The 57,671-nt window shown below is 52.2% G+C and carries 39 protein-coding genes (2 of these 39 only partly in view); 12 read left to right on the forward strand and 27 right to left on the reverse strand.

What is annotated here, in order from left to right; genetic code table 11:
- On the forward strand, positions 1 to 125 hold the 3' portion of the coding sequence (locus P40081_RS39470; RefSeq protein WP_081970082.1) for a winged helix-turn-helix domain-containing protein. Its footprint begins 43 nt before the window's first position; the window shows 125 of its 168 coding nt (coding positions 44-168); its start codon lies beyond the left edge, outside the window; its stop codon occupies positions 123 to 125.
- Positions 116 to 238 carry a transposase gene (locus tag P40081_RS39475; protein WP_081970083.1) on the forward strand — a complete coding sequence of 41 codons (123 nt, stop codon included), beginning with the start codon at positions 116 to 118 and terminating at the stop codon, positions 236 to 238. The genes P40081_RS39470 and P40081_RS39475 overlap by 10 nt, the downstream gene beginning before the upstream one ends.
- A gap of 287 nt (positions 239 to 525) precedes the next feature.
- On the opposite strand, the gene P40081_RS24805 is transcribed toward P40081_RS39475, so the two are convergent.
- From P40081_RS24805 to P40081_RS24825, 5 genes are all read right to left on the reverse strand, one after another.
- Positions 526 to 2,424, reverse strand: coding sequence for a DUF2264 domain-containing protein (locus P40081_RS24805; protein ID WP_231575185.1), 1,899 nt, complete (start codon positions 2,422 to 2,424; stop codon positions 526 to 528).
- Between the two features lie 6 nt (positions 2,425 to 2,430).
- Positions 2,431 to 3,567 (reverse strand): glycoside hydrolase family protein, encoded by a 1,137-nt coding sequence (locus P40081_RS24810; RefSeq protein ID WP_042138905.1) that lies wholly within the window; start codon positions 3,565 to 3,567, stop codon positions 2,431 to 2,433.
- 60 nt (positions 3,568 to 3,627) lie between these two features.
- Complete coding sequence (locus P40081_RS24815) at positions 3,628 to 3,837, reverse strand: hypothetical protein (protein ID WP_042138906.1); 210 nt, start codon at positions 3,835 to 3,837, stop codon at positions 3,628 to 3,630.
- A 274-nt stretch (positions 3,838 to 4,111) separates the two neighbouring features.
- Entirely contained in the window at positions 4,112 to 5,926 is a 1,815-nt protein-coding gene (locus P40081_RS24820) for a heparinase II/III family protein (protein WP_042138907.1), read from the reverse strand.
- Positions 5,927 to 6,004: 78 nt separating this feature from the next.
- Positions 6,005 to 7,147: a DUF2264 domain-containing protein gene (locus P40081_RS24825; protein WP_042138908.1), complete on the reverse strand. Its 1,143-nt coding sequence runs from the start codon at positions 7,145 to 7,147 to the stop codon at positions 6,005 to 6,007.
- Positions 7,148 to 7,268: 121 nt separating this feature from the next.
- On the opposite strand from P40081_RS24825, the gene P40081_RS24830 reads away from it, so the two are divergent.
- On the forward strand, positions 7,269 to 8,105 hold the full coding sequence (locus P40081_RS24830) for a helix-turn-helix domain-containing protein (RefSeq protein ID WP_052421984.1): 837 nt from the start codon (positions 7,269 to 7,271) through the stop codon (positions 8,103 to 8,105).
- Between the two features lie 579 nt (positions 8,106 to 8,684).
- Here the strand turns inward: P40081_RS24830 and P40081_RS38675 are convergent.
- The 4 genes from P40081_RS38675 to P40081_RS24850 form a co-directional block, all read right to left on the reverse strand.
- Positions 8,685 to 15,401, reverse strand: coding sequence for an S-layer homology domain-containing protein (locus P40081_RS38675; RefSeq protein WP_156118683.1), 6,717 nt, complete (start codon positions 15,399 to 15,401; stop codon positions 8,685 to 8,687).
- A gap of 152 nt (positions 15,402 to 15,553) precedes the next feature.
- Entirely contained in the window at positions 15,554 to 16,393 is an 840-nt protein-coding gene (locus P40081_RS24840; protein WP_081970085.1) for a carbohydrate ABC transporter permease, read from the reverse strand.
- A 15-nt stretch (positions 16,394 to 16,408) separates the two neighbouring features.
- Complete coding sequence (locus P40081_RS24845) at positions 16,409 to 17,299, reverse strand: carbohydrate ABC transporter permease (RefSeq protein ID WP_231575186.1); 891 nt, start codon at positions 17,297 to 17,299, stop codon at positions 16,409 to 16,411.
- Between the two features lie 169 nt (positions 17,300 to 17,468).
- Positions 17,469 to 18,812, reverse strand: coding sequence for an ABC transporter substrate-binding protein (locus tag P40081_RS24850; RefSeq protein ID WP_042138909.1), 1,344 nt, complete (start codon positions 18,810 to 18,812; stop codon positions 17,469 to 17,471).
- A gap of 274 nt (positions 18,813 to 19,086) precedes the next feature.
- Here P40081_RS24850 and P40081_RS24855 point away from each other — a divergent pair, with 274 nt between their 5' ends.
- A complete protein-coding gene (locus tag P40081_RS24855; RefSeq protein ID WP_042138910.1) occupies positions 19,087 to 20,865 on the forward strand; it encodes a sensor histidine kinase in 1,779 nt (592 codons plus the stop codon).
- Positions 20,866 to 21,433: 568 nt separating this feature from the next.
- Entirely contained in the window at positions 21,434 to 23,065 is a 1,632-nt protein-coding gene (locus P40081_RS24860; RefSeq protein WP_042138911.1) for a helix-turn-helix domain-containing protein, read from the forward strand.
- 106 nt (positions 23,066 to 23,171) lie between these two features.
- Here P40081_RS24860 and P40081_RS24865 read toward each other — a convergent pair whose 3' ends face one another.
- The 5 genes from P40081_RS24865 to P40081_RS24885 form a co-directional block, all read right to left on the reverse strand.
- Positions 23,172 to 24,017: a carbohydrate ABC transporter permease gene (locus P40081_RS24865; RefSeq protein ID WP_042138912.1), complete on the reverse strand. Its 846-nt coding sequence runs from the start codon at positions 24,015 to 24,017 to the stop codon at positions 23,172 to 23,174.
- 15 nt (positions 24,018 to 24,032) lie between these two features.
- A complete protein-coding gene (locus tag P40081_RS24870) occupies positions 24,033 to 24,911 on the reverse strand; it encodes a carbohydrate ABC transporter permease (RefSeq protein ID WP_042138913.1) in 879 nt (292 codons plus the stop codon).
- A 72-nt stretch (positions 24,912 to 24,983) separates the two neighbouring features.
- Positions 24,984 to 26,303, reverse strand: a complete 1,320-nt coding sequence (locus tag P40081_RS24875) for an ABC transporter substrate-binding protein (RefSeq protein ID WP_042138914.1) — start codon at positions 26,301 to 26,303, stop codon at positions 24,984 to 24,986.
- Between the two features lie 684 nt (positions 26,304 to 26,987).
- Positions 26,988 to 28,100 carry a response regulator gene (locus P40081_RS24880; protein ID WP_042138915.1) on the reverse strand — a complete coding sequence of 371 codons (1,113 nt, stop codon included), beginning with the start codon at positions 28,098 to 28,100 and terminating at the stop codon, positions 26,988 to 26,990.
- On the reverse strand, positions 28,078 to 29,910 hold the full coding sequence (locus tag P40081_RS24885) for a sensor histidine kinase (protein WP_231575187.1): 1,833 nt from the start codon (positions 29,908 to 29,910) through the stop codon (positions 28,078 to 28,080). Before P40081_RS24885 ends, P40081_RS24880 begins: the two co-directional genes overlap by 23 nt.
- A 191-nt stretch (positions 29,911 to 30,101) precedes the next feature.
- Here P40081_RS24885 and P40081_RS24890 point away from each other — a divergent pair, with 191 nt between their 5' ends.
- Both P40081_RS24890 and P40081_RS24895 read left to right on the forward strand, forming a co-directional pair.
- Complete coding sequence (locus P40081_RS24890; protein WP_042138917.1) at positions 30,102 to 31,088, forward strand: LacI family DNA-binding transcriptional regulator; 987 nt, start codon at positions 30,102 to 30,104, stop codon at positions 31,086 to 31,088.
- 104 nt (positions 31,089 to 31,192) lie between these two features.
- Positions 31,193 to 33,487 (forward strand): alpha-galactosidase, encoded by a 2,295-nt coding sequence (locus tag P40081_RS24895; protein WP_042138918.1) that lies wholly within the window; start codon positions 31,193 to 31,195, stop codon positions 33,485 to 33,487.
- Positions 33,488 to 33,746: 259 nt separating this feature from the next.
- On the opposite strand, the gene P40081_RS39835 is transcribed toward P40081_RS24895, so the two are convergent.
- Entirely contained in the window at positions 33,747 to 33,878 is a 132-nt protein-coding gene (locus tag P40081_RS39835) for a hypothetical protein (RefSeq protein ID WP_256703893.1), read from the reverse strand.
- 1,375 nt (positions 33,879 to 35,253) lie between these two features.
- On the opposite strand from P40081_RS39835, the gene P40081_RS24900 reads away from it, so the two are divergent.
- The 4 genes from P40081_RS24900 to P40081_RS24915 all read left to right on the forward strand — a co-directional run bounded on the left by P40081_RS24900 (position 35,254) and on the right by P40081_RS24915 (position 40,939).
- Positions 35,254 to 36,396, forward strand: a complete 1,143-nt coding sequence (locus tag P40081_RS24900) for a matrixin family metalloprotease (protein WP_042138919.1) — start codon at positions 35,254 to 35,256, stop codon at positions 36,394 to 36,396.
- A 57-nt stretch (positions 36,397 to 36,453) separates the two neighbouring features.
- Positions 36,454 to 36,843 (forward strand): YhfM domain-containing protein, encoded by a 390-nt coding sequence (locus P40081_RS24905; protein WP_042138920.1) that lies wholly within the window; start codon positions 36,454 to 36,456, stop codon positions 36,841 to 36,843.
- A 950-nt stretch (positions 36,844 to 37,793) separates the two neighbouring features.
- Positions 37,794 to 38,411: a TetR/AcrR family transcriptional regulator gene (locus P40081_RS24910; RefSeq protein ID WP_042138921.1), complete on the forward strand. Its 618-nt coding sequence runs from the start codon at positions 37,794 to 37,796 to the stop codon at positions 38,409 to 38,411.
- A 35-nt stretch (positions 38,412 to 38,446) separates the two neighbouring features.
- A complete protein-coding gene (locus P40081_RS24915) occupies positions 38,447 to 40,939 on the forward strand; it encodes an MMPL family transporter (protein ID WP_042138922.1) in 2,493 nt (830 codons plus the stop codon).
- An 806-nt stretch (positions 40,940 to 41,745) separates the two neighbouring features.
- Here P40081_RS24915 and cls read toward each other — a convergent pair.
- From cls to P40081_RS24950, 7 genes are all read right to left on the reverse strand, one after another.
- Complete coding sequence (gene cls / locus P40081_RS24920) at positions 41,746 to 43,200, reverse strand: cardiolipin synthase (RefSeq protein ID WP_042138923.1); 1,455 nt, start codon at positions 43,198 to 43,200, stop codon at positions 41,746 to 41,748.
- Positions 43,182 to 43,781, reverse strand: coding sequence for a TetR family transcriptional regulator (locus P40081_RS24925; protein WP_042138924.1), 600 nt, complete (start codon positions 43,779 to 43,781; stop codon positions 43,182 to 43,184). The genes cls and P40081_RS24925 overlap by 19 nt, the downstream gene beginning before the upstream one ends.
- 281 nt (positions 43,782 to 44,062) lie before the next feature.
- Positions 44,063 to 44,437 carry a hypothetical protein gene (locus tag P40081_RS24930; RefSeq protein WP_042138925.1) on the reverse strand — a complete coding sequence of 125 codons (375 nt, stop codon included), beginning with the start codon at positions 44,435 to 44,437 and terminating at the stop codon, positions 44,063 to 44,065.
- Between the two features lie 73 nt (positions 44,438 to 44,510).
- A complete protein-coding gene (locus P40081_RS24935; RefSeq protein WP_042138926.1) occupies positions 44,511 to 45,437 on the reverse strand; it encodes a phosphotransferase family protein in 927 nt (308 codons plus the stop codon).
- 39 nt (positions 45,438 to 45,476) lie between these two features.
- Positions 45,477 to 46,007 carry a hypothetical protein gene (locus P40081_RS39100; RefSeq protein ID WP_042138927.1) on the reverse strand — a complete coding sequence of 177 codons (531 nt, stop codon included), beginning with the start codon at positions 46,005 to 46,007 and terminating at the stop codon, positions 45,477 to 45,479.
- Positions 46,008 to 46,217: 210 nt separating this feature from the next.
- Positions 46,218 to 46,922 carry a hypothetical protein gene (locus P40081_RS24945; RefSeq protein ID WP_042138928.1) on the reverse strand — a complete coding sequence of 235 codons (705 nt, stop codon included), beginning with the start codon at positions 46,920 to 46,922 and terminating at the stop codon, positions 46,218 to 46,220.
- 194 nt (positions 46,923 to 47,116) lie between these two features.
- Positions 47,117 to 47,488, reverse strand: coding sequence for a winged helix-turn-helix transcriptional regulator (locus P40081_RS24950; protein WP_042138929.1), 372 nt, complete (start codon positions 47,486 to 47,488; stop codon positions 47,117 to 47,119).
- Positions 47,489 to 47,692: 204 nt separating this feature from the next.
- On the opposite strand from P40081_RS24950, the gene P40081_RS24955 reads away from it, so the two are divergent.
- Positions 47,693 to 48,274 (forward strand): NAD(P)H oxidoreductase, encoded by a 582-nt coding sequence (locus tag P40081_RS24955; RefSeq protein WP_042138930.1) that lies wholly within the window; start codon positions 47,693 to 47,695, stop codon positions 48,272 to 48,274.
- A 412-nt stretch (positions 48,275 to 48,686) separates the two neighbouring features.
- On the opposite strand, the gene P40081_RS24960 is transcribed toward P40081_RS24955, so the two are convergent.
- From P40081_RS24960 to P40081_RS24980, 5 genes are all read right to left on the reverse strand, one after another.
- Positions 48,687 to 50,192 (reverse strand): beta-N-acetylhexosaminidase, encoded by a 1,506-nt coding sequence (locus P40081_RS24960; protein ID WP_042138931.1) that lies wholly within the window; start codon positions 50,190 to 50,192, stop codon positions 48,687 to 48,689.
- A gap of 53 nt (positions 50,193 to 50,245) precedes the next feature.
- On the reverse strand, positions 50,246 to 53,086 hold the full coding sequence (locus P40081_RS24965; protein ID WP_042138932.1) for an alpha-mannosidase: 2,841 nt from the start codon (positions 53,084 to 53,086) through the stop codon (positions 50,246 to 50,248).
- 5 nt (positions 53,087 to 53,091) lie between these two features.
- Positions 53,092 to 54,090 (reverse strand): glycoside hydrolase family 130 protein, encoded by a 999-nt coding sequence (locus P40081_RS24970; protein ID WP_042138933.1) that lies wholly within the window; start codon positions 54,088 to 54,090, stop codon positions 53,092 to 53,094.
- Positions 54,091 to 54,172: 82 nt separating this feature from the next.
- Positions 54,173 to 55,492 (reverse strand): glycoside hydrolase family 125 protein, encoded by a 1,320-nt coding sequence (locus P40081_RS24975; protein ID WP_042138934.1) that lies wholly within the window; start codon positions 55,490 to 55,492, stop codon positions 54,173 to 54,175.
- A gap of 255 nt (positions 55,493 to 55,747) precedes the next feature.
- A protein-coding gene (locus tag P40081_RS24980; protein ID WP_042141423.1) for an alpha-mannosidase crosses the window boundary here: on the reverse strand, positions 55,748 to 57,671 show its 3' portion. It continues 1,274 nt past the right edge of the window; 1,924 of the gene's 3,198 nt are visible here — the last part of the coding sequence; the start codon falls outside the window, past its right edge; it ends in the stop codon at positions 55,748 to 55,750.

Genomic DNA, 57,671 nt, shown 5'->3' on the forward strand with positions numbered 1-57,671 from the left:
CGCTGGTACGAGCCAGCAAAGAGGAACAAAAACAATTCCGCGAGGTCACTTTACCTGAGCTGAAGGAGAAACTGAACCAAGGAAAAATTGACCATCTTTTATTTGAAGATGAATCATGTTGTTAGACAACGCTCACTCTCATCATGCAGATGCAATTCCGCCGTTTCTGCGAGAGAATCCGAGACTTCAGCTTGTTTTTCTACCCAAATATAGCCCTGAACTTAATCCTGTTGAATGATTGTGGAAATGGCTAAAAAACACGAAGTAATAAACAATGTCTTTTTTCATAAGTATTACGTCATCCGTACTCATGTCGCAGCTTTCATGAAACAGATCCATAAGAGCCCTCTTGAATTGATTGATCGGCTACTGGTCCGGACGTAAAGATTTGCGGTTCAACCTATATAGTTTCCGCGTGATGAATAAGGATTAGCCGATTTCCAAACACGTTAGATGAGGTCATATGGGATGCATATAATCAAAAACGGCCGCACCCTCACAATCACGTGAAGATGCAGCCTTTTTCTATTGTATCGGGATAAAAATTTCCGTTCCGCCCGTAGTTTGAACCGTGATGCCATTCTCAGCAAAAGTAACCTTCAGCAAGGACTCGGGAGATTGCTCCAGAATATTACTGACTCCGTTCGCCTGATGAGCTGAAGAATCAGCCAAAGGATCACCGTATACAGCCGAAGCCAGCCAGTGAATTCCGGGCTCAAGCGTAGCCGTCAATGTTGGCAGTACCGTCCGGGGACGCAGCAGGTTAGTGTTTGCATTGGGCCAAATGAGCTCCGCCTTCCCGTAACCCGTCAGTCCCTTGATTCCGCTGGTTCCCCAAGCTGTAGATACTGCTATGCCTGAGTTGTCGGTCTGCTGCGCAAGCTCCGTTTCCTGGCCCAGGGCGAACCCGCCTTCAGCGGCGTCAAGTGCCCGGCCCGTCTCAATCCGGTGAATCCGGATATGCCAGGGAAGCCCTGCTACCACCCAGGTACGGACTTCCACATTAGTCCATGGCTTCCAGACCGACCGGAGGACGTTGTCCGTGATCTCGGATTCCACATTCCGGCGCCGCACGCGGTACAGATTGTCCCCGCCTTCGCTGAGCGCAAGCATGGAGTCGAATGCCCCCTGCGACAGCCCCCACTCAGAACGGGGTACGCTGAACCCAAAGCCTGTGGAATAGACGAATTTCTCGTATTTGGCCGAGGTATGGGTATGCTCATTCGTGTACAGGTGGCCGCTGTTGAACGCCGCCACATGACCGGAGGCCGGCTCGCGGACCAGAACAAGATGTGCAGGCTTCTGAACCATAACTGCCGGGATTTCCGGCAGGGGAAGCTCCTCTTCGCTCCAGAACGGATGCTCTTCACCAAGTGCGAGCGGCAGGAAAGTCTTCAGCGCCCAGTAGGGTGAGCCGGGTGCATTATAATTCTCCGCCATGACCAGATTCGGATACGTATATCCAATGGTCAATACGCCTGCTGCATCAAAGATGGGCTGGCTGAACCACCAGCGCAGATTGCGCAGAACGATGCCTTTCACCACACCAGCAGGGAAGCTTTCAACATCCGCATAAGCCAAGGCACTCCAGAACGCCGATTGGGCGAAGCGGTATGCCAGGCTTCGCCCGTAAGGAAGCGCGGAGCCGTCCGGGGCGAACCAGCCCAGGAATTCAGCGGCGAACAGCCGGGCGCGTTCTTTGAACAACCGGGAACGCTCTGGGTCCTCCTTCTCCATCAGCTTCGCATAGAGCAGCGAATAGTAATGGATCGCAAACGGTCCATAATAATCGCAGTGCCCGTCAACACCGTCACTGTACCAGCCCTCTCCCAGATAGAATGCATCCATCCGCTGCAGGTTGTTCTCCAGCTGCACCGCATCATACGGACGGCCGATGGTGCGGAACCCAACATTAACAAGTACATTGAAGAACAGCCAGTTGCAATCATAGCAGGGATGGGAGTTAATCTGATTCAGCCAGTTGTACAGGTGATCCTGCTCCTGAAGAGCAAGCGGTGACCAGATCTGCTCCGGAACCGCTGCAAGCGCGAAGCCGAAGGCCGCCATCTCGACCAGACGCTGGTCGTAATCCCGTACATCTCCCCAATATTCTTCGTGAGCAGGGTCGGTGCCATGCCGAATGCCATTCAGCACGATGTCCCAATTTTCACTGCTTCCGCCTCCGGCGAGCAAGGGGACCAGCCCCCATAATACCCGGGAAAAACCCTCCATCCCGGCAGTTGCTGCCGGATAGCTCGCTCCGGTTCTGCCGATCTCAAGTCTTGCGCCGCCTTTGCTGTAGAGCGGACGCAGCGGATCCGTTAGCTGTTCAAGAGCGGTCACAAGGTCCGACCGCGTCTTCAGCGGATTGTCTGCAATCCGCAAGAATAATTTGTCTGATGCTGCTCTCCCGTTAGTCATCATATCTTCCTACTCCCAGTAGAACGGGCCGGCTTCTTTGATCCGCGCCAGCGCTTCAACATAGAAGAAATCACCGTAGATCAGAGGAACATCGATATTCCGGTTCTCCGGGTAGTTGCTTGTACCGTGAAGCAGCAGCCCTTCTTCCTCCGCATTATCCCAGGTCCCATAATTCCGGTAGAGGGATTCCGTAATTCTAAGCGCGCCGTTCCGGTAGACATGTGCCTCCGATTCATCCACCTGGCTCGCCAGCAGCAGCAGGCCGCTCGCCGCGCAAGAACCGGCGGAGCTGTCACGAATCTCGCCGATCTCACCGGGAGCCCGGAAATCCCAATGCGGAACCTGATCCTCCGGCAGACGGGTCAGGAAGAAATGGGCAACCTGCTTGGATGCATCAAGGTAGCTCTGCTTGCCGGTATGATGATAGGCCAGCGACAACCCGTAAAGTGCCCAAGCCGCGCCGCGCGACCAGGCCGACTCTGGTGCGTAACCCTGACCGCCGCGCTTCTCTACCACTTCACCCGTTTCCGGGTTGAAGTTGACAATGTGATAGACAGAGCCGTCCGGCCGGATGAAATGCTCCAGCACCGTATCCATATGGGCCTCGGCGATATGCCGGTAACGCGGGTCTCCGGTTACTTCAGAAGCCCAGAAGAGCAGACTGGTATTCATGCTGCAGTCGATAATAGCGACCCCGCTGTTGTCCTCGCCTTCTCTCCATGGATTCCAGGCGCGGATATAGCGGCCTTTGAGGTTGAAGCGGGCGGCCAGATAGTTGGCAGCCTTAAGCGCCCGGACCCGTGATTCCTCTGCGCCCGTGAGCTTGAAGTTGGCTACGCTGGTCAGCAGCCACATGAAGCCTAAGTCATGATCCAGCTTCACATAACCATCCAGCACCTCGTCCAGCCGCTGCTCGCAGCGTTCGGCAATCGCCTTCAGGCTCTCGTCCCCGCTCCCGGCATAGAGCTGCCAGAGCATACCCGGCCAGAAGCCGGCTGTCCACCAGCTCGGTGTCTCCAGTACGTACTTGCCGCCTTGGCTGGCATGGGGGAATTCCGCGCCGATTCTCAAGCTGTTTGCTCGCGTTTTCTCCAGTGCCTTGCTCCAGGCCTCTTCTACCCATGCCTGCTGTATTGTTCCACTCATCTGAATCCCGCCTTTGTTTGAATGATAAGTTCTGATCTATATAAGCTGAACGAAAGATTTCTACGAAAAATTTGCTTTAAATGCGGTAAATGTGGGGATTCCGGGCGGCGTACGCAGCAGTTTCCAGGCGGCGTGCGCAGCAGCTTTCCAGGCGCTGCTATCGCCGCAGAAGTTACGGGTTCCCCGCCCCGTTGTTAAATCCTGCATAAAATACAACATTTCCCTCAATAAACCGGCCCAAATCCAAAATTGTTGTACAAAAGGCAACATTTCTTCTCATCCAGGCCGTTTAATGAAGAAATTGTTGTATTTCCTACAACAATCCTCCTACACATCCCGGTATAGCAGCACCTAAGTTGTATTTCATACAACATTTTGCCGGATTCCGTCTGAACACCCGCGCTGGACCGGCCGTTTTGTTGGAATCGTCTACTATGCGGGTTATATGCCCTCAATATTTAGTTTAGATTAGAGCTTCCCCCAGCAGAGAAGCAGTAACTCCGGCGGATGAGATTACCTGGAATTCGGGCCGCCTGTTCAATCTTCACAGAAATTGAAAAGTGAATGCTAATGTTCCCTCCGCCTCCGGCTGAAGAACATGGAAGTCCAGACTATGCCACAGTGTCTCCTGGCCATAATGATCCCGGTACACCTGCGCGGTAATCTCCGGCCGGACTGCCTCAGGATCATAAGTGACCTCGACACCGTGACCCGCCGCAGTGCCCGGCAGCAGTACGCTGCCCGGGTGAAGAAGCTTAGGCCTGCGCCAGGTTACAAACCGTTCCGTCCAGCTCGCCGGAGCTCCCTCATACCGGTAGGTGTCTGTCAATTCCAGACGTGGCAGCTCCTCTTTGTGCCAGACCAGCGAACGCACCAAGGACTGCAAGCCTGACACCGGATAAGCCTGCGCCATCTCCAGCGTCAGCTCATCCTTCTCCGCCGCCGCAGATGCATGCAGTACTGCCGTGCTGAACTCCCGCCCTGCGCCCTGGTACTGGCCGTTGATGATCGGCACTGAATGTCCCTGTGATCCATTGCAGTCATAGCTGTAACGTCCGGCACCGAAATAATCAGCGGTATATTCTCCGCTGCCCAGATCGGAAGCGTAGATCTCTCCCCGGCCGCTAAGAATGAAGTGGCCCAGATCATTATGATTGTGCGGCTCATCATTGTGGCCGGCTTTGGCGGCGAACCCGAAGGAGCCTGCTGCCGGCACATGACGCGAGACAATCCAAGCGGCATCGGGAAGATAGCAGCTCGCAGCCTCCCAAGCCACATTCTCCCGGCCGGCTCTGGTCCAGATCAAATTACGCAGCGCCGGTGCGAAGCGGCTGCAGTGATCTTCAGTGAACGGCGCACGCAGAGCGGACGGCGGCCGCAGGACATCCGCATAGGCATCCGCCAGATAATGGGACAAGCCCATATGCACACGTACCTGAGGCACCGAATCCGAGAAATTGGCGACATGACTTTCGTCAATGAAGCATTGTTGCTGGAAACGGGCAATCTGCGATACCTTCTCCCGCTTGAACCAGTCCAGCCTGCCTCCGGTTCTTGCCCGGAGCAGATCGCTATAGTAAGTGAAATAGCCAAAGCCATAATTCCAGTAGCCCAGCCCCTCCAGACAAGCGCCGTCGTCCCCGAAGCCTTCCAGATAATAGCTCATGCTGCTCTCTGTCTTCAGCAGAATATCCGTCAGCATGGCCGGTTCCTTCACCAGCAGCAGCGCAGCTGCCCCAATCGAGCCCGCACAGACTGCCGCCCAGTTATGGCGTGATGTCTCCCAGAAATATGGCCCCTGCTCAAGAAAAGGCCGGAAGATTCTGCGCTCTACCTCATGCCGTATCCGGGACTGGAGCAGCAGCGGAAGCCGGTCCCCCAGCAGCAGTAACACTTCACTTAAGGTGAATCCCGTCTCGGAGGAGAACAGGTCAATATGCCGGCTGATCTCAGCAGCGTCATGGTCTGCGGGAAGATGGGCCGGAAGACACCAGGTGTACTCATCGCAGATGACCCAGAGGATATCCTCCAGCTTCTCCAGAGCCCCCGTATTATCCGGCTCCAGCAGGCTTAGGAATGCATAGGTATTCAGTCTTCTTCTCCGTTCGAAATAGATCCGTTCATATTCCAGTCTCGAGCCTGTACGCGCAAAAATAGAAAATAGCGTATACGTCAGCGCGGATATAGGCTGACCGTCCAGCCTCTGCGCCTCTGCGCGAATCTCGCTAATGTCTGCCTGTAATCCTCCGGATGATAACGCCCGGGTCCAAAAACCCGCCGAATCTCCCTGCGGATAATATAAGCTCCAGTCCGCCGGTTTCATGTCCTGCACAATACCGGCAAGCTCCTGTCTGTTCATGCCCTCTTCTTCCTCCTTATCGGTGCTCCACCCTGATTAGTGCCGCACCTCATAATCGTTAAAGCGGCTGAACACCCGCTATTCCAGCGCATGATCCCGCATGACATTCTCACCGTCTGCTATCCTCAGCGCAGTCCATTTCAGCTCTTCTCCCGACCAGAAGGGATCGGACGGAAGCAGCCCCAGCGGAAGGAATACGGCAGCGCATAAATAGAGGCTGCCCGTATTGATGTAGCTCTCCGCAAGCTCCGGCTGATAGCCATAGATCCCCGGCCGCAGCCAGCCTTTCTCATCCAGCGTACCCGGAGCATTCATGATCCGCTCTATCACGGCAGTCAAAGCGCAGCGTACCTGTGCCGGAGGCAGTGCCTCCTCCAGGAAATGCTGCAGCGCCGCCTGCGACAGCAGCTGAAACGCACCGAAACGGTACACAATCGAGCGCCCGAGGAACGGATAGGTGCCGTCCGGTGCAATGCTGCGTTCAAGCACTGAGGCATATCTCTGTGCCCGTTCCATAATCACCGGCTTAAGTGCAGCATATTGCTCCGACTCCTGTTCAAAGATGGCCACGACATCAACCAGCATCGGCTGGATCACGAAGCTGTTGTAATAATCCCAGTGAAAATCCTTGCCATCCCCGTAGACACCATCGCCCTTATACCAGTCCATGAACATATGAACCGCATAACCGACACGCATCCGGTCATAGTCGGCATCGCCCAGTATATATAAAGCCGCTTCCACCATTGCACTGAACAGCAGCCAGTTGCTGCCGCTTGGAGCCGTCCGGCGCGTCTGCTTCAGCGCTGCAATTAAATGGCCTTTGACCCGCTCATCCAGCCGGCCTGTAATCGCTTTCGGTGCGCGCACCAGCGCGTGGGCCAGGAAGGCGGCATCGACCAGCGGCTGCCCTTCCGTCTTGAACTCCATATAGTCAGGCGACTGCGGATCGACAGCTGCACCGATAGCCTCCAGCATCAGCGCGGCATAACGGGCTCTAAGCTGTTCTTCTTCTCCTTCAAGTCCTTCAAGCTCCAGCCAGGGGGCCATCCCGCAGGCCAGTCTCGCAAAAGCTTCCAGATGGGCAAACCGGCTCCGGTCACTATGAAACTCCGTAGGCAGCTGCTCTTTCAGCTGCCGCTTCGCTAAAGCCTCCAGCACCGGTCCCCCGATCAGCAGCATCGTATCCAGCCAGTATTTTCGCTGTTCCTTACCCTTCATCTACAATTCCACCCTTTCAGGTATTCTTCTTCTCTAGTGTAGTGTGGTATTATTGCAATGTCTTTGCGAATAATGATGTTTTATTGCGTTTGTTGCTATCAATCTGAAAGGGGCAATGACTATGAAACATGCCCGTTATCATCAAACATTCAACGGCGATATTCTGGCTGGTATCGGCAATTCCCCAATCTCACCGACAAGGGATTTCCATATTCATGACCACTACGAAATCTTCCTGTTTCTCGGCGGGAGTGTGAACGGATTCGTCGACCAGTACAGCTATCCGCTGGAGCGGGGCAATGTGCTCCTGTTCAACAATCACGAGATTCACAAAATCATCAATTTGTCCCCGGAGCCTTACGAACGGTTGACGATTCATTTCAAGGCGCCGCTTATCTATCCTTTCTGCACAGCCACCACCAATCTGCTCGCCTGTTTCCAGAACCGTCAGCCCGGTGAGCATAATCTGGCCCACATGGATGAGCCGCTGCTTACCGAGTATATGACACTAGCTTCACTTCTGATTGTGGCACTGGAGAGTGAGCAATACGGCAGCGAAGTGCTGGCTCTGACTTACCTGATTCAAATTCTGGTGATCGTCAATGAGCTGTACAGCCGGACCCGTTCCGCTGTGCCCAGCATTATTTCTTCGCATATACAATTAGCCATGAGTTATATCGACAACCACCTGCATCTTAATCTGTCCCTGGAGCATATAGCCGGAGAACTGAACGTCAATAAATACTATCTGAGCCACCTTTTCAAGCAGCAGACCGGGGGAACCATATACCGTTATGTCCTGCTCAAAAAAATCGCCTTATCCAAGCAGCTCTTGGCCGCCGGAAACTCCGTATCCGATACCTGCTACCTGTCCGGCTTCAATGACTACGCCAACTTCATCCGCACCTTCAAGAACATCACCGGCATCCCGCCCGGCAAATATGGTAAAAAAAGCTGAGGCCCCCCTTATGACGGAGCGCTCTATTGAACTAAGGGTACGCTGGCTGGCGGAATTAGAGGGATTTATCCCTCTAATATCCTCGTTCTGCCCACTTCCAGTGGATTTAGAGGGATTTATCCCTCTGATTTCCTCGTTCTGCCCACTTCCGGTGGATTTAGAGGGATTTATCCCTTTGATTTCCTCGTTCTGCCCACTTCCAGTGGATTTAGAGGGATTTATCCCTCTAATATCTTCGTTCTGCCCATTTCCGGTGGATTTAGTGGGATTTATCCCTCTGATTTCCTCGTTCTGCCCACTTCCGGTGGATTTAGAGGGATTTATCCCTCTAATATCCTCGTTCTGCCCACTTCCGGTGGATTCAGTGGGATTTATCCCTCTGATTTCCTCGTTCTGCCCACTTCCGGTGGTTTTAGTGGGATTTATCCCTCTGATTTCCTCATTTCCGGCCAATCAGGCCGAATCTGATGGATTTATCCCTCTAATCCAGGGGTGTCTAGAAATTGAGGGCAAATTTCACATTCGTATAAAAAACCTGACAGCCCGCTTCCCGCAGCTGCCAGGTTCTTTGAGTACCTCTTACAAATCTCCCAGCAGATTAGCGATGACTTGCGCACTCTCGGCGCGGGTCATGCTCTCCTGCGGAGCGAATTGCTGATTGCCGCGGCCCTTGATCAACCCCGCCTGTCCGGCGATGCCGGCTGCGTTCTTCGCCCAGTCATGAATCAGGGCGTAGTCACTGAACGCTCCTGCAGCTATATCCTGGCTTGCATTGCTTGCATTGCTTGCATTGCTTGCATTGCTTGCATTGCTTGCCTGGCTTCCCTGCAAATACTCATAAGCGCGGACGATCATGACCGCCATTTCCTCACGGGTAATGCGCTCATCCGGAGCGAAGGCATCCTTGCTGCGTCCAAGCACAATCCCCGCTTCATTTACAGCGGCAACAGCTCCGGCATACCAGGATTTGGAATTCACATCAGCAAATGCCGGTGTACTTCCCGCCTTAAGGCCAAGCGCCCGTGTAATCATAGCGGCGAATTGCGCCCTGGTTACTTCCCCTTGCGGATTGAATTCTGTAGCCGAAATGCCTTCGATAATATGCTTCGCAGCCATGGACTTAATGACACCGGCCGCCCAGCTGCTGCTGCTGACATCCGAGAAGCTCTTGTCATACTCCAGCACTGCATACTGGCTGAAATGCTGTACATCGGCAGTAAACTTACCGTCAGCCAGTGTTCCGCCCATGTATTCAAGGGCACCGCTGGCAGCAATATAGTAGACGCCGAGCAGGCTGCGGTTCGCATTAGGATCTACAGTGAATGTAAGGGTCAGCGGCTTGTCAAAAGCGGTTACCGGCACGGCCGTGCCGTCCGCAGCAACTACCTCCAGGCTGAAGCTGATTACATCACTTGCTGCCGACAGCTGAACGGAACCGTTGACAGCCGGATTGTTCATCAGCTGCTCCGCAGCAGCCTTCGCAGTCTTCACGGCTGAAAGCTTAATTCTCGCCCCCTCCGGTTGTCCTCCTACACCCGCAACCTTCTCCTGAATGCTCTGCAGCACTTCCGGTGTCAGGTCGACCGCAACCGTACTCCAGGCGAGACGCAGGGTATTCTCTCCTGTAAATCCTGATATTCCTGCCGGAAGCAGCACGGATTCTGTAGCATCCGTGAGCTGAACCGTTATTGTCCCGCCTGCCGGAGCCGCGAAATCACCAGGGGCAAGAACCTTCTCGGTCTGCGGCTGCGGCGCCGGTGACGGCGTAGCCGCTGGTGTTGGTGCTACCGTAGACACTGGCGCATCCGTAGGGGCCGGTGTTGCCGTTGGTGCAGTTGTCGGCTCCGGTTCCGGCGTCGGCGTAGGTGTTGGTGTCACCGGCGGCTGTTCTGCTTCGCCTACAGTCACCGTTCGGGTCACCTCAGCAGCTGCGTTGCCTGCTGTATCCGTCACATTATAATGGTACAAATAGGTGCCAGCTGCCGATGTATCCAGCGTCAATACTGACTCCCCATCCTTCGTAATCGCCGCCACGATGCGCTCCGTAATGTCGCCGTCGCGGTCATCTGCCGCAGTAGCTCCGGCATCGGTATAGCTTGCGCCATTCTCCAGTTGAACGGATGCTTCTCCAAGCAGGGTTATCACCGGCTTCGTTACATCCGGATCAATGGCAACCACTACGGTTCTTGTTACTTCCTCCGCTGCATTCCCTGCGGTATCACTGACATTATAATGGAAGGTATAAATATCCTCTACCGCCGTATCCAGCTCTGTCAGGCCGTATACTTCACTGGTCACTGTTGTAACGATACGGCCAGTTATATCGCCGTCCTGATCATCAGCAGCCGTTGCACCGGCATCCGTATATTCCGAGCCAACCGGCAGATTAACTCTCGCCTCGCCATTCAGGGTAATCACCGGCAGATCGGTATCCGGTACCGGCAGCGTAATTGCTCCGCTGGCCGAGCTATCCGCCTTCGCCTCTCCCTTGCTCAGCGTAACCGAGAAGGTGAAGCTGCCATCCTTGTCGTCTGTTGCTTGCTGGAAAGGTGACAAGGTAATGTCACCCATGGTAACCCCGGTTTCACTGAAGCCGGGCAAACCGCCGATGGTCTGCTCCAGCCAGGCCTGAACAGCCTCTTCGCTGTTTGCCGTTTCCTTCCCTACATTGTAGGCTGCGCCTTCAATAATGCTCTTGGCTTCATTGACTGCCTGCTCATTGGCAACGCTAACCTTATCTCTAGCTACAGCTACATAGCTGATTACTGCAGCCTGACTGAACGTATTGTACACTGAATAGGTCACGGTACCGCTCACTGGCAGCGTGAAGTCATGATTGACCGCCGTACCCGCAGAACCTGCAACCAGGCCGGTACGAACCTTCTCAGATACGGCTTTCCCCTCAGCATCAGAATAGCTAAGTGTAACATCCATCGTCCGGCTGCTGTTGCTCCACCAGTCCAGATGATAGGACGTAATCGTATATTTCCCTGCATTCAGAGGCAGCTTGTAGACCAGAGGTGTATTCTTCGTATTGGAGCTGTATACTCCAGTCTGGGCTTTGTCTGTAGCAACTACTGCTCCGCCAAGTCCCTTTGGACTGTAGTTAGCCGTAATGTTGGTATGTCCCCAGACCGTATCCCCTGTCGACAACTGATCCGCCTTGTCATTCAGCAGGCTGTCCCCGACGAAATTCCTGATGGTTGTAAATGGCGGTGTTACCCCGTCAGCGGAGACACCAGGGTCCAGGAAATATACGAGACCAGCAGGCACCACTTCCACATACGCTATTGTCTTCAAATTTCCGAAAGTACCGGTTACAGCTACCCGCTCATATGGAGTGTCGAAGCTGACTGCGTCTACATTCCATTTCACAGCCACCTGCACCTTGCTGCCGTCAGCGCGCGTTGCTTCCAGCTTGGCCGGCAGGTTAGGCTTCTTCCCGGCATAAGTAGCCGTATCCTGAGGAGCGGCAAGTTCCCTCACATCGCCTACAACCAGCCCGATATAGGCAGATGTCAATCGCGCTTCCAGCTGCGCTGCTCCTTCCTGATCCAATCTGTACAGCACGGGATTATTCAGTGCTGCCTCAGCTGCACCTAGCGCATCTGAGAATAACTTCCAGTCATTCTCCGGGAATACATCCTGCCGTGTGATTTCCTGCGCGTCCTTCACGGCCTGCTGAAGCGCAGCAGTGTTCACGTTACCTGCAGCTCCAACGGCGATAACCCCAACAGAATCCACAGCTAATGTCCCGCTCAGCACCTTGATCTGGACCGTGTGCTCTCCGTATTCCAGCCCGCGGAGCATGAAGGTCTGGTACAGCTCCTTCGATGCTGCAGCAGCGCCCGAGAGCACTACAGTCCGGCCGTCCACGCTCGCTTCCAGCTTGGCTGAGCCGTCGTTCTGGCCCAGAATATCGAGTCCGGTGCCGGTAAATGTGTATTTCAGTACCGCACCCGCAGCCTGACTGGTCGAAAGGGAACGCTGGTACACATACATCCCTTTGCCATTCTCATGGGTCCATGCACCCTCGTAAACCAGCTTGGATTGCGGAACCGCAGCCAGATCGTACATCTCCAGATTATCCAGCAGCTCTGAATAATAAGGAGTATAGCCGTCTACCTTCTCCACCTTCAGATTATCGAAGCGGACATGATAGAAGCCGCTTGCCAGCTGTACACGTCCTGACAGCTTCGGATTCGGGTCCGTATAGGTTGTAAGCTCAACATTATCCAGATAGGCAGTGATTCTATCACCTGCAACCTGAAGAGCAATGTTATGCCATGCGTTATGTGCGGTATCGTAACCCTCAAGCTTCACACCGCCGGTGCCTGTAGCGGCATTGCCGCTGGCGACAACAGTACCGCTGGACAGCAGCTGCCAGCCGCCGTCGAACCAGAACTTCAGTGCGTATGGCGTTCCGCTTAGCGTCTGTGACCCGCCCTGATAGCGGGCTCCGACTGCTGCGTAATTGTTGCCGCTGTAAGTGCTGTTCTGCTCAAAAGACACATCGGCACTGACCTTATAGTTGGTCCAGCGGTTATCACCGATTGCTGTGACCGGGTCTCCGCCGTTCCAGGCACCGCCAACTCCTGTTGTAATCTGGTCCAGCTGCTGGCGCAGGACATAATTATCCGTATCGCCGATACGATACCCCTCGAAGGCTCCGTTAAGGTCCTGGGTATAACGCGGAATGACGCTCTGCTCACCGCCGCGGGAGCTGACATAGCTCTGCTCGCCGGCAATCACTCCGTCTTTGCCAATGACGGGAACGGTTTTGCTGCCGTAATTGAAGTCATCCGCATACAGAATTCCGTCTTCCGTATTCTGCACGGAACCTGTTGCATCGGTATCCAGCACTGTACGCTCTCCCTCAACCGGAAGGGCTGCTGGCGACTCCGCTGTGGCGTGGTTATCCAGCGTGCTTACAGTTACAATCGAGAACGGCTTCACTCTCACCGTGTATACACCGCTGCCGTCTGCAGCCGCATCGCCTAGATATTTCATATAATTGCTGTTAAAAGCCTGACCCTCATCCGCGGCACGGGTCTCCCATACTTCCAGGGAAGGGCTTCCTGTATAGCCCATGTTCACCGCCTGAAGCTTGTAGATCTTCTCATACTCGCTGTCATTGATAATGACTGTCGAGAAATCCTGCTTGCCCGGAGCAGCAAGTGTCATGTAGCTCGGAGTCCCGTTCCGTCCGCTGACCGGGTTCGTGCCGGATGCTCCGGTGTAGCTGGCCTTGGGCACCGCTCTCCAGACTCCTGCTGTATTATCCCCATTCTCCCAGCCCGTCTTGGCGAACCCGTTGAAATGCTGGAGAATAACCAGCCCTGCGTCATAGTGTATGAAGCCCGACCACGGGTCCCGCGCGCTGACCAGCTCCTTGAAGGAATACTGTCCGCCTTCATAGAAAGAGCCGATCGCCGGCTGGTAGATGAAGTGTGTCCGGCGGGAATTCACGAAGCCCTTAATGATGGTATTGCCCATTTCCAGCGGACCGCCGGTGCCGCCGATCCCCGTTCCGGCCGCTGACGGGTCCTTCATATTGTTGTTCGGGCGGAAGGCCGAGTTGCTGAAGGTTGCCTGCGCCTCACTGTTCCAGATTTCCTTGTCGAATTCTTCGGCCAGCCGTTTGAAGTTGCCTTTGCTGTCATCATCGGTGTTGTAATGATATCCGGCGGCCGTTACCGCCTCCCGCAGCGAAAGATCGCTGACCATAGCATCGCCGAAGGTGCCGATTCCGACCTCGTCGGAAATAATCAGCTTGATGTTGTGATACAGCGCTTCCTCCTCAGTGCTCTCGAAGCCTACAGTATCCGCTTTAACCTTGGCGCTGTATTGCTTGATCCAGTTCAAATCTGATGCATGCTCATTGACATCGGGATTGACGTAATCCACCATATAACCGTATTCACGGTAAGCGGCCAGAATCGTATTTTTGTACCATGTATAAATTTTATCGTTGTTATTATTGGCCCAGGCTGGAGCATTCCAGCGCAGGAAGCTTACCTTAACCGCAGGATTGATGGCCTTGGCATCAGCCGCAAGCTGGAAGCCGGGATGCCGGGTTACATTGGCCTCTTCATTCTCCGTACGCATCGTCGAAGGGTCGGGACCTGTAGAGTTGTTGCGGTCATTCCCCATCTCAATCTTGACATGGTCGATCAGCGGACGGTCGCCGCCGAACAGGACCTGCAGCAGCTGCGCATAAGCCTCTGGCTGCTCAGACTTATAGTCCATCAGCAAGGCGCTGGTACTGTTGCCGCTCAGCACGCCGAAGCCTTTGAACGTCAGGCCGTTAACATTGTCTTCCTTAATATCGTTGCCGTCGAGCAGAACTTTGACCGTAGAAGCTGCGGTCTGCCGGGCATCATCAAGCTCTTGCTTGATCGCACCTTCGGCAACAGCGAACCAGCTCAGGATCGGCTTCTCCCCGGATACTGAAGCATAGGTCAAAGTCATAGGACTGCTGACATCAATATCTCCGGGAATGGTGAATTCACCGGAAATAAACTTGGTCGTAGAGGTGTCAAATTGCGTGAACGTGATCGTCTTGCTGTCCCCGGCGGTATTCTTATACTCCAGGCGCGGCTCTATCCCGCGGTTACGCGTGCCGGAGTACCATTCATAGAAACCGCTGCTGAGTGTATAAGTGCCCGCATTAAGCGCTTTCAATTTATAAACGATATGATTGCCGGACGGATCTGCCCGCAGGCCAACCTTCCATATGGACGGTTCCGTCGCCGGATCGGCAAGTCCCCCGTCTTTGGAGTTCTTTACCTTATTGCCGGTATCATCGAAGCCCCATTCCGTTGTTCCGCTGACATATTTCTGATCCGGTAACCCGTTAAGCAGGCTGCCGCCGGATAATATTTTGACCGCTTCGTACAGGGGCGAGGCTCCAGGAGGATTCCCCAAGGAATCGCCGCCTCTGCCGCTGTCCACGAAGTAGACGAGCGGACTATCAGCCGGCGGAATCACTTCCACATTCGCCACCACCGGCCCGCCGTTCGCGGTTCCGTTCACGGTTACGGTGTCATACGGCACATCGAAGGTGTCTTCGCCGATGCTCCAGTTCACAGCCGCAGTCTGGCCGCCAACATCAACGCTTGCCGGCAGAGTCGTACCTGCCGTTGTCTTTGCTCCCATATAGGCCGCTGCATAGACCGTATTTACAGTAGCAGCAGATGCTGCCGGCATACCTAGTGCCGGAAACATTCCGGCTACAAGTGCTCCTGACATCAATACTGAGAATAGCCTTTTCTTGACACGGGTTGTGCTGTTCATTCATTCATCCTCCTCTTGTTCAAATAAGTAATCGTATCCATTGCGTTGTTAGAAGAATATTTTCTTGGACAGACCTTTGCCTTACCTCCATGATTGGTTATAAAAAACCCGGCAGCCACGAAAAGATGCAACTGCCAGGCGCGTTACTTGTTCTAGCCTTTAATCCCCGACGCTGCAACACCTTGCACGAAGTACTTCTGCAGGGCCAGGAATACAATCACTACCGGAATGATAGAAACTACACTTGCTGCCATGATCAGCCCGTACTCCGCAGAATATTGCGAGATGAACATCCGCAGACCGATCTGAATGGTCTTAAGCTTCGTATCTGTCAGATAAATCATCGGCCCCAGGAAGTCATTCCAGGTGGCAACGAAGGTGAAGATGGTGAGTGTGGACAACGCCGGCTTGGACAGCGGCAGCATGATTCTTGCCCAGATGCCGTATTCACTGAGTCCGTCGATCCGGGCGGCTTCACACAATTCATCAGGTACTCCCTGATAGAACTGGCGCATCATGAACACACCGAATGCCGAGAACGCCTGCAGCAGAATGATCGCCAGGTGGGTATTGTTCAGTCCCATGTAACGCATCAGGATGAACTGCGGCACCATGTAGGCCTGCCAAGGGATCGCAATCGTTGCGATATATCCCAGGAAGATAAAGTTCTTGCCCCGGAAATGCAGCTTCGAGAACGCATAGGCCGCGAAGCTTGAAGTCAGCAATTGCAGAATCGTTACGATAATCGATAATTTCGCAGTGTTAAAAATAAACCGTCCGAGCGGAATCCGCGTCCAGATATCCGTGAAATTCTCCCAGCGCGGATTCGCCGGAATCCACTGCATCGGGAAGGAGAAGACATCCTTGTTAAGCTTGAGCGAGGAGGACAGCATCCATATATATGGAACCAGCATCGCCAGCACGGTCGCAAACAACAAAATATACACAAGAACCATAAGGCTGATTCTAAGTCCTTTACTTTTTCCAACCATATCTTTTGAATCCTCCTATTGTCCGTATTTCTTCTCGCCGCGGAACTGGACGATGGTGATGCCAAGTACCAGCAGAAAGAGTACAATCGCCATTGCGCTGGCATATCCGTAATCAAGTGAACGGAATGCCGTATTGTAGATTTGATAGACCATAACCCTCGTAGAGTCGTTGAGCTGGTTATCGGCGCCGGCAAATAGGTTGATAAAGATATCGTAGACCTTGAACGAGTTAATGACCAGAATCATCAGTACAAAGAAGGTTGTAGGTGCCAGCTGTGGCACGGTGACATTGCGGAATCTTCTCCACGGGCCTGCGCCGTCCAGCTCAGCAGCCTCATAGAGCTCAGGGTTAATTCCCTGGAGTCCTGCCAGATAGATGACCATGTAATAACCCATATTTTTCCACACTGTGAAAAGAACTACGGTAAACATGGCCCACTGTTTATCTGCCGCCCAGCGGGGAAGATCCTCCAGCGGGATACCGGTAATGGTATGCAGAATGTTGTTGATCGGACCCATGGTAGGACTGAAAATGAAGTTCCATACCGCCGCAACGGCTACCAGGGAGGCCACATAAGGGAAGAAGAACACGGTTCTCATGAAATTACGGCCCATAATCTTCTGGTTCAGCAGAATGGCCAGCGCCAGCGCCACAATCATGGTCAGCGGTACAACTCCGATGGTGTAGACAATGGTGTTCCACAAGGCTTTGTGGAAGGTTGAATCTTTGAGCAGCCGGGTGAAATTGTCCAGCCCGATGAACTTCATCGGATTGGCCCCGTCCCATTTCACAAACGCAAGGACAAAGGCAAATATCATGGGTACCAGTGTAAACAGGGCAAATCCGATAAAGTTCGGCGCAATGAAGCTGTAGGCAATCAGGTTATCTTTAACCCCTCTTGACATACGTCTTTTTGGGCTCTTATTTGTATGCAATATGGTTTCGTTCTGCATTGTTTCTCCTCCAAACCTTCTAAAGCTTTCCCAAATCTATTATGCGAAGCAGATAGATTCTTATATTTTATAAAAGGCGGGCCTTCGCCCGCCCTTATATCCACCGCCCTACTCAGAACGGTTAATTGTTCAAGAGCTCTCCTACACGTTTGTTCATATCCTTCAGGCCTTCATCAATCGAAGCGTTCTTCGTCATGATGTTATCGTGGGCTTCATTCAGGATAACCTCGATATCTGCACTCTTTTCATGTATAGGCATTTCCAGATAAGTCTGAACAGTATTTAGTGCAGCCTTACTGTTCTCGTCTGCAGGGAAACCGTCGATGGAAGTAATGGAATTGATAACTTCATCGTTCTTGATGGCCGGAATGGTTCCGGTAGAAGCAATAACCTTCGCGCCTTCTTCACCGGTTACGAAGTTCATGAACTCCAGTGCGGCTTCTTTGTGCTTGGATTTCTGGTTTACAGCCAGGGAAGTAATCGTACCCAGAGTTGTACCGGCTTCTACACCGTCAGGATGAGGGTATTTCACAATGCCCCATTCTGTCGATTGGGATTCGCCGCTCTTCACTTTCTCGATCTGGGTGGCAATGAACCAGCTGCCCATGTTCATCATGGCAACGGAGTTGTTGTAGAATACGCCGGAATAATGCGTGCTGGAAGTCTTCAATGTAGCGTAATCCATCACGATACCGTCTTCCTGCTCTTTCAGAATCCGCTCATAGGTAGGCTTCAGGAAGTCATAGTTGCCGCCGACCACTGTGTTCTTGCCGTCAAGAATCCCAAACAGTTGAACCGCGCTCCGCCAAGTGTGGTAGTGGGCACCGTATACTTTTTCGGAACCGCTGCCGGAGGTCATCTTGCGGGCCAGCTCATCATATTGGTCGAAGGTCATATCGTTGCTCGGGTATTCCACTCCTGCTTTGTCGAACAAAGCTTTGTTGTAATAGACCACCCAGAAGTCACTGCGGAAAGGAAGCGCATACACCTCGCCGCCCACTTCAATCTGCTCTACAGTACCGCCGTATACGGAAGGATCAATGGAATTTGTGCTCATGTAGCTCTTAAGCGGCTCCAGATGATTCTGCTTCACCAGGTTCGAATAGCCGGGAATATCTTTAATGGTAAGAACGTCCAGGTCTGCACCGCCGGAGAGCTGTGTGCTGAGCATGGTCATATAGTCCGTGGAGCCAAGGTCAACGTATTCAATCGTTACATTCGGATGTGCAGCTTTATAGGCATCAATCAGCGGTTTGTAGTAAGCGGTTGCTTCCCAGTCCCACAGTGCCCATTTCAGAGTCACAGGCTCCTGGCTCGGTTCAGCGGAAGCGTTTGCAGCGTTACCCGCCGCAGGTGCGGTTGTTGCAGCAGCTTCATTATTGGCGTTGTTCCCGGAACATCCGGCCAGCATGCTCACGGAGAGCGCTGTGGCAAGGGTCATGCCATAGAATCTTTTTAAGTTCATTTAAATATCCCCTTTTCCTTCTATTGTTCTAGCGGCGACCGGCTTATCCGGCCTTAGTTCAAAGTGTAAGCCTTTTCAGGCGGGATTGGGATGCAATATCAAACACAGATCATTCACTTTTCTGTGCTCTTCTCCCCCTCGTCCGGGTTAAACCTGTAATATCCTATCCGAAACATGTAAAATTCTCAGCTTATACTCCTTGCCCTGTATTGAAACGCAGGAATATGATAAGGTAGATGAAAACGCTTAATATGCTTTCACAGTTTACAAGGGAGTGTTCACTACGGTAAGAAAATCTACTATTAAAAGCCGCATCATTCTGCTCATGGCCGTATTCGCCCTGCTGATTGCTACGCTGCTGTCTTTTTTCAGCTATGAATTGATTACTTATTATCAGCGCAAAACAACCATACAGGCGACCGAGTTCAACCTGCAGCTGGTATCCCATATTATTGAACAGGATCTGATTGACCTGACGGCCCTGGCCATGACCTGCAGTACGAACTCTTCTACTAATACCCTGCTTACGGAATATTTCGGATCACCGCAGGCAAGCCCTAAGCAAGCTGTTAATGTATTCAACTCGATGCAGCAGGAATTCCTGAACAACCGCTCCAACAGCTACGCCCGCCGCCTGATTGTTACGGATAGCAACGGAAAGTTTCTGCAGGTGGATAAAACCGGCACCTCCGTTCCGCTTACGATACACAATATCGGGCAGATTACCGGCCTTAGCGAGGATGCCGAGGAGAAATGGGACCGGGTGATCAAGGACCCGCTTTCCACCTCGAATGGAATCCCCTTTGTGTTTCCGATTTACGGCAAAGGGGCAACCCGGGTTGGGACGGTATACCTGTTAGCGAATACCTCTGTCATTACCGACAAGCTGAGAGGGTACACCCTGCCGAAGAATTCCCGGCTGCTGCTGACACTCGGCAATCATCATTATCAGCTCATCGGTGACCAGGTCACCGCCATTACGGAACCGTATGAACCGGTGGCCTATACCAATGAAAAACCTGTCGGCCCGCAGACCGAGCTGTCCATGGTCAAGCTGACAAACGATGAAGAAAGCCATATCGTGGTATCTTATCCAGTACGCAGCGGGGTCATACTATCGCAGACTCTTTCGAACGACCTGTTCGCACCTAAGGCAAATATCTGGATTCTGGTCATGCTTGGCGTCGTCCTGCTCGTTATTGTCTTAAGCGCTATCATTACGCTGTATTTGACCCGTACAATCAGTCTTCCGGTGGAGAAGCTCAAGAAGCGCATCGATAAGATTGCCCAGGGTAATTTCCTGATAGACCGCAATATTGAGTGGAAAAGCGAGCTTGGCGACGTCGGACGCGGCATTAACCGCCTGTCTCAGGATATCGTGGCCCTCATGGACAGCCGGCTCGCGGACGAAAAGCAGAAGCAGGAGCTGGAATACCGGATGCTGCAGAGCCAGATCAATCCGCATTTCCTCTACAATACACTGAATTCGATCAAATGGATGGCCACGATCCAGAATGCTACAGGCATTGCGGAGATGACGACCTCCTTGTCCAGACTCCTCCGCAGTATTGCCAAGGACAACCGGCGGCTGATGCCGCTGAAGGATGAGCTAAGCCTGCTGGATGACTATTTCCTGATACAGAAATACCGCTATGGCAGCACGGTCACCATGGTCAAAGACATTGAGAATGAAGAGCTGCTCACCGGCCTGATTCCGCGCTTCACGCTTCAGCCGCTGGTGGAGAACGCGATCTTCCATGGCATTGAGCCCAAGGGCCGAGGCGATATTGTCATCACGGTTTCCAAAAGCGGATTCGCCGATATCCTGGTCATGATCGAAGACAATGGTGTCGGCATGAAGGAAGAGCAAATCTCCACAATTCTATCCGTTCCTGAGGACGAATCCAAGGGAATGCTGGAGAATGTCGGACTGCGCAGCGTGAATGAACGTTTGCAGCTGGCTTTTGGCGGGAATTACGGCTTGTCTATTGAGAGTGAACTTGGACAATATACCATCATGAAGCTGCTCCTGCCCTTCCTGCAGAGAGAGTAGCTAAGTACAAACTGCGTTACAGTCCCTTTTAGGACTATACCTTATCCGCTCGACGTTGCCCAGTAACAGTAACTGTATATAAAAGTGCTGCTATGCTTAAGCAGAACCGCCCTGGCTGTGAAGCTGGGGAGCTGCTGTAGATTAGGGAACTAGCGGCTGGAGCTGACTGAAGAGCTGACTGCTGACTAAGAGCTGACTGCTGACTAAGAGCTGACTGCTGACTAAGAGCTGACTGCTGACTGAAGAGCCGGAAACCAGCGGTTCCCTCAAGCAAGTGGAAAAATGCATCTTAATTGTTCGATTTCGCAGGTTTAGGGGCAATTAAGTGGAAAAATGACATCTACTACTTGAGGTTTCAGCTACTTTGAATGAAATGAGATCATTTAAGTGCTTTTTATCCAACTGCTGTTATTGCAAGGCTCCCTCGCTCATCAGCAAGTGGAGAAAATCCAACTGCTATCATTCCATTCTGGTGTTTACATCAAAGAGTAACAGCTTTGACGTCCCAGTTATCATATGACATATATAAACTCTTATATTTAGCAAACTTAGCAAGGATGTGATGAACGTGATCAAATTATTAATCGCAGATGATGAAGCCCTGGTCTGTATCGGCCTGCAGTCCATGCTGAAATGGGAGCAGTTCAATATTGAGATTGTCGGCATTGCCCACAACGGCGCACAGGAAGAAGAGATGATCGACACGCTCCGTCCGGACATCGTCATCAGCGATATCAAAATGCCGATTAAAAGCGGTCTTGAGGTAGCCGGTTCGGTACGCAAAAAGTACGGCCGGCTGCCGCTTTTCATTATGCTGACCAGCTATGAAGAATTCCAATACGCCCGCGGAGCGATTGAAGTGCAGGCCACGGATTATCTGGTCAAGCTGGAGCTGACCCCGGAGGCGCTGTCTGAATCCATCCGCAGAGCGATTGGCATACTTGAGACTTACCAGGCGATGGAGAGCTACCCGAAGCTGGTCCACCGCGGGAATATCCAGGCCCAGCGCGATAAATTCTTCATCCGCCTGTTCAATAACCTGTTCGAGAACAAGAACCAGTATCTCCTGCAGAAAGAGGATCTGGACCTGGATTTGCCAGGGGCTGCCTATCTCGTCTGCACCTGCCGCATTCTGGGCCCGGATACGGTTCCGCCGCGCGGGGATAAGCTGGTTGCCTTATGCTCCAGCACCGTACAGATGGCTAAGGATACGCTCTCTTCCGTCAGCCCGTGTTATGTAACCAGTCTGGATCTGCGCAATTTCGCCGTGGCGCTGCCGGTCCCGGGCACCGATCCGCGGCTCTGGATGCCTGACATCCAGAAGCTGCTTGGGGACATGGCCTCCGTGCTGCACAACTACTTCAATGTGACGATCATTGGAGCCATCGGGTTCGCCGTCGAAGATCCGTATCTGCTGCGGGAGAGCTATCTTGCCGCCCGGAAGGCGCTGCCGGCCGCGGTTAAAGAGCGCTCCTTCGTCTTCTTCACAGAGGGCGAGGCACTGGCGCAGGAGCATCTGCTGTTCGATTTCTCCGAATCACGTTCGGAGATCCGCCGGGCTTTTGAAGAGATGGATACCCGGGCCTTGTACACCATTATCTCCAGAATGATCGAAATCTTCGACGGCCGGTCCGACCTGCTGGTCCCCGCCACCGATGCCGCCTGCAATATCCTGTATATGGCCACTTCCCTGCTTGCGGACGGGGAGAACATTGTGGAGCAGATATTTGAGAATGAGCCGGAGGGCTACCGGGCCATTTATCAGATGCATACTATAGAAGAAATCGCCGGCTGGCTGATCCAGTTCCGGGACGGATGCTCGAACATTCTTTCCACCCGCAGACAGAGCTATAAGGAGCAGGTCGTGAAGAATGTCCAGGAATATATCAAAAGAAATCTCGGCAGCAAGCTGTCGCTCAATCAGGTGGCGGATGTGTTCAATTTCAGTCCCAACTATCTGAGCCATCTGTTCTCCAAGGTCGCCAAGGTGAACTATGTAGAGTATATCACAGAGATCAAAATCACCGCCGCCAAGGAAATGATGATCCGCGGGGAAGGCCGGATCTACGAGATCTCGCAGAAGCTCGGCTACGAGAGTGCCTTTTACTTCAGCAAGGTATTCAAGAAGGTCACCGGGCTCTCCCCCCGGGATTACATGCAGCAGATCGAATCAGGTACGGAGGATGTGCGGAGTCATTGAGCTGAACGTGGTTGGGCGGATGACGGATGCCTATATATGCGAAGAGCCCCAAGCAGCCGTTACACGGCAGCCTGAGGCTCTTTTTCACATAATACAATTATCAATATCAACCCTTCACCGCAGACCCAACGGTCATGGCACGCTCCACCTGCTCACTCAGCAGCAGATAGACCAGCACCATCGGAATCGAGGCAATGGTCATTACCGCTCCCATCGCTCCCCAGTCGGTGCTGTATGAGCCCTGGAAGAAGAGCAGGCCGAGCGGCAGTGTCTTCATGTTCTCGTCCGAGATCAGAATGTACGCCAAAGTGAATTCATTCCAGTTGTTCAGGAACTGGAAGATGGCTATCGTAGCGATGGCTGGCAGAGCCAGCGGCAGGATAACCCCGCCGAACAGGCGGTAGATGCTCGCCCCATCAATACAGGCTGCCTCTTCAATTTCCCGGGGAATGCTGACCAGGAAACCATAGAATACCATCGTGGAGAATGGAAGGCCAATAGCAATGTACGGGATAATGAGCGCGCCGAAGGTGTTGGTCAGATGGAAGTCGCGGACCAGGATAGCCAGCGGAATCATAATGACCTGCAGCGGCATGAACATCCCGACAATCATATACGTCCGGACAGCCGAGCGGAATTTCCACTGCATCCGTGCCACGGCGAAGGCGAACATTAGCGCCAGTAAAAGAATGCACAGCGTAGAGATGGTAGAAACGACGAAGCTGTTCATGAAATACCGCGGAATATTGAACTGTGTCCAGGCATTCACGTAGTTCTCGAAACGGAAGTGTGTCGGGAAGCCGAACGGATTGGTCACGAAGATTTCGTCATTATTTTTCAGGGAATAGGAGATCATCCAGAACAGTGGATAAATGGATACGATAAAATACAGCCATAGCGGTATTTGCAGCAGGATTTGGCCGATGGACCGGAATGTAGTTTTTGAATTCATGTCGTTCTCCTTTCCTTACGCGTTCTGTCCACGGTCGAATACCTTGTTAATGACAAGCGTAGCCACAAGTGAGATCATCACAAGCAGAACGGATACTGCGCAGGCATATCCATAATTGCTCTCCATAAAAGCATAACGGTAAATCATGAAGGTCAGCGTATAATTGGTGGTCCCCGGACCCCCATTGGTCATAATTAGCATCTGCACGAATGCCCCGATCCCGGAGGTAATGGCGATGGTGAAGCAGAATTTGAAGGTCTCGCGCATCAGCGGCAGTGTTACATGCAGGTGGGCCCGCCATTTACCGCAGCCGTCAATCGTAGCAGCCTCGAAGTAATCCTCAGGCACAGCCTTAACTCCGGCATACAGCAGGGAGAACTGATAGCCCATGAACTGCCAGGCATTGACAAAAGCAATAGCAATAATAGACTGGGTCGGTGAGCTAAGCCAGTTCTGGCGGTAAGGGATATTCAGCAGCTCGAACAGCTTGTTCACCAGGCCGTTCGTCGGATCGTACATCGCAATCCACAGCTGGCACACTACAGTAACAGACAGCACTACCGGGATGAAATACGCCGTCTTCAGCAGCTTGCGGCCGCGGATCTGCGGATTGGCACAGACGAGCGCCAGGATTGTCCCCAGACCAATCTGGAATACGGCCAGCACAATGGCGAACAGCAGCCCGTTCTTCAGTGAAGTGGATAACAGCGGATCGCTGAACAGCTCGCGGTAATTAGCCAGACCCGTGAAGGCAGCCGTACTCAGCCCATCCCAGTCGTAGAAGCTCCGCAGGACCGTCTGCAGGACCGGATAGATAAGGATGACACTGTATAACAACAGGGCAGGGAGCAGAAACAGCGCCAGCGCCGGTTTGTTTCCCAAGTATTTATTCATGCGGTTCTTCTCCTCCTTGCATCATTACAGCCGGGCCCCGGGGCGAAGGCCACAGAGTCCGGCTGCTACCCTCTATTTATTTTCCTTATCCAGCGTACGGTTCAAATTCTCTACGAACTGATCTGTAGTGAATCCGTCTACCAGCATGTTCTGTGCGTTGTCATTAATCGCATTCTGAATTTGTGTATTGCTCAGCAGCTTCGCGTATTCCTTGGCATTAGGCAGCAGTTCATTGGCAACCCGCTGCATCATGACAGGCACGTCTGAAGCGATTGGCTTGTCGGTTTTTGGTGAAATAATCGGGCTGCCCAGCTGTGTGTATTTATATTCGGCTGATTTCGCTGCCAGGAATGCTGCTACCTTGACAGCCGTTTCTTTGTTGGCACTAGCCGGAGATACGGCATAGCCCTGCGGTGAGCCTGCACCATCAATATAATATTTGGACGCTTCATAGGTCGCTTCGTCCTTGGCCGGCCAGTACATCCAGTCCACCTGGTCGCCCAGCTTCTCCGCTGCGCTGTAGATTTCCCATTGGCCGTTCACGAACATCGCGGACTTGGCTTGATAGAACTGCGAGGAAGCCTGATCATAGTTCGTGTTCGTGGCGTTGGCGTCGAAGAGCTTGGCCTGCTGAAGCTGTTCAAGCTGCTCCGCTGCGGTAACGAACGGCTGCGACAGCTCTGTCATTCCCTGTTCACCCAGTGCACCGAAGCCCTGAGACTCTTCACGGGTCACGAGTCCGTTATAGAAGGCGGCGCTGATCCACTTTTCCTTGGCGAAAATCGACATGGGCACATACCCTGCTGCGTTCAATTTCGCGGCGGCAGCTGCCAGCTCATCAATCGTCTTGATCGGTGTGGCGATACCAACCTCATCGAAGATGGTTTTGTTATAATAGATCAGCTGGAACTCGATGCCGGTATCGGGATAGGCATAAACATGGCCGTCCGGTGCGACAAGGCGCGATTCTACACCCGGATTAAGATTTTTCTTGTACTCCGCAGTAGTCTCATAGTCATCCAGAAGCTCTACATTTTTCGATTTGGCAAAGGTCTGCAGGGTGGCCCAGTCTGTGAAGTAAATATCCGGCATGTTCCCTGTAGCAGCGTAAGTTTTAAGCTTCTGATAGCCATCCTGCACCGCAGGATCAAGCTCAATCTCAACCTCAGGCATTTCCTTCTTCAGCTCTTCCACCGCATAGTCGAAAGGGCCTTTGGTATCATCGTCAAAATGCTGGGCGTATACCTTAATTTTGACTGTACCTCCCTCTGCGGCTGTGTCCGCAGCAGGCGTGTTGTCCGAAGCTGTATTTCCGCCGCCGCAGGCAGACAGCAGTAAAGCCATGGAAAGCGTTATCATTAGTGCGCTTAAACGTTTGTGCTGGACTTTCATAATGTGAATCCCCCTCATGCGAGTATGTTGTCCTAAGACTCTGATCTGCTTGCTACTTTCACATTATAGCTTCCCGGCAACGCTTATCTTAAGGCATAAAACGGGCCTTACCCGTAAAAAACGGGACAAAAGCAGCAGAGGCTTGGCCCTCTTCTATAAGGACGGCGCTGTTTCTGCGAGCGGGTGCTTGGTATGCGGGACTGGCGGGACTGGCGGGACTGGCAGGAACCTGGGCAGAACTGCCGGGACTGGCGGGAACCTTGGCAGGACTTTGGCGGAGCCCTGGTGAAATTTTGTATAAGCTGGCTGCCAATGGAGCGGACTCAGATTCCGGTAATGGGCCGATCACACCCCATTTCGGGCTCATATGAACAAGATAACGGAATCTCAGTCCGCTTCACGCGGCTTACGACCTATCCCGAACGGCATGCGCATCTTATCCACATTAGAGTAAGATCACAACTCCCCTTCATGCGGAAACGGCTACACCATCCTCCAAGGGGCGGTATCCATTCAGCGTGAAACATATGAATACTGACACGCCAATTACAAAATAACCCCAATTCTTATATTTGAGAAAAAGCGGTCCCCTGCCGGGAACCGCCTCTGCCGCCCAGCCGGGGCATCCGGCTTAAACGGATATGAAATTTCGGCCGCCATGGTTTCACAGCTTCCGGTGCACGATTACTTTTTGACCAGCTGCTCGTATTCCGTGGGTGTCACGCCGAAGCGCTTTTTGAAGCTTTTGCTGAAATAATTCGGATCTGCGTATCCGACACTCTCCGAAATATCCGCCAGCTTGCGGTTGCCTTCCAGCAGCAGTATCCGGGCTTTTTTCATCCGGATATGGGTAATATGGTCAACAATCGAATAGCCGGATTCCTTGCGGAAGACACGGCGCAGATAGCTGGAATCCACGTATACACCGCGCGCCACCTGTTCGGCTGACAGATTCTCATCCGCGTAATGCTGTTCAATATAGCTGATCGCTGCGGCAAACAGACTCGACGCCTTGGTCGGCTTCACATCCTCCGTCAGTTGAATCACTCGGCGGTACAGGCCAATCAGCCATTCCTCGGCCTTATCCCAGGAGCCGCATTCCTTCAGCCTGTCATAAGGTGCCTTCTCCTCATCGTTGTTCCATACCCGGTGAAAAGGAAACCCCCGTTCACCCGCGAAGGTTAACACCAGGGACAGAAGCCCCATCATCATCGCATCGGGATATTCGTCTCCCCACTTGCTGCCGCGGAGCTGGCGGATGGCCTTGCGCACCTCCTCCAGGATATCCGCGTCTTTCATCCGCAGTCCCAGCACAATGGTATCACGGATGGAGCTGAGATCTGCCGCCTCTTGTCCCGTCTGGCCTGCCGCCGTTCCGCCTCCTTCAGCCGCCTGCTGCTCAGCCTCCCGCTCACGGGACAGCCCGGGCAGCTTCGTCCGGACACGGGTCAGCATCTCCAGCATTTCCTCTTCGTTGAACGGCTTCAGCAGATAATCCTGCACGCCCGTACGCACCGCCTTCTGCAAATATTCAAATTCGTTATGTCCTGAAACAAATACAATGACAATCCGCTCGAAGCGGTCCTTCAGCTTGCCCGCCAGCTCAATGCCGTCCATAAACGGCATATTAATATCGACCAGCGCCAGATGGGGCTGATGCTTCTCCGCTTCAAGCAGCGCTTCCTGGCCGTCCCTGGCTTCACAGCATACGCGGAACCCGTGCCGCTGCCAGTCCATCTTAAGCCGCAGATAATCGCGGAACAGCGGCTCATCATCAACAATCATCACCTTGTACATCCTGCTCATCCCTCTTTTCATTTGCAAGCATTGGCAGTGACAGCTCTACTACAGTACCTTCACCGGCAGTGCTTCGGACCGTTAAGCCATATTCCTCGCCGAAATACAGGCTTAGCCGCTGGCGGACACTATACGTGCCGATCGACCGGGCCTCGTCCTCCTGCGAACTTCCGGACATGATGGCTGCGGTTCGTTCCCCGTCCATGCCTACCCCGTTATCCGTTACTTGAACAATGACCTTGCCTGCTATAATGCCGGCCTGGATGCGGATGAAGCCCTTGCTCCCTTTTTTCTTCAAGCCATGATATATCGCATTCTCCACAAGCGGCTGCAGCGACAGCTTCGGAATTGGTGTACCGGACAGCTCAGGCGGAATATCGATCTCGTAGCGGAACACATCAGGGTAACGGATCTGCATAATCGCCAGATAATCATCCGTAATCCGCGCCTCCTTTTCCAGAATGATAAGCTCCCTGCCCTTGTTAAGCACCATCCGGTAGAAATCTGCCAGCGCCTTGGTCGTATCCCGTGCTTCCTCATTGCGGTCAAGCTCGTTCAGGACATAAATGGTATCCAGTGTGTTATACAGAAAATGCGGTTTGATCTGCGCGCTGATCAGGGCGAGCTCATACTCCCGCTTGCGGTTCTGTTCCTCAGTCACCTCGTCCAGAAGCTCTCCTACCCGGCCGACCATGAAATTGAACGCCTCGGCAATCGTACCGATCTCATCCTCCGTTCTCGCTGCCGCAACAGGCCGGAGATCACCGCTCACCACCTGGCGCATCGCCCGTGTCAGCCTCTCCAGGGGACTTGCCACCATCCGTGACAGAATGTTGGCCCCGAACAGGGAGAAGACCAGGCACAAGGCTCCGACCAGCGCTGTCAGTCTGACATTCTGCCGTACATCAGCTGTCAGCAGCTTCAGCGAGACGACATTGATCAGCTCCCAGTCCATCCGGCCGTAATGGCTGACCGTGACCAGATTGCCGTTGTCCTTGTACGAGAAGCTTGCCGCGTCCGGCAGACGGCCATCCTCCCCGATTTCGGCTGCTATCCCCGGCTCCACCGGCTGCAGCAGACTGCTCTTGTCCGCCGCTGCCACAACCCGCTTTTGTCCATCTATGAAATAATAGGCCTTCGGTGCAGCCGGATCGCTGGACTGCAGGAATGCCGACAGCTGTTCCTCTTTTATCATCAGAAACAGGGTGCCCAAGGGCTCGCCGCTGTCAATATTGATGACCATCTTCCCCAGGGTGAGCACTGCTGCAGCCGGATCAGGCGTCAGATAGCTCCGCTTGTCCATATCGAACCAATGCGAGATACCGTAGCTGTCCGCTCCCTTAACCCGCTCCAGCATGCCGCTTGACGCGATGCCTCCCTCATCCCCTCCGGAAGTATAAGAAGGATATACCGTCCCGTCCGTGCCGACGAATACGGCTGCATCCACCTCCCGGAAGATTGACAGGTCTGTGGATAGACGGCTCTGCATCAGATTGGCAAAACGCACCCTCTCCAGCGGCAGGGCCTGATCGCCCGGATAAGACTCGTAGAGGCGGTTGATGTTGGTAACCATAATATTGGCCGCAGTCTCTGCGCTGCGGAGGATATAGTCCGTCCGGGAGAGAATCAGCTGGGATTCATCGGCCACATTGCGTGTAGTCCGGTCAATCAGGGAGCGGCTGAATAAATGGCTGGACAGTACGCCCAGAATAAGCAGAGACAGGATAAGCAGCGGCAGAAATATGGCAATTACCTTGCTTTTGAAGCGCAGCCGGCCAAACCATTTCCTGATGAATGCGGTATATTTCAAGCTGTTCTCCTCCGCCCTCGAATGAATATTCAACATGGTAACATAATCACCACAGGTTTAGAAGCTGTAAGATTCAGCTAAATATCCGGGTTGTAAGCGCCTCTAAAAAGCCACTTGAAAGAAAAGGACGCAGGTGGTAGGATAAAAGCGAAGTTTTAGTAAATATATTAACTAAAAAGGCGTGAAGCAGCTTGGCAACGATTAAAGACATCGCCCGTGAGGCCGGCGTATCCGCCGCCACCGTATCGAGAGTGCTAAATAATGACCTGTCCCTGGCTGTCAGTGACGATACGCGGAGCCGGGTATTTGCGGTTGCAGAGCAGCTTGGCTACAAGCCCTCCCGGTTAAGGCAGCTGAAGCGGGAGACCGAGCTGAGCAGCAAGGCCATTACGCTTCTGCTCTGGTGCTCGGCGGAAGAAGAACGGGAAGATCCGTATTACGGCTCAATCCGCCGCGGGGTTGAGCTGCGCTGCGAGGAGCTCGGGATTGTGCTCGGCCAGACGCTGCGCGGACGTAACCCGCTGCCCCCGCTCCGGGCCGATGATGGACTTATCGTCGTAGGCGGCTTCGACCCCAAGGAATTCGAGAGGCTGCATGCCGACAAAAGCACGACCGTGCTGGTTGACCAGTACGAGGAACGCCTGGAGTACGACTCCGTGCGGACGCATTTCCGTCAGGCTGTCGGTCAGGCGCTTACTCATCTGCTCGACCTTGGCCACCGGGATATTGCCTTCATCGGCGGCGGCGGTGAAGGCGAGCGCCGGGCGCATCACTTCAGCCGTATGATGCAGAGCCAGGGCTGTTACGATCCGGGGCTGGTCCGCAAGGGCAGCTGGAGCAGTGCTGACGGTTACCGGATGATGGACGAGCTGCTGGCCGGTGGCAAGCGGCCGACAGCCTGCTTCGCAGCCAGTGATCCGCTGGCGGTCGGCGCCCTCCGCGCCCTGCACGACCACGGCGTGCAGGTGCCTGCAGAGATGGCCATTGTCGGCTTCGATGACATCGAGATGGCCGCCTACGTCCAGCCTCCGCTGACAACGGTGCGCGCCTATCCCGAGCAGATGGGCAAAGCGGCCGTCCAGCTGCTCGCCGAGCGGTTCGAAGGACGCGAAGTGCCATCGCATACGATTATCGGCACGAAGCTGATCGTCAGGGAGACCAGCGGTGGAAGCGCCTGACTAAATTGGCAGGCTGAATCTATGTAAACAGAAACTATATATTGCAGCTGCAATAACGGACCGGATCACCGGCCGCATCACATCCGACAAGGAGAGTTATGAATATGAACATTATCGCAGATGAAACGTTAGGCCTGTTCCACCTTCAGTCCAAAGATATCAGCTATATTATCCAACTGGTGGACGGCTATCCTGCCCATGTATACTGGGGTGCACGGCTCCGCCATGACGACAGCCTGACCGGGGCGCTTGAGCTGCGCGAGCGCGCATCCTTCTCTCCAACCCCGCTGCTGCAGAAGCCTACCCTCTCTCTGGATGCTCTGCCCCAGGAATATCCGCAGTATGGAACAAGTGATTTCCGCCGGCCTGCCTATCAGGTTCAGCTGGCTGACGGCACGCGGATCTCTGAACTCCAATATGCCGGCTACACAATCACAGCGGGCAAGCCGGCCCTTGAAGGGCTGCCTTCGGTCTATGTAGAGAATGAAGCGGAAGCCCAGACACTGGAGCTTACACTGAAGGATGATTACGCGGGTCTGACCGTTAAGCTTATGTATACCGTCTTCGCGGGCCATAGTGCAGTTACCCGTTCTGTCCGCTTTGAGCATAACGGTAAGGCACCGCTGCGGCTGGAACAGGCGCTTAGCGCATCCGTTGATTTCGCAGATTCCTCCTACGATACCCTGCACCTGAGCGGTGCATGGGCGAGAGAACGCCATGTTCAGCGCCGTCCGCTTACCCCGGGCGCAGCCTTGTCCCTGGAAAGCCGCCGCGGCTCAAGCAGCCACCAGACCAACCCGTTTCTTGCCCTGCTCCGTCCGGGCGCGGATGAAGACCAGGGTGATGTATTCGGCTTCAATCTGGTCTACAGCGGCAGCTTCGCCGCAACTGCAGAGGTTGAACAGTTCGGACAGACCCGGGTAAGCATCGGAATTAACCCGTTCGACTTCTCCTGGCTGCTGGAACCGGGCCAATCGTTCCAGACCCCGGAGGCTGTGCTCGTCTATTCCAGTGAAGGACTCGGCGGCATGTCGCGCACCTATCACCGGCTCTACCGGACCCGGCTGTGCCGCGGCGTTCACCGCGACCAGGCCCGTCCGATTCTCGTCAATAACTGGGAAGCGACCTATTTCGATTTCGACGCCGACAAAATCGCTGCGATCGCCAAGGAAGCTGGCCCGCTCGGGATTGAACTGTTCGTACTTGACGACGGCTGGTTCGGCAAGCGCGACAAAGACAACAGCTCGCTGGGCGACTGGTTCGAAGACCGCCGCAAGCTGCCGGAAGGTCTGGCCGATCTCGCTGGCAGAGTCAACAAGGAAGGTCTGCAGTTTGGTCTCTGGGTTGAGCCGGAGATGGTATCCCCGGACAGCGATTTATACCGTAAGCATCCGGACTGGTGCCTGCACGCCGAAGGACGGCGCCGCACTGAAGCCCGCAACCAGCTCATTCTGGATCTCTCCCGCCCGGAAGTATGCGATTATCTGTACGAGACACTCAGAGCTGTCTTCTCCAGCGCACCCATAACCTATGTCAAATGGGATATGAACCGTAACATGACGGAGATTGCCTCTGCCAACGCCAGCCCTGAGCGGCAAAAAGAAACCGCCCACCGCTATATGCTCGGCCTGTACAACCTGCTGGAGCGCCTGACCTCGCGTTTCCCTGATATCCTGTTCGAGAGCTGTTCCGGCGGCGGCGGCCGGTTCGATCCGGGAATGCTGTTCTACATGCCGCAGACCTGGACCAGTGACGACACCGATGCGATTGAACGCCTGGCAATTCAATATGGTACTAGTATTGTCTATCCGGCCAGCAGCATGGGGGCTCACGTGTCGGCGGTACCGAACCATCAGGTTGACCGCATCACCTCCCTTGCCACCCGCGGGGATGTAGCGATGAGCGGCAACTTCGGCTACGAGATGGATCTTACCAAGTTCACGGAAGCCGAGAAGGATCTGGCTGCCCGGCAGATTGCCCAGTACAAGGAGATCCGCACGCTGGTGCAGCAAGGCGATATGTACCGTCTGCAGAGTCCGTTTGAAGGTAACGGCGACACAGCCTGGATGTTCGTCAGCGAAGATAAGACGGAAGCCTTTGTTGCCTACTTCCGGGTGCTGGCTAAGCCCAATGCACCGATCTCGCGTCTTACGCTCAAGGGGCTCGATCCTGAGCTGGATTATGTGATTGAGACTGGCGCAGCCGATGTTACCGCAAAAGGCCACGGCGGCGGGGAAGCTTCTGTATCTGTTGATGGGCAGAGCTCCACTCCATTCCAGACGGCCTTTGACGGCACCCCTCTCGGCGGCGACCGCCTGATGCGTATCGGCCTGGTCGTTTCCGATCTGCGCGGCGATTACGCGAGCTGCACCTATCGCCTGAGAGCTGTACAGCGTTAATCCTTAACTATTGAGAAGGCTTCAGTCTCCCCGGGGACTGGAGCCTTTTGGTGTTATATGGATCGGCGAGGCTATATAGATAAAGAATGGCTATTACTTTAGTGAAAAGTTGGCTTCAGCTGAGTTTGCGATTGCGGTTGTGGTTGCTGCTTGCTGCTGAGACTGTTGTTACTGCTGCGTTTGATGTTGCGCCTGTTGCTATTGCTGCTTGCTGTTGATGATGCTGTTGATGCTGCTGCTGTTACGGTAAATTCCCGGTTTAAGCGGCTGCTTTTAAAAATCCTGCACCAAATACAACATTTTCCTCGATATCTCGGCCATAATCTGAAATTGTTGTACAAATTGCAATATTTCTGCCCTCCCAGGCGGCTAAGCCGGATAATTCCTGCATTTAGTACAACAATCTGCCTGAACAGCCGGATATATGCGGATCAATGTTGTAATTTGTACAACTGTTTCGGTTAAATAAAGTTGGAATCTATGTCGAAAAAAGTGTGATATCTAATGTTGGCAATTATGATCGAACAACTTTTAATATCCATAAAAAAAGACCATCGATTGCTACGATGGTCTTACACATTCATCATTTAAACTTCACATGAATTCAGAACTCTGGGGTGATTATCCTACTGCCAAAACGGTGGGAAGAGGTTGCTTCAGCGTATTCAACTGGTGATCCACAACAACTATTAAACGAAGAATTTGGTGAAAAATGTGATATTCTTATTGGAGTTTTTTGGACACGATTAGGTACTCCTACTGGAAATTAGTATTTGCATTGATAAAGGTAAAGACTATTAGACTCTTCTATCTTTTCTTTAGATTTGATAACCTCCATTGGAACGTCTTGAATTCAATATCCAAAAGAATGTCAAATCAACCTGTTGCTCCCACAACATTTGTAGCTAAAATCGTTGCGGATACTATTTTAATTCGGTCATATGCAATCGCCTGAAGCAGCAAGCAAGTGCTTTATACATTATGCTTACATACATCGCCAAAGTTTTCTGCACTCATTTCATATATCGCTTCCTTTCGTTTTTTCATTTATTTCACCTAGATTTGAGCCTGAAATGAATACAGCGACAATTAAGACTAAGCAGTAAACTCTTGGTCGCTACTTCTCTTTTTGATGAATCAACTCAATCTAACTTATTGAAGGACACCCTTACGGACAATCTGTACGTTCGGACGCAAATATATAACTACCGTTAGTTTGAATCGCGATAAGCTGAAGCTGGTTATCATTCGATTTTTCTCACACAGATGATTTGCCATCCATATATCTATATCATCGCCAATTAACATACACTTTTTAGTTTGCGTCGGTTGTGATTATTCGTTTAGCTATAAAGTCTCCTCCATCTCTAATGGGCTCCATTTCGCGTATAAGCCCTTCCATGTTTCAACCTCAATTTCCCTTATGAATAAATAAAAAGGTGCCGACGCAGCAAATAAGCAGGTTTTCTTTTATGTCGCACGTCTTCTTAACCTTTACTATTCTAGATGTTCAAATTCAGCGGCATTATCCTTCGCTTTTTATTGCTAACTTTATTTAATCGAAACATCCATCAATATGTCTAGGCGTATCACCTTTTGCATTTTTCGACACCACTCCCCCTAATTAAGGATGAAATCCCTATAAATCTCTTAATATAGTCATAATAACCCAATTATTGATAATTAATGATCGAAAACAATTTTATCCCAAAAATATGTGCTATATTAGTGTAGTTGTTAAATAAACCCACATACGGAGGTAAGTGATGAAGAAAAGAACAGCTGCTTTTATGGTTTTAAGTACGTCATTATTATTTTCATCTGTTGTTAGCGCTGATACGCATAGCCCACGAGGTGGTACTGATCACGGTAACGTTAAAGTCTGGTATGATTATTCTATAGCATCATATGGTTTTACAAGTCATTATGATCACGCAATTTCCACTTGGAATGGAAGAAATGCAAATGTCTCAATTTCCAAAACTCTTAATAATTCTGGTCAGGTAGATAGATATTATGTTGGAACTACAACCGAACCTAACCTATTTGGTCGCACTATTTTTTATAATGATCTTGGTATAGCAGTAGATCCAGATTGGTTCTCTTGGAGTCGCTCTGTTGTTTCAGCATACTATAATCAATTACATGATTACGAGGGTGGTGTTAATTTCACAGCAGCAAGAATTAAACATACTACTGCCCATGAAGTGGGACACTCACTTGGGTTAGATCACACTACTGCTAGCGCTCAAGTCAGTACATCTCTTATGACAGCAGGAAATCATCCATCTGTTAATAGAGACAATAACACTCCTACTAGCTACGACATCAGTGAGTTAAGATCCCTTTATGGAGGTCCTGCATTAAAGGCTCCCGACTTAAATGCAGAAACTCCTAATCCAAATGTGGTTAACATTGAAACGGAATACGAATTGTTTGATAACTTATCTGAATTATCAAACAATTCAGACCTCGTTGTTGTTGCATCACCAATGGATGATTTTGAAAATAGAAAGCATATTGCAACTTTTTACGATACAGGTGATTTACAAGATTATTACACCTTAAATAATCTTAGTATTAAAAAAGTATTAGCAGGAGATTCATCAGACATAGGTGAAAATTTAGAAGTGATTGAATCTAATGCTATCGTTGATTTTGGTTTACAAAAAGTGAAAATGGTTAATGATGGCTACCAAGAAACCCAAAAAGGAACAGAATATATTTTATTCTTAAGTAAAAATCCTCAAGGCCAATATCAAATCATCAATAGAAACGCAGGAGTCTTTACTCTGGATGAAGTTAATTCCGCCGCTACTAATAAACGAGGAACTTTTATAACAAGAGATAATGATATCAGAGATAATTTGCTAAATGAAGTTACTAACACTTACTCAAATGAGCTATAGAATTTGTCTGGAGGCTGAATATTCAGTCTCCAGATTTCTTCAGTGGGGAGGTAATTCATGAAAAAAATTAGTATCTTTTCAATTTCAATTATACTTTTAGTTATTTTGATTTATGTATTTGCCAGACCAAAACCAGATATCATTAGTGTTAATCTTGTGTCCGAAACTAATGAGATCACTTACTCTGACAGTGAAAGCGTTCAAATCTTCGAAGATGCTATAAGAACTGTTAAAAAAGTACGCGGGTCTGTTGATGTGGGTCCACCAAATTATCAGATGACTGTTACCTACGCTGATTCTAAGGTTGTTGAATACAGCCTTTATATGGATTTTAAAACCAAAAACGGCTTCTTGATTAAACAAAGTAATAGTGAAAAGATGCTGGACTTAAAGGATCAAAATTCGGAAGAACTCGCCGATCTGTTAAGTAAGGGAAACAAAGAATAATTTTAAACGTTCACTTAAAAAGGTTGTTGAAGAAGCTTCGTCCATCGATTATTTCTTGTTAGTCGTGATTCTTCAGAGTTCGAGTTTTACTCTAGCTCACTCTTCTCACAAATCCCCATCTCATTTTCACTATGTAGATAATAGACACCTTTCTGGTGTCTTTTTGCGTTCAATCACTTTTTTGTGCACATAAAGAGGGGATAACATTCAATAAAATTGGACTGATAAGACTTCATTATGTATAAATTAATTTTAGCTTATTGACAATAACGGCTTATCAAGATGAGTAATACAGTCTTGGTCTACGCTCCTTCTTCTTTATAACGTTCCTTTCTTTTTATTGAACTGCTCGTTCCGAACAATTTGTACGTTCGTACGCAAATAATAACTACTATTACTTTGAATCGCTGATGAGCTATAGCTATGTATCATTTTATTTTGCTCACACAGATGATTCCCCATCAATATGTCTACAGGAGCGACCAATTAACATTACACTTTTAGTTCGTCGTCGATCGTGATGATGCGTTTATTTATTTATAACACTCCCTTTCTAATAGGCTCAATTTCGCGTATAAGCCCCTATTCGTCACAACCCCATAATGACAATAAAAAGGCACCTGCGGAGCAATTAAGCAAGCTTCCTTATCTTTCAGATGTTTCCTAAGATATGACCATTCTGGATGTTCAAAATCAGTGCCATAATCCTTCGTTTTTTCATTGCCAACTATATTTAATGAATCAACAACATTTCTCATTTTCCAAGCCAGCAAGGTTCCTCCGGCAACCAACCACCAGCTACGGAAACTGAATTATTAAGTTAAATTTTAAATATTCACGTTTCAGACACTAATTGCACATTGTGCAATCTTGCTCTTTGAGCAATAATATAGACTGTAGATTACAATTCAGCATTCATCCTATACATAAGAAAGGAGGAAGCATACAACTTGAATCCCAAACTGACACTGCGGGACCAAAAAAAAGAAGCAACCGCCTACGCTTTGGCCGTAGCTGCCTTCGAGCTTGCGCTGGAGCAAGGCATGGACGGCTTCATCGTCGATGACATTGTCCAGAAGGCCGGTTATTCGCGGCGGACCTTTGCCAACTATTTCTCATGTAAGGAGGAAGCGGTGGCGGCGTATTTCATCAGCAGCGCTGCAAATGAAGATAAGAATATGCTGCTTGCTGTTCTGCCTCAGGATGCTACACCGCTGGAAGCTTTGTATAATCTGCTCAAGCTGCAGTTCACTTCAGAGTTTCTGCATAAATTGCGGCAGTTCGTATCGCTCGCGAATCAGTATCCGTCGCTGGAGCCTTATATTCTCAGCGTATTCCGCCGCCTGCAGATTGCCGCCCTGGAAGTACTCGAACAGTTCTCCCATGGACGCTATGACGATGGATATACCCACCTTCTCGCCGGTGCCGTCTACGGGGCATTCGTTCCTATACTGGACGGACGCCTCAACGTCATGCTGCCGGGCGAAACACAGGATGAACCCTCCAGTGCCATGCCGTTTGATCAATATTTGAATTCCATGTTTGCTTACTTACGCAACGGCTTCTAAAAATAAATTCAGAGATAAAGAGGAGAAACCAATACATGTCAACATTTCTGTACCGCCTAGGGAAGTCGGCTTATTCCAAGCCCTGGTATTTCATCGCGGCGTGGATCGTCGTGCTCGGTGTTATAGGAGCCCTGCTTGGTGTCAATGGCATCCAGTCCAGCTCCGAAATGAAAATTGAAGGCACCGAATCGCAAAAAGTGCTGGATAAGCTGACCCAGGAGCTTCCTGCTGCTGCCGGCGGCCAGGCGAGCGTCGCCTTCACCGCACCAGACGGGGAACGTCTGGATACGCCGGAGCGTGTAGCGCTGCTCCAGAAAGCTATCAATGACGTCTACAATATGGAATACGTCATCAATCCTATGGAACTGGCAGCACAGGCTGCCGCTGCAGCTCAAGCCGCCGGCGCTGATCCTTCCGCTGCTGCCGGTCAAGCCGCCGCTGCCGATCCTTCCGCTGCTGCCGGCCAAGCCGCCGCTGCCGATCCTTCCGCTGCTGCCGGCCAAGCCGCCGCTGCTGATCCTTCCGCTGCTGCTGGCCAAGCCGCCGCTGCTGATCCTTCCGCTGCTGCTGGCCAAGCCGAAGCTGCCGATCCTTCCGCTGCTGCTGCCGCGGGCCAAGCTGCCGCCGCACAGTCAGCTCCTTACGGTCCGCTGATGGCTGACGGCGCTCCGGTTCCCGGCGTTATGCTGTCTGCCGACGGCAATATTGCCCTGTTTCAGTTCCAGTTCACGGTTCAGCAGACATCCCTTCCATCGGATGTACCTGATAATATCATCGATACCGTGACTGAAGTTGAGCAGGCAGGCTCCGGCATCACTGCGATTCCGAGTGATTCCCTGAAGAGCATCCCGGCCATCGGCTCAACCGAAGCAGTCGGTGTTGTCGTCGCTGCGGTCGTACTGTTCATGACGCTAGGCTCGGTCGTTGCTGCCGGTCTGCCGCTGATCACTGCACTCCTCGGCGTCGGAATCAGTGTCGGAGGTGCGTTTGCCCTCGGCAGTCTGATCCAAATGAATGACATTACACCGGTTCTCGCCGTGATGATCGGTCTGGCTGTAGGTATCGACTACTCCTTGTTCATTGTTAACCGCCAGCGCCGTCTGATTCTCGATGAGAAGCTAAGTGCCGGCGAATCCGCCAGCCGGGCACTGGGCACCGCCGGCAGCGCCGTATTCTTCGCCGGTCTGACTGTTATCATCGCCCTGTGCGGCATGCTCGTTATCGGCATCGGCTTCCTGTCGACCATGGCACTTGTAGCTGCAGCCAGCGTTCTGATCAACGTCCTGCTGGCGCTGACCCTGCTGCCTGCCCTGCTCGGACTGGTCGGTGAGAAGATCGTCACCGCCAAAGCCCGGACGAAGAATACCGCTGCCGCTAAAAAAGCACAGCACGGCTTCTCGCACCGCTGGGCAAATGCCACAGTGAAATATCGCTGGGTGATCATTATTCTCGTTGTACTCGTTCTTGGAACAGCAGCGATTCCGGTAACCAAAATGGAGCTGGGCATTCCTTCGGGCGCCTCGGCAAACCTGGATACTCCGGCCCGCCAGAGCTATGATGTGATCTCCAAGGGATTCGGCGAGGGCTTCAACGGTCCGCTGCTGCTGGTAGCGGAGCCGAAGAACCCGTCCGACAAAATTTCGATGGAGCTGCTGGGCAAGCTGACTCAAGAGCTGCAAATGCATGATAATGTTACACAGGTGTCTCCGATGGGCGTGAATGCCACCGGCGATATTGCCATCATCAGCCTGATCCCGAAAACGGGTCCGACAGATACAGCTACAAGAGATCTCGTGCAGGAACTGCGCGATCCGTCTTCCAGCCTAACCTCAGGGAATAATATTAATCTTGGTGTGACCGGCTTCACCGCCATCAATATTGATATGTCCTCCAAGCTGTCTGATGCCTTCCCTGTCTACATCGGTATCATTGTTATTCTCTCGCTGATCATCCTGCTGCTGGTCTTCCGGTCGATTATCGTACCAATCAAGGCAACCATCGGTTTTGTTCTCAGTATCCTTGCCACCTTCGGTGTGACCACCGCTGTCTATCAGTGGGGATGGCTGCATTCCCTGTTCGGTTTCGATACAGGAGGACCGCTGCTCAGCTTCATGCCGATTCTGGTCACCGGCATTCTGTACGGTCTGGCTATGGATTATCAGGTGTTCCTGGTCAGCTCCATGCGTGAAGCTTATGTCCACGGCCGCCGCGGCAATGACAGTGTCGTTCACGGCTATGATCTCGCCAGCCGCGTTGTGCTTGCCGCAGGCGTAATCATGGTTTCCGTCTTCTTCGGCTTCATCTTCGCCCCTGATGCGATGATTAAGCAGATCGGCTTCGCACTTGCCTTCGGCATCCTGATCGATGCCTTCATCATCCGCATGACGCTCGTTCCGGCCGTCATGGCCGTCTTCGGCGACAAAGCCTGGTGGCTGCCGAAATGGCTGGACCGCCTGCTGCCGAATCTCGATGTTGAAGGCGATAAGCTAATCGCCAAGCTGAATGCCGAGAGCGGACAGAAGCACTAGAACAACCCCACAAAACGGAGCCTTAGCTTCGATAATTACTCAGTTAATTTGCGGGGACCCCAGCATATTTTAATTCATCTAAAATAATGGACGGCATCTCCGCCGTCCGCCCCCAAACAAAAGAGGGCCTGCAGACATTGTCCGCAGGCCCTCTTTTCTATACAACAGCTCTTCTCAAGCTACACTGAAAACCACATGCTTCCCAGCTGCCAGCGCCTTATCGTAAAAAACCAGAAGAAGACCTACAATTCACCCTTTAATTCCTGTCTCAGCGTTTCCGTTCCGTAACCCGGCTCCAGCGTATCCATCAGCTCTGCTCCATCCATCGCCATTATGCCCTCCAAGGTATCTCATCTAACATTACATATTGACCAAGCATCCCCATCTGCATCTCCTCCTAAGTTACCTGCACGGTATATCACTAATATCACTAATATCACTATTACACTAGTACAACATCAGAACTATAGAAGTGAGTTCAGTAAACAATGCAGCAATTGACGGATTCAGTTCCAAGTGGGAATTCAATAATAGTTGTATACTGTACAATTAAAAACAGTGAAAAGGCAGGCTTGAGTCTTATAACTGTAGTCTGTACAACTAAATTTGCCCGAATGGGTGAGAATCAGGCCGTAATCGCAGTTTAATTGTACGAATTACAACTAAACGGAGAATCAGTTGAAAAACATAACTTTTAGTTGTACAAAGTGCAATTAAGCATACTGCGTATACCGTAATCGGGTCACTGCAAACCCTCAGTTAGCGATTTATCAATGTGGTATTCAATAGTATCCTTACACCGTCTTCTATAGAATAGGCGACAGCAACCGCGAGATTCCCTCCTTCAGCTTAATCATAAGCGAACGCTCCTTGTACCGCTCGGGCGTAAGCCCAGAGCTTAACAGGCTGTCCTGCAGAAACAGGTCCTCAAGCTGTGCGGCGACCTGCCGGTCATACACAATGGCATTGACTTCGAAGTTCAACCGGAAGCTGCGGGAGTCGATATTCATCGTCCCTACGGAGGCGACCTCCCCGTCTGCCACAATGGTCTTGGCGTGCAGGAAGCCGTTCTCATAGAGCAGGATTTTGGCTCCATAATTGAGTAAATCTCCGGCATAAGCCCAAGTCGCCCAATACACGAACGGGTGGTCAGGTTTGTTCGGGATCATGATGCGCAGATCTACCCCTGAGAGCAGGGCGATTTTGCAGGCATCCATGAAGCTGGTGTCCGGAATGAAGTAGGGCGTCTGGATATATACACTTTTTCTGGCCGATAAAATAAGCTTGATGTACATATTCTTCAGATGCTCAGTCTCCGAATTGGGACCGCTGGTGATGATCTGAACCGGGCTTGTCCCCGTATGTCCCCCTGTGTAAAAGGAGAATTCCTCGTAATCCCCGCGCTTATGCTTCCCGGCCTGATGCCAGTCCAGAATAAATCTGCCTTGAATATGATTAACAGCATTCCCTGTGATCCTGAGGTGGGTGTCGCGCCAATAGCCGAATTTCTTATCCAGCCCGAGGTATTCATCTCCGACATTGAACCCGCCGATATAGGCGGTCTTTCCATCAATTATGCACAGCTTGCGGTGATTCCGGTTGTTGATCCGGAAGTTCAGCGGTCTGAGCAGAGACGGGAAGAACACCTCCACCTCTCCTCCTGCTGCACGTAATTCTTTGAAGAACCCGGGGGCAATCCGTTTGGAGCCGACTTCATCGTAGAGCAGCCGCACCTTCACGCCTTCCTCTGCTTTGCGGGTTAATGCATCCCTCAGCTTCTTCCCCAGCGTGTCCGGCTGAATGATGTAATACTGAATATTGATCTCTGTCCGGGCAGACCGGATATCCTCGAATAATGCGTCGAATTTCTGGTGTCCGTCACTGTAGATAACGATGTCATTATCACTGGATAAAAGACCATGCGACGATCTGATATTCATCGTGATGAGCTCTGTGTATTTCTGCAGCCAGGGAGATATCTCCTGGACTTCGTCATGGAGCGAAGCCAGCTGCCGGTCTGTCTCAGCCTGGACAAATTCCTGCTCTTCAATGAACAAATGATAGAAATTCTTCTTCTTAAGATTCCGCCCGAAAAAGATATACAAAACGAACCCCAGGATAGGAATGAAGAACAGAACCATCAGCCAGGCCCAGGTGTAACCCGCCTCTCTCCGCTCAATGAACAGGAACCCCAGCGCCAGCAGAATATTTATGAATGTGATGCTTGAAATAATAAGTGTCGTTATACTTGCGAATTCCATGCCCTGTCCCCCTCTCGTGCGTAAGCCTCAAACCCTCCCGTGACTAATACTGCCACCTTACGGGCGACTTCCTCTTTGTCCATGCGGATCTCCCCGGCCACCCATTGAACAGCTCCTTCATGGATAGCCTGGGCAGCAAAAGAAGCCATTATTTTCCGCTCATCTTCCGTATAGAGCCTATCCAGACCGTCCAGCAAATAAGCCTTGAGCACAGTTAGCATCTTATCTCTGAGCTGCGGTACGACGAATGCTACATAGCTGCTGCGGCAGTTCATCTCCGGCTGGTCATAGAAATCGCACACGGCCAGAACAAGCTGCCCGATGCTGTCCGGATCAACCTTCACTTGCCCTGCAGTGTGTTGTCTGATGGCTGCCGACGCGGAGTCCCCCATCATATAGTCCAGTAATTCGTATTTGTCATTAAAATGTGCATAAAAGGTAGCCCGGTTCACTTTAGCCCGTTGGGTGATATCGGCAATCGTGATTTTCTCGAAATCCTTCACGGACACCAGCTCGATAAAAGCACCCGCCAAAGACTCCTTCGTATGCGTCACCCGTACATTCATTACTTTATTCGCCATAGCATCCTCCCGCCCGACAATAGGTACGTCTTGTTGCTATAGCAACATCTGCACCTGTTTTGTTGATTGTTGCGCTGCCTGATCAGCGGTATATTCTGATTAAAGCAACACGCGTTAATTTAATATATCACAACGAGGGAGAGTTTAAACCATAGAACTATTGTTATCGTCGGTGCAGGACCCGGATTAGGTCTGTCGTTAGCCAAAAAATTCGGGGAGAACGGATTCAGGGTAGCCGTAACAGAAATAAGCGGTAAGACATCCCTTGACAGGGTAATATCTTATCGCTTTTTTCTAATAATTATATTCAGACAACTAAGTATAATAATAGCTATATTTGCTATCAGCACGCCAGTATAAGCATCCGATAAACGGGTCCGGTGTACCCATAGCTTAACAATTTCACCCGACACCCCCATTTTCATTAAATAGGGTTCCAATCCCTTTGTAGTAAGCTTATCACCGTAGACCAGCGGTATATCAATAATATCGTTGGTTCCTATTTCGGGAGTGAATTCAGCCCATAATTGTTTGGCCCATCTGTCATATTTATAGCTGAATACTTCGTCTGATTCACGGTATTCCCACCTGTAATTCCACGCAACAACTAATATCCCCAGTGTAAGGATGCTGATTAATAGAATTTTAAATTTCAATAGGCCGCCTGCTTTCAGGACAATAAGTCTATCCGTTGGATAGGCTTATGTCCGTTATTATTCACTCACCCGCTCACTCCGGCAGCTGAAGCAGCTCATCACGCAGCTGACGATAAGCATCATCCCAGCCCATTTTGGCATAAAAGCGGAGCGCATCCAGCCCTTTGAAATACCGCGCACCGGTCAGCCGTTCATGAAAGTCCGGGATGATGATCCCCTCCCTGTTCTGGTAATCCCGATAAGCCTGAACCACATCAAGCTCTCCCAAGGTCCCATTCAGCGTAGCGAGATCGATCAGAAAATCCCCATAGGCAAAATTGCCGTCGATGATTCCGGTGATCTGCGAGCCATCCGACAGGATGTTCCAGGGCTGAAAATCCCCGTGGATAAAATAGCGGTGCGGCTCGTTGTATTTGGCATACGCCAGCAGGCGGTGGTAACATTCTTCGAATACATCCTTTTCCAGACAGGTCGACTGAAATAAGCCGTGCCAGCCTTCCCAGAAGGTTCCACTCTGATCCCCGGCGAAGAATGAAGTGATATATTCCCGCCATGACGGGTAAGCGCCGGCTCCGCTGGGCTGTATCCATCCGTAGCCGCTTGTATCGCCCAGCTCGGCGTAATTCATCCGGGTCAGTATTTCGATAAGCTCAGGGAGCTGGCTCTGCTTCTCATGATCAGAACAATCGGTCAGATTGCCGCCACGAATCCGTTCAGAGATGGAATAGCTCAATGTCCCCGATTTACCCTGCCCCAGACATTTGGCAAACGGGATGCCCTGGCTGGTCAGCAGATTCGCAACATAACCTTCTGTATCGTAGGCTCCGTCCATGTCACTCAACTTAATGATGCATCCCCGGCCTTCATATTCAAAGGAGAATACGCTGCTCAGGTTCCCCCCTTCTACGGGCATTACCCCGGCCGGACTTGAACCAAAATGCTGCTTCAATATATCTTCTACCCCGCCAATTTCTAATCTTGCTTTCTCGTATGCAGTCATTGCGGCATCCGTCCTCACATATCTTTTGTGAATTCAACCTCAACCTTCAACATCATTAACGTAATGGAGCACAGTTCCGTAGTATTTCATGAACCGCCGATAATCGTCACTGCCATTCATCCCGATGACCGCCGGATAAGCATTAACCTTACGCTGCTTAAGTGCAGCCAGTATTTCCTGTTGGACAGGGCAATGAAATTTGCCTTCTGTATACTCGATCACCAGCGGAGGGAATGCTGCTGCATCCTCATCTTGTACATGAGCCGGGTCATTATTGCTGCCCGTAAGCTCATCACGCCCTATAAGCCGCAGCGGAAATTTAACGACTCCGAAGTACAGCTTCTCTTGCTTCTCTTGCTTTCCGGATTCTTCCTGCCCGGTTAAGGCCTTGCGGGTGAGCAGCAAATAACACTGAATCCATTCTTCGATCATTCCGGCATCCATGTACCGTACAGCCGACTCCACAGTCGGAGCATACGTTAAGTGCCGGTCGTTTTTCTTCGAGTAGATGATCTTCTTGACCGTATCCAGGGATAAATAATACTCGTCGGCAATTTCCGCAATCGTCACTCCATGCGCATACTTGCTCGCGAATCATCAGATTACGCTTTTGCAGCCGCTCTCTGTATCCGGTCGACTCGCCCCAGGTCTTCTTCTCATCCCCTGCCGGGAAATACAGCAGCCTTCCTGCCGCATATTTCTGGACTTCTTTTAATAGCGCCTCCGGGATCACATCGCCGGCATGCTCATATTTCATACCTTCATTCACCTTCTGCAGGGCTAAAGGGCATAGATGCGTCCCTTCAGCTCACTTATGGATTTGACTATGGACTTGCAGGAGCACTCATCATCGATAGAGGCATGCCAGCGCAAGGTATCGATTCCTCTGTAATACGCCATGCATAAGAACCGTTCCTTGAAATCCGGGATGATGATATCCCTTGACTTGCAGTATTCATTGAACAGCTCCGGGATCTTGAAGTAAGGCTTATTCAGATCCATATTAGCGATATCTACCAGACAATCGAAAATCCCGCACTTGCTCCAATCCGGGAAACCAAGCACTGCCCGGCCGTCTGTGATCATATTTTTGAAGTACGCATTATTATAAACCAGGTAACGCTGGCCTTCGCAATAATGGATTCGGTCCTCCATTTCCTTATAGTACTTCTCGAAAAAGTCACGGTCCAGCACGGTAGTCTCGAACATCTCACGCCAATTGAACCAGTACCCCTCTCTCTTCTCCGAGAATGTCTCGGTCAGGAACTCCCGGCAGGTGGAAAATTCCGTCTCGCCCTCCTCATCCAGCCAGCCGTAGCCTGCTATGCCCGAAATATCAGATGAAGAAATCTCCAGCAATTGGTCAAAAAATAACTCATGGCATTCCGCGAACTCCGCCGCACTCAGCTGCTCGGCCACAAACCCCTTCGGTGTCATATTCACCTTGTCAGACAGGAGCGATTTAAGAAAATTATCTTTCCCCATGTTCATCTCACCTTTTCCCATACACTAGAATATACCAGCTGCGCATCTGATAACAGAATCATACACCCTGAAATTCCAGGGAGATAGGCAATGAATTCCTTAAGGTAACTTTGCATAGGCTGCCATACCGGTCACGAGCTAATAGAAAAACCGCCATCCCCTTATCAGGTCTGACGGTCCTCCCCTCACACAGCTTAAAACTCTTCCAAGACCTTGGATTTATCACCATAAACCTTGTCCAGGTGATCCTCTCCCCAGTAACATAAAAGATCCAGCGCAGGCTTTAATCCCCAGCCGTAGGCCGTTAATTCATACTCCACTCTAGGCGGGATTTCTTTAAATATTTTCCGGGCAATAATCTCATCCTTTTCCAGGCCTCTTAGCTGGGTGGTCAGCATTTTTTGTGTAATACCGGGGATTAGCCGCCGCAGCTCGGATGTTCGTTTGCAGCCTGTCATCAAATGATAGATGATTAGAGGCTTCCATTTCCCGCCCATGACTTCTAATGCCGCTTCTACTCCGACTTTATATTTCTTTGGAGTGCTATTATCACTCTGTTCTGTCATTGCTTATTCCTCCGTCAAAAGGCTGTGTATATACCGGAAATATACTATCGGGTGTAGGGCACTTCAATGTACCTATGGTACCTTTCTCATCCTATAGAACATGAAAGTGCGTACTTCCAGACAATTTTATTACTGTTTATAATAGCATCAGCCACTGATCATGGCTACAAATTGGCGGTTCAGAAAGGTAGTGAAGATACTAGCATGAACGTATTAATCGTTGTATCGCATCCGAGACAAGATTCCCTGACCTTTGCGGCTGCCCGCCGTTTTGCACAAGGTCTTACGGAGGCCGGACATAGCTATGAGATATTGGATTTGCACGGGATTGGCTTTGAGCCTCTTTTGCAAGGAGTAGATGAGCCTGACATGTCCCTTGAGGAGCAATCCTTCTCACCTGAGGTGGAACGGGAAATGAAGCGGATGAAGGAGCATGATGCCCTGGCCTTTATTTTCCCCGTCTGGTGGTGGCATTTACCGGCCATGCTGAAAGGTTATATTGACCGGGTATGGAACAACGGATTTGCCTACGGCAAGAACCAGCTTCATCATCAGCAGGTGTTGTGGATGGGTCTGGCCGGCGTTTCGCAGGAACAGATGCGCAAGCGCAACTATGATGAAACAATTGCCCACCTGCTCAATGTAGGAATCGCTGATTATTGCGGTATCTCCAATTCCAGGGTTGAGTTTCTATACGAGACAACCTTAGATTCTAATCCCCGGCATTATGAGCTGCTGCTTAACCAGGCCTATCAATTAGGCTTGAATTATGCGGGGGAACAATGACCTGTTTGGTGAACAAGGTGAGCCCACCGGTATTCATTTTCCCAACTGATACTTGGCGTACTCATTATGACTCCGACTCCACAGCCAGCTAGGAGGACTGAGAATCCGCTATTGGAGCAAATCAGGCGGATTCAGTAGCTAAACGGACTCAGAATCGCTTATATGGACGAATTCCCTCCATTTCAGGCTCGAATAAACAAGATAAGCGATTCTCCGGTTCACCCAGATTTTAAGGCTTTTGAGAGATATAACGGATTCTCAGTCCGCCGCTTCACTCGAGGGTTTGAGTCCTCGACGGAATTTCATAGTGCGGTTTCTCAACCAGTATCATTCCCCCAACAGTGTAGTTTCTCAACAATGAAAAAAGCTGCCCCTACCAGCCTTTCGGCTTTGGGACAGCACTTTTTTTCAACTATTGACTTCGTTCGCTACCCTCCGCGTAACCGGCCAGCTTCTGCTTCCCCAGCCACGCTCTCTCCGCCATAGCGCTAAGCGGCCCGCGGATTCCGACTGCCACTTCTGCTTCGGTCTGCGCTTCCGGCTTGTCGCTCCAGATGGAGAAGGAACAGCCGATTAACTCACGCGGATAAGAACCCGCGGGATATTCCTGCTTCGCTCCGCCGGACCGCTGCGGGAACAACCCCGGATGCCATGAATTGCAGATTTTCACTCCTGTTGGATACGTATAGCCTGCATGCTCACCCAGTACGTAATAAAAGTAGGCATCGTTGAAATTAATCACCTGATGTCCCTGCGCAATGATCTCTTCAACCGGGGCCATCATTTCATGCCATTTCGTCCAATACGTAATTTGGATGGAGGATTTAGGCGTTATTCTCTGGATCTGATCCCCACGGTACAGTCCATCGTTCCAGGCGCGGACGATCCACCCCTTGGACTCCAGATGTTCAGCCACACCGTTAAGGTAGTCAATATAAGTGTCCACACCCGTCCCGCCGCCGATGTTCAGAACATCCCGGGCATACTGCTCAAGCTGGGGATATTCCCCGAACTGCCCGAAGTTGATAAACTCATCGCCGCCGATATGAAAATGCGTGCTTCCGGCAAATAACTCCGCGTATTCGTCGATCAGCTCCAGCACGAATTGCCGCGCAGCGGCATTCGTAATATCCAGCGCGCCCGGGGCAACGGCTCCCGCTGAATTCTTAAGCAGCCAGTCCGGATGTGTCCGCAGGGCTTGTCCCAGATGGCCCGGCGAATCCAATGAAGGAATAACAGCAATATGATATCTTGCGGCCGTATGAATAATCGCCTTCATTTCCTGCTTGGTTAAATATTCGTCCGACATTACCTCAGGATGGCTCTCGCTCATCAGCCTGAAGCCTTCATTCTCGGAGAAATGCAGCTGCAGCGTATTCAGTCTAAGCCGGGACATCTCCCTGATCCTCTCCATGATCCATTCGGCGGTATAGAACTTCCGCCCGATGTCAATATGCAGCGCCCGCTCCGGCATCACAGGGTAATCGGTGATTCTACCGTACGGCATGAAGCCGTCAGCCAACAGCAGCTGTATCACCGTCCGCAATCCATACATCACAGCAGTTTCGCTTGGGGCCGTGATGTGGACAAACTCGCCGATTTCAATGACATAACCTTCCCGGCTGTCCATACCACCGCCCGCTCCGCTGTCGTTCAATTCAATGACAATATCTCCAGAAGACGGTGTCTCACACTCTCCATAAAGTACAGACAGGAGATGGCCGGATGGAGCCAGACTGTCTGCATATTCCGATAGAACAATGATAATCGTATCATTCAGAACCCTGTTTCCCTCTGATCTGATATTGTCTACAATCCTAACCCGGGATTGCGCTGACAGTCTCCATTGCCCCTGAGAGGCCTTCATATACTGCTGCACACCCGGGAACGGACTCTGATCACTGCTTAGCCTATCCATCTGAGGGTCACCTCCTGCTTCTGCTTCTACTTCTACTTCTACCTCATCCTTGGTCAGTCAAGCCGGATGCCAACGGTTAGTATTTCATGTCCGTCGAGCTGAAGCCGAAGCGTATTTGCTCCGCCTTGCTCCAGCCGCCCAGTCTCAGCCGCAATATCCGCAACCTTAGCTTCCAGCACATTCGATGTGTAGAAGCCCGTTGCCGGCAGGTCTGTTTCCAGCTTCATTTCACAAGGCTGGCCCGTCATGTTGAACCAGCGGAGCAGCAGATCCCCGCTCTCTTCGTTCATCTTGAGCGAAGAGAAGGCGGCAGCCGTGCCGCTCCAGCGGACAGCCGAGTACACGGCTGGAATGGTTCCTGTATGAACCTCCGCCTGGGCGCAGGTCCAGGGAATCTGGAACTGGTAGGCCGCAGCCGCGGCACCAAAAGCTACCGCGTCCCCGCTGTGCGGAATAAGCAGCAGCTCCGCCGTATGTTCTCCCTGGCACTGGGCTTCCGGTGTAGGGAACCAGCCCCAGTCGCCCATCTCCCCGACGCAGCGGAGCAGGGTAATGGCGATGGTGTTGCGGCCGTCACGCAGTATTTCATATTCATGGAGTCCGAGATTAGCGACCGTAAGCCCCGCATGCTCCTCCGCCACATCCACAAAACTCTGCTGATGCTGCGCATTGCTCGGGTTCAGCCACTCCGGCGCCGGTTCATTCGGCCGCTCCGCCAGCTCGAACATCGAGTCTACACGGTGGGAAGCTGCGGCCAGATCTGCAGGGAACAGCATCCGCAGACGGTGATCCTTCGCCGTATTATGGATATAACTTTTGACTTCCAGGCCTTTGCCGCTGCGTTCCAGCCTTAACACTGTCCGTAGCTTAAGCAGAACCTTGTCCGCTGAGCGCTGCGCCTGCCGCTCCGGATAATAGACCAGCGCACGCTGTTCTTCTTCCAGCACGGCATCGGCGGAAGCCGGAATCTCCCATTCATGGACGATCTCTATAGATGCCCGGTATGGCGCATCTTCTATGATGCGGATATCAGCCGTCAGCCCCCGGGTAGTCAGCGGAACTTCCCCCGCAGGCTGTCTGTACATATATTCGTTGCCGATGTCCCCGGTATTCTCATAGACACCGAGATCACGGTATACTTTGCCGCTTGGCTTATGCTCCAGCGTGAAGGAACCGTCGGCCATAATCTCAACCCGCAGCGATTCGTTCTCCAGTATCCGTCCGCCGTGGACAAGCGACACTGAGGCCCCGGCACCTGCCCGAGGCTCCGTCCCGTTCGTTGCGGCACCACCCGCTGCGGCGGACCCTGCTATGCCTTGGCCGGATTGACCGGCAGCGGCCCCAGCCAGCGGGCGGACCCAGGCATAAGTGCGCAGCCCCAGCGCTGGCACATCCGCCGCTTCGAAGATCAGCTGCACCTTGCGGCAGCTGTACGGCTGCCGGAACCGGTCATCCGGCAGATCATAGCCGAATGACAGCCCCAGGTCCTGAATCGTACAAGGCACTTCGTTGCCTAGTTCATCCACCAGGACCCGTCCGCCCAGATCAACCGCCTTCATCCGGCGGGCGGTCTCTTCAAGCGTGTGGCCTTCGCGCAGATACAGCCGGGCCGCGTCCAGCTCCACGCTGACTGTACCCGTGCGGCTCCAGCCGCTTGTATTCATCACAACGAGTGGTATCGCGGCTTCCCCGAAACGGGCGAAACCGGAGGTATCCACCGCTCCGGTGATCGCCTGCATGCTGTCCGCCATGATGCCTTCGGCGGTGTGACGGCTCTTGTCGAACCGGGTTACCATCTCACGGTGCACTTCATCCACACTGCAGCCGCAGATGGAATCATGCGGATGGTTCTGCAGCAGTGTCTTCCACGCGTAGGTCAACAAATGCTGCGGATACTCTCCGCCGTGCAGCCTGGCGATAACGGCCAGCGGCTCGGCTACCTTCTCCAGCAGCGCCTGGCCCCGCTGGTTCAGCTGCTTCAGGTACACCCGGGCGGACGCTGTATTAACCAGTGTCCCCCAGCCGTCAGTACGCTGGCTTCGCAGCTCGCCCTTAACCGTGGAGAGGCTGCGGCCGGCAAGAGAGTGCTGCACAGCCTTAATATAATCGGCAAAGTTTGAATGAACGAAGGATATCTCCGGGTACAGCTGCTCTGCGGTGCGGATGGCCTCCGGCAGATCGGTCTGCAGCGGCTGATGATCGCAGCCGTTCATGAACAGCAGCTGATCCGTGGCCGCATACTGCCTCGCATCTGCCAGCTTGCGCTCCCAGAAGGTCTTCGCCTCCTCTGCTTCTGCCGGGATCTCATTGCCGTTCGAATACCAGTTGGCGAACAGGATGCCCAGCACCTTGGACCCGTCCGGCCCTTCCCAGACCAGCTCCGAGAACGAGGATTCATAGCCGTCGCCGGAGACCGTATTGTTGAAGCCTGTCGGCTTCACCCCGCGCCCGAAGAAGGCATTGGTGATTCCGGCCTGTACCATAAGCTGCGGAATTTGTCCGGTCAGGCCGAAGGTGTCGGGGAAATAGCCGATCTTCGATACCTCCCCGTAGACTCCCGCGTCCTGATGCCCGATCTGCAGATTGCGCACATTGGCTTCCGGACTGGTCAGGAAGGCATCCTGCAGGATATACCAAGGCCCGATATAGATCCGTCCTTCACGGATATGGCGTTCCAGCCGTTCCCGGTTCTCCGGGCGGACCTGCAAATAATCTTCGATAATGATCGTCTGTCCGTCGAAGAAGAAGCTCCGGAATCCCGGATTCTGCTCCAGCGTGTCCAGCAGGCTGTCGACCAGCCGGATCAGCCTGAGATGATGGCGTTCATAAGGAAGATACCATTCCCTGTCCCAGTGCGTATGGGAGATGATATGCGCCGTTTGTTGTTTGTCCATGGCTGTTACACCTCAGTCTCCAGAGGATATTCCTCCATATAGTTAAGCAATTCGTCCACGGTGGTGAAGGCCAGACCCGTAACCGTATCTGCACAACCGTAGTAGATGGCAATCCGTCCTGTAGCCGCATCCGTCAAAGCCGCGCAGGGGAAGGTCACATTCGGCACATCGCCCACACATTCGTACAAGGTTTCAGGGCCGAGAATATAGTTGCGTGAGCGGGCTTTCACCTTCCATGGCTGATCCAGATCGAGCAGCGCGCAGCCCATGCGGTAGACAAACCCGTTGCAGGTGTTGATTACGCCGTGGTAGATCAGCAGCCAGCCCTTATCGGTCTCAATCGGAATCGGACCCGGGCCAATCTTCTTGGACTGCCAGGCGGAGGCATCGCCGTTCACCGTGCCCATCACATAGCGGTGCTTGCCCCAGAAGGTAAGGTCAGGACTCTCGCTGTAAAAGATATCGCCAAACGGAGTATGCCCGGTATCGCTTGGACGGCTGAGCATAGCATAATTGCCGCCGATCTTGCGCGGAAGCAGCACCCCGTTCCGGTTATACGGCAGGAAGGCATTCTCCAGCTGATGGAACGTCTTGAAATCAAACGTATACGCCAGTCCAATCGTCGGCCCGTGATAGCCGTTGCACCAGGAAATATAGTAACGGTCATCGATCTTGCATACCCGGGGATCGTAGCGGTATTCCCGTTTGATAATCTCTTCATCGCCCTCGAATTCTATAGGCTCATGGTTGATCTTCCAGTTCACCCCGTCCTCGCTGAACCCGGCAAAGATGTCCATGCTGACCGATTTGGAATCACAGCGGAACACGCCGGCGAAGCCGCCCTCAAAGGGAATGACCGCCGAATTAAACACACTGTTCGAGTTCGGGATCGCATCCCGCTTAATGATCGGGTTGGCGGAATATCTCCATACAGGCGCGTTGCTGTCCGCCGGTTTCTCCTGCCAAGGGATATTTGACAATGTTTCTCCAATAATTGTATTCATGCTCAGGTCTCCTTTGTATATGAAAAAGTGCTTTACACAATCATAATTAGCTTCCTGTATTCTGTATCCATGCAGGCCGGACCTAGAGAATCCCTTCCTGCAGCGCCCGCCAGACCAGCTGGGAGAACAGGCTATTCGACCAGGCGAACCACTTGCGGGTGAACACCGACGGATCGTCGGCCAGGAAGCCTTCATGCATATAGCCGGTATCCGCGTCCGTTGCTTCGAGCATGGCAATCACCGCCAGCTTCTCTTCTTTACTATTTGCCGTGATTCCCTGCATGGACAGCGCCATATGCCAGATATAACCCGGAGGGGTATGCGGACTGCCGATGCCCTTGGCGGCTTGGCCTTCGTAATAGAACGGATTCTCGCTGCTCAGCGCAAAACGTCTAGTATTCTGATAGATGGGATCGTCATTCTTCAAATACCCGAGGTACGGAATGGACATCAGGCCCGGTGTTCCGGCGTCATCCATCAGGCAGTAATTGCCGTAGCCGTCTGTTTCGTACGCATAGATCGGCCCGAATTCAGGGTGGCGATAGATACCGTACAGCTTGATGCCGTGATCCACCTCTTGCTCCAGCGCCTTCAGCTCGGCCAGGAAATCCAGATCGCGGAACACCCACTCGGCGAAATCCTGCATCTGGCGCAGAGCCACCACAGCGAACATATTCCCCGGAATGTTGTAATGGAAATCGCAGGCATCGTCGCTGGAGCGGAAGCCGGACCAGATCATCCCTGTGTAGTTGACCGGCATGCCGAGACCGCCGCCCCGGATCGAATCTTCCATGATCCCGTTGTTCCGGGTGAAGCGGTACGGGGATTGTTCAGCGTGATGCTGCTCCCGCTTGAAGAGATCGGTAATGGTGCGCAGCATTTTTTTGAAATCAGCCGTGAAGATATCCGTTCGCTTCGTCTCCTCCCAATAGGCATGGGCCAGCCGGATCACGAAGCACAGCGAGTCAATCTCGAACTTGCGCTCCCACACCCAGGGCGACATCTCCGTCACATCCCCGGCATTCCAGTGCCAGTCGTTAGCCGTTTCGTTGAACGCGTTGGCGTAAGGATCAATCAGCACGTACTGCGTATGGCGCTTGATCAGCCCGCCGATCATTCGCTGCAGATCAGGATCTTTGGCGGCAAAAGGCACATAATGAATCACCTGCTCGACCGAATCGCGCAGCCAGCAGGCCGGGATATCGCCCGTAATGACAAACGTGGTTCCATCGTCAAGCAGCTTGGTAGTAGTCTCCAGCGTGTTCGGGAAACAGTTCCGGAACAGGCGCTGCAGCTTGGGCCGGTGGGCCAGCTTCTCTTCGGCCTCGGCCAATACGGCCTGAATGGATGACGGGAGCGGCAGCTCCGGCATTTGAATCTGGGGAAGTCTGAATTGTTCCAAGGTGATAGTCTCCTTCGGCTTAATCTATAGGGTAGCTGAACTGAAGCTATATAGATTGTACTTGTAAGTTTTCTGTTCTGGGATTGCCGTGACTCCAGAGAATGTTTGGCCCTCCGGCCGCTGTTGTCCCCAGATTTCTTGATTTTTAACCGCTAATCGCGGTGGAAATCCGGTGACAAAGGCGGACGCTGACGCTCCTACAGTGCCAAAATTCTCCTCCGCCACTTTTCCCTGTCTGTATTTTTCAAGTTCAATCTATTTAGAATGAATAATTTTCAGGGTCTTGATCTCGAACGGGTGGAAGTCTAGCGTCAGCTCTCCCGCCTCTTCCGCCAGCGGCTCTGCCTCTTCTTCCAGTGCATTGGACAGGTATACCGCTGAATGCGGCAGCGGCCAGCCGAGCTTGACGGTCTCGCGTCCGCCAGCGGATTCATACAGCCGCAGAATACTGCCGCTTCCGTCTTCCGCCAATTTGACTGTATCCAGGATAACCTGCTTCCCGTCATAGGGGAGGAATGAGCCTGAAGGCGGCAGCTGTCCTGCACTTGAATTACAGGCAACCGCATAGGAAGTGTGATTCAGCTCAGCGGCTTTGCGGAGGGTATGCGCCCCGCGCCAGTCTCCGGTATGCGGATACAGTGAATACGTGAATGCATGTGTGCCCAGATCCGCGGAATGATCCGGCCAGCGCGGCGCGCGCAGCAGCGACAGACGGATCGTGCTGCCCTGCGTGTCATAGCCGTATTTGCAGTCATTCAGCAGGCTGACACCATAGTCATGCTCAGACACATCGGCATAGCGGTGCCCGCAGACTTCATATTGCGCCTGCTCCCAGCTGGTGTTGCGGTGCGTTGACCGTTCCAGCGCGCCGAACGGGATCTCATAGGTCGCCTTGCTGGTTACTACATCTACCGGGAAGCCGACCTTCAGCAGCTTATGGGCTTCATTCCATTGGACCTTCGTCTTGAAGTCAATCCGCCGGTCACTGTGATACAGGATCAGCTCCTGCTCTATTTCGGATTGGCCGATGCTCCAGCGGAAGTACAGCACATCGCAGACAGGGCCTGAGGACAGCAGCTTCTGCTCCAGCAGAACAGCTTCTCCGGCAGGCTGCTCCTCATACCGGCTGTCTATATCCCAGGCATCCCATAGGATAGGGCGGTCATGGAAGAAATGCAGCCGGTTCAGCCGCTCTCCGGCCTTGACAATCTCACGCCCGGCTTCCTTATCGTACAGGCTGATGATCTCGCCCTGTTCATTGAACCGGAGCCGGTAATATTCCGTCTCCCAGTCCTGGCCGAACGAAGCTGCAACCGAAGCTTCATTAGATGCTTCAATCGGTGTCGGCATATCTCCGCTATCTCTGCCAACCTCGCCGCTACCGTCAACTCCGCCATCTTCGCGCAACGCTGGCTGTTCCTCATCTCTCAGCCACACGGTAACATACCCGAATGCCGGAACCTCCGGCACCCGCACGCGGAGAGCAGCTGGCCCGTCTGCTGTAACCGGCTCCGCGGCCAGCCGCATTCCTTTCCGGTCATATACGGCGGCAGCAGTGTTATCCGCTCCGTCTCCGGCAGCCGGGAGCTCAACCACCATATCCCGGGCCCAGCCCAGACCGTTCAGGACGACATAAGGCTGGCCCTCTCCACGGGTATCGATATCCGATACGGCGGCCTCCATAACCGACTTTAGGCTGCTATCTCCAAGAGCGAAGATGCTCTGATACTCCTTGTCCGAGGTCTGATAGACCTCGGGAATCGACGAGCCGGGAATAATATCATGGAACTGGTTAAGCAGAATCAGCTTCCAGCCTTCATGCAGGTCCTGCCCGATCTCTTCCCGCTGCTGCGGCTGCAGCTGGTGTCCGGCCAGCGTCTGCCATAGTTCCGCTTCCCTGTACAGAATCTCGGCCTTGCGGTTATTGCGCTTGTTCCGGGCATGTGTGGTATAGGTTCCCCGGTGCAGCTCCAGATAGAGGTCGCCCTGCCAGACCGGCAGCTCAGGCTTCGCCTGCTCGATGCCTGCGAAGAAATCTGCCGCCGTGCTGTAGCCGGAGGCTGGCTGGCCCACCATGAGCTCGGAGCGCGAGAGATATTCAAGCATCTCCCGGGTCACTCCGCCGCCCCCGTCCCCGTGTCCGTACAGCAGCATTTGTTCGCTGTGCACGGCTTTTTCA

This window comes from Paenibacillus sp. FSL P4-0081, assembly GCF_000758565.1.
Lineage (GTDB): Bacteria > Bacillota > Bacilli > Paenibacillales > Paenibacillaceae > Paenibacillus_AQ > Paenibacillus_AQ phytohabitans.

Excerpts from the sequence above, each read along its gene's own strand:
- P40081_RS24955 (WP_042138930.1), top strand. The coding sequence starts at position 47,693 with ATGAACGTATTAATCGTTGTATCGCATCCGAGACAAGATTCCCTGACC.
- P40081_RS24970 (WP_042138933.1), bottom strand. The coding sequence starts at position 54,090 with ATGAATACAATTATTGGAGAAACATTGTCAAATATCCCTTGGCAGGAG.
- P40081_RS24865 (WP_042138912.1), bottom strand. The coding sequence starts at position 24,017 with ATGAATTCAAAAACTACATTCCGGTCCATCGGCCAAATCCTGCTGCAA.
- P40081_RS24960 (WP_042138931.1), bottom strand. The coding sequence starts at position 50,192 with ATGGATAGGCTAAGCAGTGATCAGAGTCCGTTCCCGGGTGTGCAGCAG.
- P40081_RS24905 (WP_042138920.1), top strand. The coding sequence starts at position 36,454 with ATGAAAAAAATTAGTATCTTTTCAATTTCAATTATACTTTTAGTTATT.
- P40081_RS24840 (WP_081970085.1), bottom strand. The coding sequence starts at position 16,393 with ATGGTTGGAAAAAGTAAAGGACTTAGAATCAGCCTTATGGTTCTTGTG.
- P40081_RS24825 (WP_042138908.1), bottom strand. The coding sequence starts at position 7,147 with ATGAAGGGTAAGGAACAGCGAAAATACTGGCTGGATACGATGCTGCTG.
- P40081_RS24895 (WP_042138918.1), top strand. The coding sequence starts at position 31,193 with ATGAACATTATCGCAGATGAAACGTTAGGCCTGTTCCACCTTCAGTCC.
- P40081_RS24820 (WP_042138907.1), bottom strand. The coding sequence starts at position 5,926 with ATGAACAGACAGGAGCTTGCCGGTATTGTGCAGGACATGAAACCGGCG.
- P40081_RS38675 (WP_156118683.1), bottom strand. The coding sequence starts at position 15,401 with ATGAACAGCACAACCCGTGTCAAGAAAAGGCTATTCTCAGTATTGATG.
- P40081_RS24805 (WP_231575185.1), bottom strand. The coding sequence starts at position 2,424 with ATGATGACTAACGGGAGAGCAGCATCAGACAAATTATTCTTGCGGATT.
- P40081_RS24965 (WP_042138932.1), bottom strand. The coding sequence starts at position 53,086 with ATGGACAAACAACAAACGGCGCATATCATCTCCCATACGCACTGGGAC.
- P40081_RS39475 (WP_081970083.1), top strand. The coding sequence starts at position 116 with ATGTTGTTAGACAACGCTCACTCTCATCATGCAGATGCAATTCCGCCG.
- P40081_RS24875 (WP_042138914.1), bottom strand. The coding sequence starts at position 26,303 with ATGAAAGTCCAGCACAAACGTTTAAGCGCACTAATGATAACGCTTTCC.
- P40081_RS24870 (WP_042138913.1), bottom strand. The coding sequence starts at position 24,911 with ATGAATAAATACTTGGGAAACAAACCGGCGCTGGCGCTGTTTCTGCTC.
- P40081_RS24945 (WP_042138928.1), bottom strand. The coding sequence starts at position 46,922 with ATGGGGAAAGATAATTTTCTTAAATCGCTCCTGTCTGACAAGGTGAAT.
- P40081_RS24810 (WP_042138905.1), bottom strand. The coding sequence starts at position 3,567 with ATGAGTGGAACAATACAGCAGGCATGGGTAGAAGAGGCCTGGAGCAAG.
- P40081_RS39835 (WP_256703893.1), bottom strand. The coding sequence starts at position 33,878 with ATGCAGGAATTATCCGGCTTAGCCGCCTGGGAGGGCAGAAATATTGCA.
- P40081_RS24935 (WP_042138926.1), bottom strand. The coding sequence starts at position 45,437 with ATGACTGCATACGAGAAAGCAAGATTAGAAATTGGCGGGGTAGAAGAT.
- P40081_RS24925 (WP_042138924.1), bottom strand. The coding sequence starts at position 43,781 with ATGGCGAATAAAGTAATGAATGTACGGGTGACGCATACGAAGGAGTCT.
- P40081_RS24830 (WP_052421984.1), top strand. The coding sequence starts at position 7,269 with ATGAAACATGCCCGTTATCATCAAACATTCAACGGCGATATTCTGGCT.
- P40081_RS24915 (WP_042138922.1), top strand. The coding sequence starts at position 38,447 with ATGTCAACATTTCTGTACCGCCTAGGGAAGTCGGCTTATTCCAAGCCC.
- P40081_RS24845 (WP_231575186.1), bottom strand. The coding sequence starts at position 17,299 with ATGTCAAGAGGGGTTAAAGATAACCTGATTGCCTACAGCTTCATTGCG.
- P40081_RS24815 (WP_042138906.1), bottom strand. The coding sequence starts at position 3,837 with ATGTTGCCTTTTGTACAACAATTTTGGATTTGGGCCGGTTTATTGAGG.
- P40081_RS24950 (WP_042138929.1), bottom strand. The coding sequence starts at position 47,488 with ATGACAGAACAGAGTGATAATAGCACTCCAAAGAAATATAAAGTCGGA.
- cls (WP_042138923.1), bottom strand. The coding sequence starts at position 43,200 with ATGGAATTCGCAAGTATAACGACACTTATTATTTCAAGCATCACATTC.
- P40081_RS24880 (WP_042138915.1), bottom strand. The coding sequence starts at position 28,100 with ATGTACAAGGTGATGATTGTTGATGATGAGCCGCTGTTCCGCGATTAT.
- P40081_RS24850 (WP_042138909.1), bottom strand. The coding sequence starts at position 18,812 with ATGAACTTAAAAAGATTCTATGGCATGACCCTTGCCACAGCGCTCTCC.
- P40081_RS24900 (WP_042138919.1), top strand. The coding sequence starts at position 35,254 with ATGAAGAAAAGAACAGCTGCTTTTATGGTTTTAAGTACGTCATTATTA.